General features: G+C 44.0%; 51 protein-coding genes (2 of these 51 only partly in view). 24 read left to right on the top strand and 27 right to left on the bottom strand.

Features of this window, described 5'->3' with window-relative positions; all coding sequences use genetic code 11:
* From G3R49_RS13845 to ggt, 7 genes are all read right to left on the bottom strand, one after another.
* Positions 1-1,938, bottom strand: partial view of a M3 family metallopeptidase gene (locus tag G3R49_RS13845; protein ID WP_167870070.1) — the 5' portion only. It extends 237 nt beyond the left edge of the window; only the first 1,938 of its 2,175 coding nucleotides appear in the window; it begins with the start codon at positions 1,936-1,938; its stop codon lies off the left edge, out of view.
* 446 nt (positions 1,939-2,384) lie between these two features.
* Complete coding sequence (locus G3R49_RS13840; protein WP_130602573.1) at positions 2,385-2,777, bottom strand: phosphate ABC transporter substrate-binding protein; 393 nt, start codon at positions 2,775-2,777, stop codon at positions 2,385-2,387.
* A gap of 12 nt (positions 2,778-2,789) precedes the next feature.
* Positions 2,790-3,974 (bottom strand): outer membrane protein, encoded by a 1,185-nt coding sequence (locus G3R49_RS13835; protein WP_130602575.1) that lies wholly within the window; start codon positions 3,972-3,974, stop codon positions 2,790-2,792.
* 479 nt (positions 3,975-4,453) lie between these two features.
* A complete protein-coding gene (locus G3R49_RS13830; RefSeq protein WP_167870069.1) occupies positions 4,454-4,846 on the bottom strand; it encodes a phosphate ABC transporter substrate-binding protein in 393 nt (130 codons plus the stop codon).
* An 11-nt stretch (positions 4,847-4,857) separates the two neighbouring features.
* Positions 4,858-6,042, bottom strand: a complete 1,185-nt coding sequence (locus G3R49_RS13825) for a porin (RefSeq protein WP_167870068.1) — start codon at positions 6,040-6,042, stop codon at positions 4,858-4,860.
* Between the two features lie 89 nt (positions 6,043-6,131).
* The gene (locus G3R49_RS13820; protein WP_167870067.1) at positions 6,132-7,748 is read right to left on the bottom strand and encodes a methyl-accepting chemotaxis protein; all 1,617 of its coding nucleotides are present in this window, start codon (positions 7,746-7,748) and stop codon (positions 6,132-6,134) included.
* Positions 7,749-8,669: 921 nt separating this feature from the next.
* A complete protein-coding gene (gene ggt / locus G3R49_RS13815) occupies positions 8,670-10,373 on the bottom strand; it encodes a gamma-glutamyltransferase (protein WP_348633932.1) in 1,704 nt (567 codons plus the stop codon).
* 296 nt (positions 10,374-10,669) lie between these two features.
* Between ggt and G3R49_RS13810 the strand changes: the two genes are divergently transcribed.
* Entirely contained in the window at positions 10,670-11,980 is a 1,311-nt protein-coding gene (locus G3R49_RS13810; RefSeq protein ID WP_167870066.1) for a GNAT family N-acetyltransferase, read from the top strand.
* A 48-nt stretch (positions 11,981-12,028) separates the two neighbouring features.
* Here the strand turns inward: G3R49_RS13810 and G3R49_RS13805 are convergent, their stop codons facing one another.
* From G3R49_RS13805 to G3R49_RS13775, 7 genes are all read right to left on the bottom strand, one after another.
* The gene (locus tag G3R49_RS13805; protein WP_167870065.1) at positions 12,029-12,196 is read right to left on the bottom strand and encodes a hypothetical protein; all 168 of its coding nucleotides are present in this window, start codon (positions 12,194-12,196) and stop codon (positions 12,029-12,031) included.
* 379 nt (positions 12,197-12,575) lie between these two features.
* Positions 12,576-13,058 carry a hypothetical protein gene (locus tag G3R49_RS13800; protein ID WP_167870064.1) on the bottom strand — a complete coding sequence of 161 codons (483 nt, stop codon included), beginning with the start codon at positions 13,056-13,058 and terminating at the stop codon, positions 12,576-12,578.
* Positions 13,059-13,260: 202 nt separating this feature from the next.
* Positions 13,261-13,800, bottom strand: a complete 540-nt coding sequence (locus tag G3R49_RS13795) for a hypothetical protein (protein WP_167870063.1) — start codon at positions 13,798-13,800, stop codon at positions 13,261-13,263.
* Between the two features lie 64 nt (positions 13,801-13,864).
* Entirely contained in the window at positions 13,865-14,566 is a 702-nt protein-coding gene (locus G3R49_RS13790; protein ID WP_167870062.1) for a hypothetical protein, read from the bottom strand.
* Positions 14,567-15,060: 494 nt separating this feature from the next.
* Positions 15,061-15,678 (bottom strand): LysE family translocator, encoded by a 618-nt coding sequence (locus G3R49_RS13785; RefSeq protein WP_167870061.1) that lies wholly within the window; start codon positions 15,676-15,678, stop codon positions 15,061-15,063.
* A 144-nt stretch (positions 15,679-15,822) separates the two neighbouring features.
* Positions 15,823-16,863 carry a 4-hydroxyphenylpyruvate dioxygenase gene (hppD, locus tag G3R49_RS13780; protein ID WP_130602589.1) on the bottom strand — a complete coding sequence of 347 codons (1,041 nt, stop codon included), beginning with the start codon at positions 16,861-16,863 and terminating at the stop codon, positions 15,823-15,825.
* 67 nt (positions 16,864-16,930) lie between these two features.
* Positions 16,931-18,091, bottom strand: coding sequence for a homogentisate 1,2-dioxygenase (locus tag G3R49_RS13775; RefSeq protein ID WP_167870060.1), 1,161 nt, complete (start codon positions 18,089-18,091; stop codon positions 16,931-16,933).
* Positions 18,092-18,359: 268 nt separating this feature from the next.
* Between G3R49_RS13775 and G3R49_RS13770 the strand changes: the two genes are divergently transcribed.
* From G3R49_RS13770 to G3R49_RS13745, 6 genes are all read left to right on the top strand, one after another.
* Entirely contained in the window at positions 18,360-19,253 is an 894-nt protein-coding gene (locus G3R49_RS13770) for a LysR family transcriptional regulator (RefSeq protein ID WP_167870059.1), read from the top strand.
* A gap of 83 nt (positions 19,254-19,336) precedes the next feature.
* Complete coding sequence (locus G3R49_RS13765) at positions 19,337-20,083, top strand: TIGR00266 family protein (protein WP_167870058.1); 747 nt, start codon at positions 19,337-19,339, stop codon at positions 20,081-20,083.
* Between the two features lie 156 nt (positions 20,084-20,239).
* Positions 20,240-21,019: a hypothetical protein gene (locus G3R49_RS13760; RefSeq protein WP_167870057.1), complete on the top strand. Its 780-nt coding sequence runs from the start codon at positions 20,240-20,242 to the stop codon at positions 21,017-21,019.
* 83 nt (positions 21,020-21,102) lie between these two features.
* Positions 21,103-21,996 carry a LysR substrate-binding domain-containing protein gene (locus G3R49_RS13755; RefSeq protein WP_167870056.1) on the top strand — a complete coding sequence of 298 codons (894 nt, stop codon included), beginning with the start codon at positions 21,103-21,105 and terminating at the stop codon, positions 21,994-21,996.
* A gap of 188 nt (positions 21,997-22,184) precedes the next feature.
* Positions 22,185-23,306 carry an alkene reductase gene (locus tag G3R49_RS13750; RefSeq protein ID WP_167870055.1) on the top strand — a complete coding sequence of 374 codons (1,122 nt, stop codon included), beginning with the start codon at positions 22,185-22,187 and terminating at the stop codon, positions 23,304-23,306.
* A 42-nt stretch (positions 23,307-23,348) separates the two neighbouring features.
* Positions 23,349-24,440: an alkene reductase gene (locus tag G3R49_RS13745; RefSeq protein ID WP_167870054.1), complete on the top strand. Its 1,092-nt coding sequence runs from the start codon at positions 23,349-23,351 to the stop codon at positions 24,438-24,440.
* A gap of 257 nt (positions 24,441-24,697) precedes the next feature.
* Here the strand turns inward: G3R49_RS13745 and G3R49_RS13740 are convergent, their stop codons facing one another.
* Positions 24,698-26,206, bottom strand: coding sequence for a M17 family metallopeptidase (locus G3R49_RS13740; RefSeq protein ID WP_167870053.1), 1,509 nt, complete (start codon positions 26,204-26,206; stop codon positions 24,698-24,700).
* 250 nt (positions 26,207-26,456) lie between these two features.
* Here G3R49_RS13740 and G3R49_RS13735 point away from each other — a divergent pair, with 250 nt between their 5' ends.
* Complete coding sequence (locus G3R49_RS13735; RefSeq protein WP_167870052.1) at positions 26,457-27,203, top strand: ABC transporter substrate-binding protein; 747 nt, start codon at positions 26,457-26,459, stop codon at positions 27,201-27,203.
* A gap of 116 nt (positions 27,204-27,319) precedes the next feature.
* On the opposite strand, the gene G3R49_RS13730 is transcribed toward G3R49_RS13735, so the two are convergent.
* A complete protein-coding gene (locus G3R49_RS13730; protein ID WP_130602607.1) occupies positions 27,320-27,745 on the bottom strand; it encodes a YccF domain-containing protein in 426 nt (141 codons plus the stop codon).
* Between the two features lie 587 nt (positions 27,746-28,332).
* Between G3R49_RS13730 and G3R49_RS13725 the strand changes: the two genes are divergently transcribed.
* Positions 28,333-29,304 carry a 1-aminocyclopropane-1-carboxylate deaminase/D-cysteine desulfhydrase gene (locus G3R49_RS13725; protein WP_167870051.1) on the top strand — a complete coding sequence of 324 codons (972 nt, stop codon included), beginning with the start codon at positions 28,333-28,335 and terminating at the stop codon, positions 29,302-29,304.
* Between the two features lie 326 nt (positions 29,305-29,630).
* On the opposite strand, the gene G3R49_RS13720 is transcribed toward G3R49_RS13725, so the two are convergent.
* The 4 genes from G3R49_RS13720 to G3R49_RS13705 form a co-directional block, all read right to left on the bottom strand.
* Entirely contained in the window at positions 29,631-29,804 is a 174-nt protein-coding gene (locus G3R49_RS13720) for a hypothetical protein (protein ID WP_130602611.1), read from the bottom strand.
* Between the two features lie 813 nt (positions 29,805-30,617).
* Positions 30,618-31,319 (bottom strand): ChrR family anti-sigma-E factor, encoded by a 702-nt coding sequence (locus tag G3R49_RS13715; RefSeq protein ID WP_167870050.1) that lies wholly within the window; start codon positions 31,317-31,319, stop codon positions 30,618-30,620.
* The gene (locus tag G3R49_RS13710) at positions 31,312-32,004 is read right to left on the bottom strand and encodes a sigma-70 family RNA polymerase sigma factor (RefSeq protein WP_167870049.1); all 693 of its coding nucleotides are present in this window, start codon (positions 32,002-32,004) and stop codon (positions 31,312-31,314) included. Before G3R49_RS13710 ends, G3R49_RS13715 begins: the two co-directional genes overlap by 8 nt.
* 84 nt (positions 32,005-32,088) lie before the next feature.
* Positions 32,089-32,652 (bottom strand): LON peptidase substrate-binding domain-containing protein, encoded by a 564-nt coding sequence (locus tag G3R49_RS13705; RefSeq protein ID WP_167870048.1) that lies wholly within the window; start codon positions 32,650-32,652, stop codon positions 32,089-32,091.
* Positions 32,653-33,035: 383 nt separating this feature from the next.
* On the opposite strand from G3R49_RS13705, the gene G3R49_RS13700 reads away from it, so the two are divergent.
* Positions 33,036-33,983, top strand: coding sequence for a chemotaxis protein CheV (locus G3R49_RS13700; RefSeq protein ID WP_167870047.1), 948 nt, complete (start codon positions 33,036-33,038; stop codon positions 33,981-33,983).
* A gap of 56 nt (positions 33,984-34,039) precedes the next feature.
* Here the strand turns inward: G3R49_RS13700 and G3R49_RS13695 are convergent, their stop codons facing one another.
* Together G3R49_RS13695 and G3R49_RS13690 are read right to left on the bottom strand one after the other, a co-directional pair.
* Positions 34,040-34,693 (bottom strand): hypothetical protein, encoded by a 654-nt coding sequence (locus G3R49_RS13695; RefSeq protein ID WP_167870093.1) that lies wholly within the window; start codon positions 34,691-34,693, stop codon positions 34,040-34,042.
* A 92-nt stretch (positions 34,694-34,785) separates the two neighbouring features.
* Positions 34,786-35,145, bottom strand: coding sequence for a DUF2750 domain-containing protein (locus G3R49_RS13690; RefSeq protein WP_130602621.1), 360 nt, complete (start codon positions 35,143-35,145; stop codon positions 34,786-34,788).
* A gap of 284 nt (positions 35,146-35,429) precedes the next feature.
* Here G3R49_RS13690 and G3R49_RS13685 point away from each other — a divergent pair, with 284 nt between their 5' ends.
* The 6 genes from G3R49_RS13685 (at position 35,430) to G3R49_RS13660 (ending at position 41,378) form a co-directional block, all read left to right on the top strand.
* Positions 35,430-36,581 (top strand): lytic murein transglycosylase, encoded by a 1,152-nt coding sequence (locus G3R49_RS13685; RefSeq protein WP_245335374.1) that lies wholly within the window; start codon positions 35,430-35,432, stop codon positions 36,579-36,581.
* 114 nt (positions 36,582-36,695) lie between these two features.
* On the top strand, positions 36,696-37,178 hold the full coding sequence (locus G3R49_RS13680; protein ID WP_130602625.1) for a peptidylprolyl isomerase: 483 nt from the start codon (positions 36,696-36,698) through the stop codon (positions 37,176-37,178).
* Between the two features lie 78 nt (positions 37,179-37,256).
* Positions 37,257-37,484 (top strand): DUF3389 family protein, encoded by a 228-nt coding sequence (locus G3R49_RS13675; RefSeq protein WP_130602627.1) that lies wholly within the window; start codon positions 37,257-37,259, stop codon positions 37,482-37,484.
* Between the two features lie 109 nt (positions 37,485-37,593).
* A complete protein-coding gene (locus G3R49_RS13670; RefSeq protein WP_167870045.1) occupies positions 37,594-38,271 on the top strand; it encodes an alpha/beta hydrolase in 678 nt (225 codons plus the stop codon).
* A 459-nt stretch (positions 38,272-38,730) separates the two neighbouring features.
* Positions 38,731-40,632: a bifunctional UDP-sugar hydrolase/5'-nucleotidase gene (locus G3R49_RS13665; RefSeq protein ID WP_167870044.1), complete on the top strand. Its 1,902-nt coding sequence runs from the start codon at positions 38,731-38,733 to the stop codon at positions 40,630-40,632.
* Between the two features lie 290 nt (positions 40,633-40,922).
* Positions 40,923-41,378, top strand: a complete 456-nt coding sequence (locus tag G3R49_RS13660) for an Hsp20 family protein (protein ID WP_130602633.1) — start codon at positions 40,923-40,925, stop codon at positions 41,376-41,378.
* A 319-nt stretch (positions 41,379-41,697) separates the two neighbouring features.
* On the opposite strand, the gene soxR is transcribed toward G3R49_RS13660, so the two are convergent.
* Positions 41,698-42,132, bottom strand: coding sequence for a redox-sensitive transcriptional activator SoxR (soxR, locus tag G3R49_RS13655; protein ID WP_280954612.1), 435 nt, complete (start codon positions 42,130-42,132; stop codon positions 41,698-41,700).
* Between the two features lie 96 nt (positions 42,133-42,228).
* Here soxR and G3R49_RS13650 point away from each other — a divergent pair, with 96 nt between their 5' ends.
* The 4 genes from G3R49_RS13650 to G3R49_RS13635 all read left to right on the top strand — a co-directional run bounded on the left by G3R49_RS13650 (position 42,229) and on the right by G3R49_RS13635 (position 48,899).
* Positions 42,229-42,651 (top strand): VOC family protein, encoded by a 423-nt coding sequence (locus G3R49_RS13650; protein WP_130602637.1) that lies wholly within the window; start codon positions 42,229-42,231, stop codon positions 42,649-42,651.
* Between the two features lie 763 nt (positions 42,652-43,414).
* Entirely contained in the window at positions 43,415-44,743 is a 1,329-nt protein-coding gene (locus tag G3R49_RS13645) for a TolC family protein (protein WP_167870042.1), read from the top strand.
* Positions 44,740-45,762: an efflux RND transporter periplasmic adaptor subunit gene (locus G3R49_RS13640; RefSeq protein ID WP_167870041.1), complete on the top strand. Its 1,023-nt coding sequence runs from the start codon at positions 44,740-44,742 to the stop codon at positions 45,760-45,762. The genes G3R49_RS13645 and G3R49_RS13640 overlap by 4 nt, the downstream gene beginning before the upstream one ends.
* Positions 45,763-45,773: 11 nt before the next feature.
* On the top strand, positions 45,774-48,899 hold the full coding sequence (locus G3R49_RS13635) for an efflux RND transporter permease subunit (RefSeq protein WP_167870040.1): 3,126 nt from the start codon (positions 45,774-45,776) through the stop codon (positions 48,897-48,899).
* A gap of 141 nt (positions 48,900-49,040) precedes the next feature.
* Here G3R49_RS13635 and G3R49_RS13630 read toward each other — a convergent pair whose 3' ends face one another.
* Positions 49,041-50,546: a methyl-accepting chemotaxis protein gene (locus tag G3R49_RS13630; RefSeq protein WP_167870039.1), complete on the bottom strand. Its 1,506-nt coding sequence runs from the start codon at positions 50,544-50,546 to the stop codon at positions 49,041-49,043.
* A gap of 535 nt (positions 50,547-51,081) precedes the next feature.
* Between G3R49_RS13630 and pheS the strand changes: the two genes are divergently transcribed.
* The 4 genes from pheS (at position 51,082) to lpxM (ending at position 55,964) form a co-directional block, all read left to right on the top strand.
* Positions 51,082-52,065, top strand: a complete 984-nt coding sequence (gene pheS, locus G3R49_RS13625) for a phenylalanine--tRNA ligase subunit alpha (protein WP_130602641.1) — start codon at positions 51,082-51,084, stop codon at positions 52,063-52,065.
* Positions 52,066-52,080: 15 nt separating this feature from the next.
* Positions 52,081-54,468 carry a phenylalanine--tRNA ligase subunit beta gene (gene pheT, locus G3R49_RS13620; RefSeq protein ID WP_167870038.1) on the top strand — a complete coding sequence of 796 codons (2,388 nt, stop codon included), beginning with the start codon at positions 52,081-52,083 and terminating at the stop codon, positions 54,466-54,468.
* A gap of 3 nt (positions 54,469-54,471) precedes the next feature.
* Complete coding sequence (gene ihfA, locus G3R49_RS13615; protein ID WP_130602645.1) at positions 54,472-54,771, top strand: integration host factor subunit alpha; 300 nt, start codon at positions 54,472-54,474, stop codon at positions 54,769-54,771.
* Between the two features lie 239 nt (positions 54,772-55,010).
* Complete coding sequence (gene lpxM / locus G3R49_RS13610; protein WP_280954611.1) at positions 55,011-55,964, top strand: lauroyl-Kdo(2)-lipid IV(A) myristoyltransferase; 954 nt, start codon at positions 55,011-55,013, stop codon at positions 55,962-55,964.
* Positions 55,965-56,091: 127 nt separating this feature from the next.
* Here the strand turns inward: lpxM and hisIE are convergent, their stop codons facing one another.
* The 3 genes in view from hisIE to hisA are tightly spaced (at most 26 nt apart) and all read right to left on the bottom strand, a layout consistent with a single transcriptional unit that may run on beyond the window.
* Positions 56,092-56,739 carry a bifunctional phosphoribosyl-AMP cyclohydrolase/phosphoribosyl-ATP diphosphatase HisIE gene (gene hisIE / locus G3R49_RS13605; RefSeq protein ID WP_167870037.1) on the bottom strand — a complete coding sequence of 216 codons (648 nt, stop codon included), beginning with the start codon at positions 56,737-56,739 and terminating at the stop codon, positions 56,092-56,094.
* Positions 56,740-56,765: 26 nt separating this feature from the next.
* Positions 56,766-57,539: an imidazole glycerol phosphate synthase subunit HisF gene (gene hisF, locus G3R49_RS13600; RefSeq protein WP_167870036.1), complete on the bottom strand. Its 774-nt coding sequence runs from the start codon at positions 57,537-57,539 to the stop codon at positions 56,766-56,768.
* A protein-coding gene (hisA, locus tag G3R49_RS13595) for a 1-(5-phosphoribosyl)-5-[(5-phosphoribosylamino)methylideneamino]imidazole-4-carboxamide isomerase (protein ID WP_167870035.1) crosses the window boundary here: on the bottom strand, positions 57,521-57,671 show its 3' end. It continues 587 nt past the right edge of the window; 151 of the gene's 738 nt are visible here — the last part of the coding sequence; the start codon falls outside the window, past its right edge; it ends in the stop codon at positions 57,521-57,523. The genes hisF and hisA overlap by 19 nt, the downstream gene beginning before the upstream one ends.

Raw genomic sequence — 57,671 nt, 5'->3', positions numbered from 1 at the left:
ATGCGCGAAATAGGTGCTGCGATAGCGCGGTGCTATCTCTTTAATCAGCCCCATTTTAGCAATTGAGTCTGCCTCAAATTTAGCTGCATCGTGCACGGTGTTGTCTTTCAGTGTGTGCCAATCTAAATCAAGGTAAGTGGCTGCCATATATTCAACTGTGGCGAAGCCCTGGTTAAATTTGCTCGCCGCTTGAATCTTCTCAACTAGCTCTTGCGGGATAACTTCACCAGTTTCATAGTGCTTAGCAAACTGAGCTAACACCTCTGGTTGAGTCATCCAGTTCTCCATCACTTGTGACGGGAACTCAACGTAGTCGCGAGGTACGCTAGTACCTGATTGCGAGCGGTATTGCACATCTGACAATAAACCATGAACCGCATGACCAAACTCATGGAATAGGGTGCTAGCTTCATCAAAAGTTAGCAACGCCGGCTCACCTTCAGCAGGGCGAGGGTAGTTAAGTACGTTGACGATAATCGGTTTTGAATCCACGCCATTCATCTTGTATTGCTGACGATATGCATTCATCCAAGCGCCGCCGCGTTTTGAGTCGCGCACAAAGTAGTCACCTAAGAACACGCCCATTAGGCTGCCGTCTTTATCATATACTTCCCAGGTACGCACTTCTTCATGGTACTTAGGTAAATCAGTGCGCTCTTTTACTGTGATCCCAAATAGGCGGTTTGCCGTGTAGAACACACCTTTTAGGGTACTTTCAAGGGAGAAGTAAGGTTTGGTTTGTTGCTCGTTAAAGCTGTATTTGGCTACGCGGATTTTATCTGCGTAGTACCACCAGTCCCAAGCTTCAAGCTTAAAACCGCCGTTTTCAGCATCGATTAACTCTTGCATCACCGCAACTTCGTTCTTTGCTTGCTCAAGTGCAGCAGGCCAGATTTTATTCAATAGACCATAAACATTTTCAGGCGTTTTTGCGGTGCGCTCCTCTAGTACAAAGTGCGCGTGAGTTTCATAACCCATTAACTTGGCGCGCTCAGCACGAAGGGACGCAATTTTTGCTAGCACTTTCTTGCTGTCGTTGACGTTATCGTTATTAGCTCGCTCAATATAAGCGGTATAAATTTGCTTACGTAGTTCACGATTGTCTGCGTAGGTTAAAAATGGCGTGATAGAAGGGCGCTGAGTGGTAAAAATCCATTTACCGGCCTTGTCGCGCTTAGCCGCCGTTGCTGCAGCAGTGTCGATGACATCTTTTGGCAGGCCGGCAAGGTCAGCCTCATTATCAATCACTAGCTCATAGGCGTTAGTTTCAGCTAATAGGTTGTCGCCAAACTCGAGGCTGAGTTTGCCAATCTGCTCATTGAGGCTACGTAGCTTGTTTTTGTCTTGCTCGGACAGGTTCGCACCGCCGCGGGTAAAACGTTTGAATGTGTCCTCAAGCAGTTTAACCTGTGCAGTGTTAAGTTTACTGCGGTCAGTATTGTTATATACCGACTTAACACGTTGAAATAGTTTGTCATTTAGGTAAATGTCATCGTTTGATGCTGATAGTAAAGGTGACACTTCTTTAGAGATTTTTTGTAGTTCTTCGTTAGTGTGGGCACTGGTTAAGTTGTAAAACACTGATGCAACGCGTGTTACTAGGTTGCCTGAAAACTCCATTGCTTCAATGGTGTTGGCAAAAGTCGGCGTTTCTGGGTTGTTGGCAATGGCGGCTATTTCAACTTGTAACTCTGCAATACCGGCTTTAAATGCAGGTAGGTAGTGCTCGTTTTTTATTTTGTCGAAGTTTGGCATTTCAAAGAAGGTGCCGTACTCAGAAAAGAAAGGGTTGTTGGCGTGTTGTTGTTTGATTTGAGTTAGCTCTGTTTGCGCCAAAGATACAGTCGAAGGTGCCTGTGAGCCAGTGCTAGTGCAGGCACTAACTGCCAATGCTAGCGTAATACTCGCTACCAGAGGTTTAAGAGTAGATCGTTTCATATTGCTCCCTAATGCAATTGATTTGTTATTGTCGAATAAGGCCACAACTTAAAAAACATGTGACTCATCCTTTTCATTTTTTATTTGCCCTCACGTTATATTCGTCGTTACAACGTCAGGACTAATGAAATTTACTGCGCGGTCATTCTAACAACTTTGGTTCGTTTGTTAAGTTTGTGTGACTGGCCTTAATGGTGATTTAAGCTTGGCTGCTTAACAGCTTCGTTCAATGTAATCCTGATTATCGTAATAAATAACAGTGAGTTACTTTTAAACAGTGCTTAATTGAACCGTAGGAAGGAGCTTGATTGGTTCGATGTGGTTGTTTCGTAACAAAGAATTTTGCTAACACTGATATAAACTATTTAATAAAACTCGGCCCAAACTGTGGGAACGGTCAGCTTAGGCCGAGGGGAATGGTGATAACAATTTAAGCTAAGGGTGGGTTAAGGCTTAAATATCACTTTTACGCTGCTATCTAAGTCAGCTTCGTCTATGTAACCAATTGCGTTAGCATCGCTAGCAACAGCGGCTTTCATTGCTGCTGCATCAGATACCGTTGCTGGTGGGTTACCTTTGCCGGTAAATACTTGTTTAGACCAGTAGGCTTTTAACTGAGCATCCGATTTTCCTGTTACCGCTCCATGAAACTCAGAGCGAGTAGCATTACCTTCATCTAGCTCATAAACCACATAGCTAGAACCTTTTCCTAGAAATGCTTTTTTAGCATCGCCTTTAGATATGTCAGTTGTCCCAGTGTTTCCAATAACCACAACACCAGCGTGAGCTGAGGCAATGCAAGTTAGACTAAGAGCAAGAGTCGAGAATAGTTTTTTCATCTTAGTTCTCCTTTAGAACACAGCATCGAGCTTAATTGTGTAAACCGTCGTGCTATCATATTTAAAGCTGTTGCTGGTGTAGTCATACTGTTTGTTATTTACTAAGCCGCCGTGAGTACCGTCAAAGTCGTGTGCGTAAGTAACATCAAACTTGATAGCAAGGTTATCCAGCGCATCCCAACGAATACCTGCGCTGTAGGTTGTTCTTTGTTCATCAAATCCATATCCTAAAGCCGGATTAATTGCAGCTCGTTCGTCATCATCTGTTGTTTTCAAAAATGCAGCTGTCACGTAAGGACTGAATTGATTAATGCGGTAGCCAAGTGTGATGTAGCCCGCGTCGTTATCAGATAAAACACCTTCGATCTTCATTTGCGTCACTTCAGACACCATGAAGAAATTGCCATTGTCATATCCTAAACCTATGCCTTTAAAGGTGGCTTTTGAGTGGTCTATGTCAAACTGCCCTTGAGGTGTGCCGATGTAGCCATCAAAATCTGATTGTGCATACACACCGCGCACAGTCCAGGTCATATCGGTCCAAGTTGCATTAGCGCCGACAAAGTTTGTGAGATCGAGTTTTGCGATGCCATTGTCTACATCAGATTGTCCGCCAAACCCTTGCAAGGATATTGTTGAATCTTCAAATTCGATGTCATAGCTGATGTCACCACCGGTATAGGTCGACAGCGGTACACCACCGTAAACCTCTTCTGGTGGGCGAGCGAATGGTTGAGCATAGCCAACATCTAAGTAGTCAGAATACATAAACAGTGGCCTACGTAGTTTACCCGCGCGAGCTTGAATTCCATTATCAAAGCGGTGTGATAGGTAAGCCCATTCAGCTTCAATGTCCCAGTTGTTTTCGCCGCGCATCATTAATTGCATTACAGCTTGGGTGTTATCGCTAATATCAAAGGTGCCTTGAAAGCCGAATTTAGATTCTTCTTCAAAGTTTGCTGCGGTTGTGGCGCCTGCGTAGCCAGCACTGTTGTTAGCGCTTACATAGCCAAGGCTAATAAAACCGTTGAAATGGAACTTATCTTTTAAACTATCATTTTGCTGCTTTTGTAGTGACGCAACTTGTTGCTCGAGTTTAGCAACCCTTTCATCATTGTTTGGCTGGTTAGCCTGCGCTGCAATTGGCAGCATGGCGATTGAAATCGCAACCGGTAGTGTTTTCAAAGTAAAGTACATCTAGATACTCCTCTCATTACTTTGTCGCCCTTTAGGCTGTTGTTTATTGTTTTTATGTCTCATTATTTAGTGCTTAGTGTTACTCAGTGAACAGCGCTACTCGGTGTGTACTGTCAACTGATATCCTCTTGCTAATCTGCAGCATTGGCATTGCTATTCTCATCTAATTGCAACCTCATCTAAGTTGCTATTTTTACGAGCTATATTTTCCAAATTGCTTCGCCTTAGAGGATAAATTTTGATTTTAAAGTTGGTGTGTCCTCCTTACTCCAAACATTATTTGTGCTCTAAACATTAGTGTATATTTGTGTGTGCTCAGTGGTATGTACATGTGTATTTGTTGGGCAAATAAAAAAGCACTTTGGTGCTTGTGAGTTAATTAGCTATATAGTGCTTGGGATAGATTTATCGCAAGGCTAGTTTTAAGAATAAGGGAGTGAGAAGTCACTCCCTTACTTAGTTAAAGACCTGCTTAAAAGCTAAGGTTTTAAGATTATCTTCACGCTGCCGTCAACGTCGGCTTCGTCGATATAACCAATCGCGTTAGCATCGCTAGCAACAGCGGCTTTCATCGCTGCGGCATCAGATACCGTTGCTGGTGGGTTGCCTTTGCCGGTAAATACTTGCTTAGACCAGTACGCTTTCAACTGAGCATCAGACTTACCTGTTACGGCGCTATGAAACTCAGAGCGAGTGGCATTACCCTCATCTAGCTCATAAACCACGTAGCTAGAACCTTTTCCTAAAAATGCTTTTTTAGCATCACCCTTTGAAATGTCAGCCGCACCTGGATTGCCAATAACAACCACAGCAGCGTTGGCTGAAACCATGCCTGCTAGACTAAGGGCGACAATTGATAATAACTTTTTCATCTTGTTGCTCCTTAGAATACTGCGTCGACTTTAACGGTATAAAGCATTGAACTGTCGTGCATTTCTAATCCAGAAAGTGCGCGGTCAATATTACCGTCTAGGCCACCATGAGAGTCACCAAAATCTGTTAGGTAAGTAACGTCGAATTTAAGTGCTACGTTATCAATAGCATCCCAACGAAGACCTGCACTGTATGCTTTACGCTCACGGTCAAAGGCGAATGCTAGAGGTGGTAGCATTGCACGCTCATCGTTATCAGTGGTTTTGTAGTAGGCCGCTGTCACGTATGGTGTGAATGCATTAATACGGTAACCCAGGGTCAGATAACCAGACTCGTTATCGGCCAGTGGGCCTTCGATTTCAACTTGGGTCCACTCAGCTACTGCAAGTAGGTTACCGTTGTCATAACTACCGCCCAGACCGATGAATTTAGACGTGGTATCACTAACTGGAACCACATCGTCGCCTAGGTACAATACACCGTCAATTTTGGTTTGTCCGTATACGGCGCGAGCAGTCCAGGTTAAGTCAGTCCAAGAGATATTGGCACCTAAGATATTGTTTAGATCTACTTTGCGTAGGTCGTCTTCAACGTCAGATTGACCACCAAAACCTTGTAAGGTTAGTGTTGAGTCTTCAAATTCAACATCATAAGCAAGATCACCACCTGTGTAAGAAGAGAAAGGCACTGGGTCATACACTTCTTTTGGTGGGCGCGCGAATGGCTGCGCATAACCAACATCTAGGTAGTCCGAGTACATAAATAGCGGTACACGCAGCTTACCTGCACGGGCTTGAATGCCGCTATCAAAGCGGTGAGATAAATAAGCCCACTCGGCTTCGATATCCCAGTCGTTGGCACCACGGGTCATTAACTGCATCACAGCTTGTGTTTGATCTGAGATTTTAAAGGTACCTTGAAAACCTAGCTTGCTGTCTTCAGTAAAGTCAGCACCCGTTGATGAATTATTGTAGCCAGCATCATTGTCTGATGTGGTGTAAGCAACACTGATAAAGCCGTTAAAACTGAACTTGTCAGCTAGGCTTTCGCGTTGCTGCTTTTGTAGAGATTTAACTTGCTGCTCCAGTTGAGCGATTTTTTTATCAGTTGCGTCATCTGCAATAGCAATAGCACTAGCAGGCAGCAGGGCAACTGAAACCGCTAAAGGAAGCGCTTTCATAGCGAAGTTGTTCATGTCTATCCTCGTCATCATCATAGTTCGCCTTTTAGGCGTTTATTTTTGCTGGCTCTTACTCGGTAAGCACCAGCAAATATTTTTTAAAATCAGACCTTAAACTGGTCTGTTATTAATTGTAGACGCTCACTGACACTTTGGATGTCATAGCTGATTGACCCCATTTCGTCAGTGGTCGATTTGACTTTAGTTGCATTGCTTTCAATCTCAGCAACGTACTGTTCAATTAGTTTAGATGTGGTGTGCTGTTCTTCAGTGGCTGCAGCAATTTGCTCGTTAACCACGGTAATTGCGCTAACTTTGTCGGTGATGCTAGTCAGTGCATCGCCAGCACGCGAGGTGGTTTTAACCCCTTCATCAGCGGTTTCAATACCGCGCTGCATAGCGTCAACAGCTTGCTTAGAGGTCGTTTGTAGCTCTTGCAGTACCTGTTGAATTTCTGTCGTCGATGCTTGAGTTCGGGAGGCGAGGGTACGTACTTCGTCGGCAACTACCGCGAAGCCCCGACCTTGTTCACCCGCACGAGCCGCTTCAATTGCTGCGTTTAGTGCCAGTAAGTTAGTTTGGTCAGCAATGCCGCGAATAGTATCTAAAATGTCATTTACGTTACTGGTAAAGGCTTCAAGTTGATTCACAACCACTGCGGTAGTTTGTACTTCTTCAGCCAATTTGTTGATGGTAGTAACAGCATCAGAAACAACGATTTGGCCTTGCTGAGATTCTTGACTCGCATTTTCTGCTTCAGCTGCCGCATTGGCTGCATACTCAGAAATTTGACTCACGCTGACAAACATTTCACGCATAGCTTGCGATATTTGCTCAATTGCTGCGTTTTGTTCTTCTACTGTTTGTTCACTGTTTTGCGAGCTGTGAAGCAGAGTATTCGAAACAGTACTTAAGCTGTCAGTGGTTTGTTTAGTATCAGCAATTGAGTCCTGTAGTTTAGACACGAACTGGTTAAACCAATGCACAAGTGGCTTAATTTCGTCTTTACCGTCATAGTCGATGCGAGCGCGCAGGTCGCCTTCACCTTCTGAGATGTTACGCAGTGAATCGGTAACATTGTTGATGGTGCCGATAATTGAGCGGCTCACAATAACGCCTAAGGCAATCATCACTAGGGCTGTGATAACACTAATAACAACGAAAAAGCTGTTGGCGTCGCTAGATGCTGCTTTAGTTGCTTCAATGCTTTGCTCAAACTGCACGGCAAATTCATCTTTCATGGTCGAGAACTGACTGACCAGTGATTGATAACGATCAGCGTTAGCTGCAGCCTGATTTTTGATTTTATTGAAATCAACGTCGTCCTTTAAAAACTCCGCAACTAATTGATTTGCATTGACGTGATAGGTTTGTAAATCGCTTTTTAATCGCTCTGTTTGCTGTCTTTGCTGTGGGAACAAGCTGCTAAGAGACGATAAGTTATCCGAGATCTGGCCAACCATTTGTGCTGCGGTATCTAGTGATTCTTCTTCACCAGTGGTTACAGCAGATTGGATGAGTTGGTCTAGTTGAAGTAACAAGCCATCGTTAATAGTAGATAAGTTCAGCGCAGGGTAGAGTTTGTACTGAATAAGATCTAGACGCTCTTCGTTACTATTACTGGTTGATTTATTAATAACAGCAGCAATAACGAACGAGATAATTGCGGCAACTGTTAACAGTGCAACGCGATGCCTAATTTTTAGGTTTGTAAGCTTCATAAATGGCCTGCAAGAAGTTTTGTTGTTTGAGTTTTATTCGTTTTATTTGGTTATTTAAACGCTCATGTTATGTATCGGCATTCTCTGATGTAAGTTTAGTGTAAAAGTTGTATTAACACCGAAACAGAGTACGGCAAATTTACCACCAAGATTGCATCCGATAACTGCAACTATTCCTTGTCTGCTCATCACTGAACCCCCTTGTTTTACTTCTAAATTATGGCTGAGGTAAAGCGATTTCTTAAATTATATACCGTACACAAAAAGATAACGTGATTTATTTCATTTGTTGTAAAAGTTAACTATTTTGTGGTGCTGTTGTTTGGCTGTAAAACGCCCATTTTATAAGGGTTGTAGTACGGTTTTAGTTTGCTGATATTTTTGTGTTTTTATGCTTTTTTATATTTAATTGGTTGATATTTGGGCTATTTATTTTGGGGAAAGATAATCGTTATCATTTAATTGCAAGGTGGGGAGAACGTTTGATGTTAAATGAGAGTAAAAGCTCTAATTTTAAATGTTATGGATTGTTAGATGATATTTTAGGTGTGGATTGTCTGTCGTGTTGCGTTATTTCAGTGGCACCAAGTCAGGTTTATTGGTTATCTGATTAGAGATTTGATTGCCAATCAGTCAAACTTTTACCGTGTTTCGTATCGGGTTGGCTGGTTTATGTTTGGTTAAATATGTAAATTGCCTTGGACTGGGTTAACAGTGTTTGGAAAGGCGCAAATAAAATAAGTTGCGCTAAGGTCGACTTTGTATACATGGCACTATTTGTTAGTTCAGTAATACAGTTTGACAGCGGCGTTAGTATGGATATGGTCACCGGCATAACATGTTCAGTGACAGACTTTGCTTTCGAAATAAAGCGCGCTTGAAACCAACAAAAAGCCTCAAGCGCATGCAGAGAGTATGAGGTTAGTAACCTAAGGTTTGTGCGCCAGCTCTTCGAGGATCAGAAGCGCCAAACTTTCCATCTTCAGTGACGACAATCGATTGAGTGCTGCCAATTGAGTTACCAACCTTAACTTTATGCCCCTTAGACTCAAGCAGTTTAATGGTGTCTTGGTTCAATGAGCGTTCAACACGAAGATAATCAGGCAGCCATTGATGGTGAACCCTTGGCGCAGCCGTAGCTTCGGCAATATTTAGTCCATGATCGATAACGTTCATAATGATCTGTAAGGTAATATTGATAATGCGTGAACCGCCTGGGCTACCGGTAATGATATAAGGCTTACCGTCTTTCATTACGATAGTTGGGCTCATTGAGCTTAGCGGGCGCTTGTTACCTGCAACGGAGTTGGCTTCACCGCCAATGAGTCCATAGGCGTTGGGTGTACCAGGCTTAGCTGAAAAGTCATCCATTTCGTTATTAAGTAAAATACCAGTGCCCGCTGCCACTAATCCTGAACCATAACTAAAGTTCAGCGTGTAAGTGTTAGATACTGCGTTGCCCCACTTATCGACTACTGAATAGTGGGTGGTTTGGTTACTTTCATAAGGTGCAAGTTTGCCTGGCTTAATTTCTGCGCTTGGCGTGGTTTTATTAATGGTAAATTTGTCGGCTAATGATTTAGCGTAGCTTTTATTGGTGAGTTCAGAAACTGGTACTTTTACAAAATCTGGATCACCCAAAAACTCTGAACGGTCGGCATAGGCGTACTTCATTGATTCTGTCATCAAATGCAAGGTGTCAGCTGTGTTATGGCCAAGCTTATCGATAGGGAATTGCTCAAGCATATTGAGCATTTGAATAATGTGCGTTCCACCAGATGATGGTGGTGGCATTGAAACCACTTTATAGCCACGATATTCGCCAGATACCGGCTCACGCTCGACTACGCTGTAGTTTTTCATATCTTGTAAGGTCATTATGCCGCCAGCTTGCTGCACTGCAGCAACAATCTTTTCGGCTGTTTCTCCTTGGTAAAAACCTTTGTTGCCGTGCTTAGCGATTAAGCTTAATGAGTGCGCCAGATCTGGCTGTTTTAGCACGTCACCAATATCAAAGTTACTGCCATCTGGACGATAAAAAATTGCCTTAGAGCTTGGCCACTGACTAATACGACGCTTAAGCCCTGCAAGAGATGTTGCTAGATCTGAGGTCACGCTGATGCCGTTTTTAGCCAAGCTAATTGCTGGCGCTATGACTTGTTCGAGCTCCATGGTGCCGTATTTCTCTAACGCCAAAGACATGCCCATAACTGTGCCTGGTACGCCAATGGCTAAGCCATGCTCACGGCTTAGCTTTTTATCTGCATCGCCTTGTTCATTTAGAAACATATCGCGATGTGCTTTGTTGGGCGCAACTTCACGGTAATCGATAGCGACGGTTTTGTTCTCTTTCGCTAAATGCACCAACATAAAGCCGCCACCGCCTAGGTTGCCTGCTCGCGGCAAAGTCACAGCGAGGGCATAACCAACTGCAACAGCTGCATCTACTGCATTGCCGCCTTGTTTTAAAATGTCGACGCCAATTTGGGTGGCTAGCGCTTCTTGAGACGACACCATGCCGTGTTTGGCGTAAATGGGTTGCGCGGTGGCTTTAGAGCTATAAATAGACGCTTCGCGGGCTTGACTGGTTTGTGGCAGTACAGCTGAGCCAATTGAAAAGCTAATGACGGCTGCTGATAAGCACAGCGAGATTTTCGAAAAGTTGGGCACGGGTGTTCCTAATTGTCTTCCTTAATACCAAAACAATGTGCCATAGGCTTAATTAAATTGGTATCGTGTTGTTTAAAAAACTATTTACCGATAGTTTTATCTCGACTAGCCCGCTTAGTGATGGTCGGTAAAAAATGAGTCACTTAATATGATCTAATAAGCATGAGTCGTTAAAAATGAGCTAATGGAAAAGCTAAGCTTTTAGCATGAAGCACAGTAAATAGCATGACGCAGAGTAATCAGACCGTACCATGACACAAAGTAATCAAACTCAAGATGACACAGAGACAAAGCAGCCTAATAATGCTGAATTTAATAGCCTATTTTCCAAGCAGCTAGAGATACATCACTTCGCCTCGATTGCTGAAATTGGCCAGGTTAATTGGGATGCTCTAATGGCGAGTGATAACCCGTTTTGTTGCTACGCTTATTTGCATGCTTTAGAGGCCAGTGGCTGTGTGTCTGAGCGCTCGGGTTGGCAAGTGTTTCATCTAGGGATAAAACAAACTGAGAGCGATACCTTAATTGCGGTTATGCCGCTTTATATAAAGCAGCACTCTTGGGGCGAGTATGTATTTGATTGGGCATGGGCTGAGGCATATGAGCGGCACGAGGTTGAGTATTACCCAAAGCTTGTAAGCTCAATTCCGTTTACGCCAGCAACTGGCCCGAGGTTAGCTATATCTCAAGCATTGACTGAGCAGCAGATCTTAATGCTTCGCGCTAAAGTAGCTGAACATTTGCAGCAGCTGTGCAGTGAGCATTTTTCTTCCTGGCATCAGTTATTTGTGCCTAAAACTGATATTGGCAGTTTACAAAAGGGCATGTTTGCACGCTTAGGTACGCAATTTCATTGGCATAACCGTGGACTGGACAATGCTGATAGTATTCAAAAACAAAGCTTGAGCAATAGTGGTGAAAGCTCGCTAAAGGCAAATAGCTTAGCCTATTCGGATTTTAGTGATTTCACCCAAACCATGACATCGCGCAAGCGCAAAATGATTAATAAAGAAAGGCAAAAGGTTGTTGACGCAGGAATTCAATTTGAGTTTATCTCAGGCGAGCAGGTAACCGAGCAACAGTGGCAAACCTTTTACCTTTGTTATCAGCAAACCTATTTAAAGCGCTCAGGTCATCAAGGCTATCTAAACTTGGCGTTTTTCATAGAGCTTGGAAAGACCATGTCCAAGCAAATTCAGTTATTGGTAGCGACAGACAACACAGGCAATACCGTTGCGATGGCGTTGTATTTTACTTCTGCAACTCATCTATACGGTCGTTATTGGGGCGCACTAGTAGAAGTTGACGGGCTGCATTTTGAAGCTTGTTATTATCAAGGCATCGAGTATGCGATTAAAAATCAATTGGCGGTGTTTGAGGCTGGCGCCCAAGGAGAGCACAAGGTGGCGCGAGGTTTTGTGCCTGTGGCAACTCACTCATTGCATCATGTGGCGCACTCAGGTTTTGCTAACGCGATTGAAGATTATTGCCTGCAAGAGGCGGGTCATATGAAAGTTTATATGGCAGAGCTAGCTAAGCAATTACCATTTAAAACCAATTAGCCAGACTTTTGAGTCTGGCTAATTTGGGCGCAGAGCATTGACTCAAAGCTATAGAGAAAGCCCCATTCCTGCCTCAACAGCTAGAGTAATGGCAGTGATAGCCACTGCAGTAACAAAGCACACTTTAATCATTGAGTTAAAGGTACCCATAAAATAATTCACTTGTTTACGCATGACGCGTTTGCGCGTGTTATGGCGCATTGCTTTCGTTGCCATCATTATTCCTTAACCTGCTCTAGAGTCACCCTAAATTGTTAATGGGCGACTAAAATTACGCGTGAAGATTTGGGCGGAATATACGTAAAATCAAATGTCTAAAGTGTTATCTAGATAACACTTTTTTATGTTGGTTGACGTCAGGCCGGAAATAATTGCTGAATGTAAAATGTACGTTAACGGTTGGTTTTTGAACTGTGTGTGAACTGGATCGTTTTTGTTTGAGAATTGAGCTTTTTTCTGGCGGGATTGTTGCTTCCCATATTGTTTACCATTAGTACAATGCCTATTAGTTTTGTAAATAGTTTATTGCCAGAGTAGTTTTAAAAGCTGGCACTGGTTTCGAATTAGCCCCTTGATTGGTGGGGGCGCATTCGGACTAACGGGAGACTATTACGTGGTATTCCTTACCTGTATTCCACTCATAGTCAACTTTGAATGAGTATGTTACTCCCGATGCTGACAAGTCTACGTTCTTACCTAGTTTTATTGAGTCAACCAATTTAGATAAGACACTGCTATCTATACCAATTTTAAGAATATATCTGTAGGTATCGTTTGCTAAACTCTCTAAAGCACTTTGTTCTTTTTTGAGGTCGTTAACATTAAGTACTATTTTGAATCGAGTGGCTTCTTGAGACGTACCATATGCATATATTGCAATGTTGTTAGCCATAGGACTGCCTGTCAGCTCTTTGTAGCTAGACCAACATGCGTGAGTCTCTTGGCCGGATGGCCATTTGTCTTTTATATACGTATTAAAGGCGTACCCTGTTAGCTCGCACACATCAGTATCCTCTGCATGTGCTGTAGCTGTGATCATGAGTAGTAATAACAGTGTAGAAAGTGGTTGCTTAAGCATAAGATTAGTTTTCCAGTTTTGTCGTTAAGCTTGAAGCCTCTATTTAGGTTGTAAAGGCGTGTTTTTTAGTAGCAAGATACTGATAAGATTTTTAGGCAAGAGCCGAATCGTTACCCATGATGCGATGTCTTAAGAAAACATAGCCTCCTAAAGTGATTTCTTGGTGCTGCCTGAAAATTAATTAGTTTTGTGAGCTAATATTTCATTTATTTTGTTTTATAAAAGATCCTTTATCGCATGAGGTTTCGAGCCACTTAGCCGCGCTGGTAAACCCTGATAAAGATATGGTAAACGTATGTTTTTCTTCTCCTTGAGATGTTCGAATCTTCATCGTGTTGCCTGCTTTTGCATCAGCAAGAAAGTCTTCTGCGCTAAACCCTAGTGCTAAGGTATATGGGTAGAGTCCAGTTGTAGATGTTCGCACTCCCGATTTATCAGTTTTCCACTTTACATCGATATCCTTGCTCTTATTGAAAGCAGATCCTAATGTTTTATTTAGCACGTTATCCTCTCGCGCTGAGACTTCGAAGCGGTTACCCTCGCAGCTGACGGCCACACTTCCATGGTTCCCAACTTTGTGGAAAATAACCCAAGATACGGGACGTTCTTCAAAGGTGTCTATGATTTCATTGGCTACCCAAGATCCAAAAGTATTTATATAGATATTCTCGAAATTATTTTCGGCAGCTTGGGTGACGAATGTTGTTGCAGCTAAAGATACAACACTTAAAACTTTTTTCATTTGGTTAATCCATAGAAATTTAAAGAGCTGCAATGATAGCTCTATCTTGGTTGCACTTACTTATTTAGCGTTCACCGTCAAAGTGGTGGGATTGAACTTCTCCGTACATGTTTGCCATGCAAACAAGCTCTTTTACTCTTTGATTGGTATCAAAAAACAGTATGTGGTGCTCGTATCCACCGTTGTTTAGTTTGTATGTCCAACGGTCATCTACCTTGTCTTGTCCATACATGAATGATAATGCCCAGCAATTGTCCTCCACATTCTTCTGACCGTAGAACAGCCCTTTGTAGTGGTTAAGCTTATCTTTGTATATTTGGTTTTCTGGGTACATACAAGACAAGTATTCATAGCCTTGATAGTTGCCTGAGTGGTCTGAGGCTGGCAATGCCTTAACACGTGCTATCTCTTCTTCAATACGATTGATCATTCCGTTAATAGTTTCTACTAGCTGAGTATATTCAGCATTGGTTAGACCGTCATCTGCATCCCAATCATCCTTGTTCCATACGTCCTTAGTGCAAAAGTCTATTGAGTCATCAAAGAATGGTACTTCTAGAAGGTCTAATTTGGGGTGCTCACTTAACAACGCGCTAAGGTTAGCTTTAGGGCTGCGATTAGCCACACGGTTCACCTGTTCGATTGTTATAGGTGCTGTTGACTCTGTCACATGTTCTGGCTCATTGCTTGATGAGCATGATTTAAACACTAACACCATGATGATTAATCCCACTATGCCTTGGATTGTATCTTTTACTTTTTGCATATGTTTATCCTAATTATGTGCCCATAAGGAGCGTAGCGATGCTTTATTTGATGAATAGATACAATTCCTTTCGCATACTCATTCAGTTTTCTCAGTTCAATTTCTTGTGATCTGTTTGGGCTAGATTGTTTTCAACAACTTCGTTGCAGTCACCTCTACTCAGATACTCTTCCTGTGCCTAGTAAGGTCCGGTCTATCCGATGTTACCCGCATGCCTATTTGTTCATTACTTGCTCAGTTTTAATGAAAGTATTTAAATCAATTAGCGGCGATTAGAGTTGATTGCATTGACAGAGTGTTTAGATAGAGAAAATCATATGTGTTTCATTCACAAGAATATTTTGGGCGAGTATATTAGACGGCAGTTTTAAAGATGTTCCCCAGAGAACACTTGAGGGAAACAAGTGAGGTTATCGCATTGTAAGTCGCTTTGTGTTGTTATCTGGTTAAGGTGTGGTTGCGGGGTTGTGTTGGGCGTGTTGTTTTAATGAGCATTACCCCAAAGCCAGCCAGGCGCCAACACCTATCATCAAACTACCGGCAATGCGGTTCATTAGTTTGATGTTGCCATCTTTAGCTAGAAATAATTTAAGGGTTTTGCCGCCCGCAGCATAAGCCATCATGCTGGTAAATTCAGTCACCATGATAATGCTCAGTAAGACAACAAGCTGAGTGCTGATTTCTTTATTTACATCGATAAAGGGCGGCAGCAGGGAAATCATAAATGCCCAACCTTTGGGATTAGCTACAGCTGTAATGAAGCCTTGTGAGGCTAGGGCGAGTCTGTGGGTATTGATTTGCTGATTATCAACAATTGCCATTTTTCCTTTTGATTGCCACATGTTGACGCCAATGTACGCAAGATAGGCGCCACCAACCCATTTCAGCAGGTTAAATATCTCTGGGTAGTTAAGCATGATACTGGCAACGCCAAATACGGCGGCAATCGCTACACTTGCCACCCCAACCAGTTCGCCTAGCATCATCCACAGCGTGCGGCGCACACCAACACTCATGCCTAATGTCATCGCCAATGTCATACACATGCCTGGGGTAATCGACACAAAAAAGAAGGTAGGAATAAATACGGCAAGTACGGCTAATTCTGGCATGTTTTAGTTCAGTATGAGTTGAGTCTTAGGCAGCTGCGGATTCTAACCGTGATAAAAAACAAAAACCAGCACTAGGCTGGTTTTTGACGTAGATGGCCTTTGTAAAAAGCTGCTTGCTTAAAAGCCGCTTGGAAAGGCTAGTTATTAAAGCACACCGCGGCGCATTTGATCGCGCTCGATTGATTCAAATAGTGCCTGGAAGTTACCTTCACCGAAACCTAGGTTATTTTTACGCTGAATGATCTCAATAAAGATTGGACCAAATAGGTTTTGAGTAAAGATTTGTAATAGGTAACCGTTTTCGTCACCGTCACACAGAATTTGGTGATGCTTGATACGCTCACGATCTTCGGTCACTTGCGGTAGTTTTTCAAAGATAGTGTCGTAATACTCAGGAATAATATCCAAGGTGCGAATTGAGGTGTTTTCCATCGCATCGAGTGACGCAACAATGTCGCGGCTACGGAATGCTAGGTGCTGTACACCTGGGCCATTGTATTCGTTTAGGTACTCATCAATTTGGTTATTGTTGTTACCTTTACCTTCGTTAATTGGGATACAGAAGCTGCCATCTGGCGAACGCAGAGCATAAGAAACCAGTGCAGTTTGTACGCCGCTAATGTCAAAGTAACGTACTTCAGTGAAACCGAAGATATCCTTATAAAAGTTTGCCCACTTCTCCATAGTGCCTTTGTAGACATTGTTGGTTAGGTGGTCGACTTCCATAAAGCCCTTGTCTGGGATAACCATAGGGTTTTCTAGATCTTCAAAGTCAGTTTGGTAGATGTTGTTGTCTTCGCCAAACACGTCAATGAAGTAAATTAAGCTGTCGCCAATACCATAAATTGCTGGGTATGGCATATCTTTACTTGCATCGTCTGCAGGCTTAGCACCGCGCTCTACTGCAGATTTAAATGCAAATTCAGCATCTTCTACACGCCAGCCCATCGAGCAAATAGCAGGGCCGTGAGACTTAGCAAACTCTGATGAAAAACCTTCGCGACCACGGTTCAATAGAAAGTTGATGTCGTTTTGCTTGTAGTAAAAGATGTCTTTATCTTTTGATTTTTTCAGCATTGAAAAACCAAAGTCGATAAAAGTTTGGTGCATAAAATCAGTATCTGGGCTGGCAAACTCAGTAAATTCAATACCAAGTAAGCCAAGTGGGTTTTGTTCGCTAGCCATGATGTTTTCCTCTTGTTCTTGTCGCCCATCACCTTTAGTGATTTGGGTTAGGCTTTTATGTTTGTTCTTAGTCTTCTAACCAAGAGCGATTGTAGTCTTGACTCATGCATTGCTGTACATGGGTCGTAAGCTGTAATGGTGCAAAAGTGTCTACCATTACCGCGTATTCATAGGTTTCTTTTTTGCCGATTGACGCTTCGGTTTTGCCAGGTTGCGGCCCGTGAGGCACGCCTTTTTGATGTAGCGTCATAGACCCAGGTTCAATGCCGGTGCGACTCATAAAGTCACCATCGACGTAGTAGAGCACTTCGTCGCTGTCGATGTTATTGTGATAGTAAGGCGCTGGAATCGACTTCTCGTGGAAGTCATATAAGCGAGGTACAAAGTTACAAACCACGAAGTTATGGGCAGTAAACACGATGTGATCTGATGGTGGCAGGTGGATTTTGCCAACCTTAGGTGCATACTCTGTGATATTGAATGCCCATGGGTACACAAAGCCATCCCAACCTACAAGGTCAAATGGGTGCCATTCAAGGGTAGTGAGCTGGTATTTATCACCAAACTTACATACCAGTGGAAACTCACCTTTTTCAACGACTGCCTCAGCAAGCTCAGGCACGCGGAAATCGCGTTCGCAATAAGGGGCAGACTCAGTTAACTGGCCATAGTCATTTCTAAAGTGCTTAGGAATTTCCACCATAGATGCTGACTCAATAACAAATAAACGCACGTTATTGAAGTCGTTAAATTTAAGCTGGTAGATGGTGCCGCGTGGGATCACGAGATAGTCCCATTTTTTGACCGCAAGTTCGCCATATTCGCTGTAAAGTGTGCCTTCACCTTCGTGGACAAAAATCACTTCGTCGCAATAAGCGTTACGGTAAAACTCGTCTGTTGCTTTAGTGACTTTGGCGGTATACATGGCAACATCATTATTAAAGAAAATCTTGTTGCGAGCGCTGAAGAAGTTGCCTTGGGTGTCGGCTTTTTTCGAGTCTAATTTATAGTTTTGGATCAGTGCATCTTGCCACGCTTCACCGTGATTAACCGAGTAAGGTGCTACATCAATTGCCTTGGTTGGCATATTGTGGTGATACTTGTTGGAGTAAATATTGGAAAAGCCATGAGTTGAGAACAACTCTTCGCGGTACAGCTCGCCGTTGTCTTTTTCAAAGGCAATATGGCGCTTGTTGGGGATTTGGCCTTGTTTTACGTAAAATGGCATTAGCAGTTCCTTTTAATCCTTTCACTTAACCTTACAAACACATCGTTATTGGTTTTAGTTCAGTTTGTGGGTCGTAGTTTTGCCCGACAACTCTTGCTGGTTACCGTGCTAACTACAGCAGTTACTTCAGTTAAATTGTGATCTAGCTAACAATCTAGTTGCTCGCTTGAACAAAAAAAAGAATAATAAGTCGTGCAACTCAATCTAAAAATTAGATGGTTAACTTTGCTTTACAACTTTGTCAAAGTGCTTTGACAGCGGAGGACGTATGAGAATAGATGTTGATGCCTTTAACGTACTGCAAGTACTTGTTGAAGAGGGCAGTTTTGCCAAGGCATCTGAGCGTTTGCATAAGGCGCAGTCTGCGGTGAGTTATCAGGTTAAAAAGCTTGAACAACACCTTGGTGTCACTCTGTTCAATCGCGACAAGTATCGAGCTGAGTTAACCCCTGAAGGTAAGGTGATACTGGCAGAAGGGCAAAGATTGCTGCAGCACCTTGCCAATATTGAGCATTTAGCTACACGTTTTAGTGATGGTTGGGAGCCTAAGCTTGAATTGGTGATCGATGGTGCCTTGCCAATGGAGCCAATTATGACGGCGCTTAAACGTATGAGCGAGTATCAAATACCCACTAAAATTCAGCTGAATATGGAGTTTTTAGGCGGTGTACAACACAGATTTGAGCGAGATAAAGCAGACTTAATGCTGGTAAAAGATTATCGCACTGGCCCTAACTATCAACCGACGGCACTGCCAGCTATTACTAGTTTACTGGTGGTGGCAAATGAACATCCGTTATCTCATCAGACCGATATTAGTCTTAGTGATTTACAGCAGCATGTTGAGTTAACCATTGAAGATTCATCGCCAATTAAGCGCGACAAAGACGAGATGCAATTTGGTGGCGATAAGGTGTTCTACCTTTCTGGCTTTATTATGAAGAAGAATGCCTTACTTAAGGGCTTAGGTTTTGGTTGGATGCCAGATTTTTTGATTGCAGATGAGTTAGCAAGTGAACAACTCAAACTGGTCGATTTTAGAGGTGGTAATCGTTTTAAATTTACCCCGCAGTTAGTGTCGACTCATGAGCGACCGCTCGGGCGTGCGGGCAAGCTGTTTACTTCATTAATTATTGAAGAATTCGCTTTATATCAGCACTAGCGAGAATGACGGATTATAAGGTTAGCCACAGCTCAGTTTGTCAGTTATGGTAGTGCAAGTAATTCAGACTCAAGGAGTGAAAAATGTCTAAAACCTGTCATGAAGTCGATTATGAAATCATTGGCAACAGCATGCAGCTGGTGGAAGTTGAGCTAGACCCACGCGAGGTAGTTATCGCCGAGGCTGGCGCCATGAGCTACATGGAGCAAGATATAAATTTTGAAGCCAAGATGGGAGATGGCTCTGAAATGGAATCGGGCTTTTTCGGTAAGTTAATGGGCGCAGGCAAGCGTATGTTAACCGGCGAAAGCTTGTTTATGACGCACTTTAGTAACCAAGGTGGGCAAAAGCGTAAAGTGGCGTTTGCTGCGCCAAACCCAGGTACGATTCTCGCTATTGATTTAGCTGAGCATGGCAATGAGCTTATTTGTCAAAAAGATGCATTTTTAGCCGCAGCTTTGGGCACACAGGTGTCGATGACGTTTAGTCGTAAACTTGGAGCAGGCTTTTTTGGCGGCGAAGGCTTTATTTTACAAAAGTTAAGCGGTGATGGCATGGCGTTTGTTCACGCAGGTGGCACCTTAATTAAAAAAGAACTCAACGGCGAAACCTTAAGAGTCGATACCGGTTGTCTTGTAGGGTTCACGCCGGGCATAGATTATGACATTGAACGCGCAGGCTCACTTAAGTCGATGTTTTTAGGTGGTGAAGGGCTATTCTTAGCGACACTAAGCGGTCACGGCACGGTATGGTTACAAAGCTTGCCATTCTCGCGTATGGCGGATCGTATTATTGCCCACGCGCCAAGCCTGCACGCCGATAAAGGCTAAGTCAGCCACACTAAGATAGACCAAAGTGCTAAAAGAAACACTAAAGGGTTAAGCAGTTGCTTAGCCCTTTTTTGTGCTTTCAAGAACGGAGTTGAGCTGCCGAATATGTGAAGCTTTTATCATTAGTAGGTTTATGGGAATCAAATGATGCTATTGATGAAAGGTAGATTGGTACAGTATCGCTTGGATTTGAGGATTACTCTTGCTCTAACTGCGCTTACTCTGGCTGGTTGCACTTCAAATTTTGTTAACGAAATTGATGCTTACCCTAGCGACAACAGTGAATATTTGGCAATTAAAACAGGCATAGCACAGTCAGATATTGAGCAATACTGTCATCAGGCGCCTGCTTTAAGTTGCACTCTGGATGTGACAGGCAATATTCAGGCGCGTGTGCAGCTTAACTACCGCTTTGCTAATTGGGGCTCAGGTGGTTATGAACAAGTGATAATCTCAGGTTCAGTTATTCCGCAAGTAAAAATGGTCAAATCAAAGCTTGTGAGCGCAAAGCACAGCGGTAAGGCTGAGCCTACCTTGGCTCCTGAATTAACCTTAAAGTTGGGTTTTGGCGTCGCAGTTGAACAAGTGTTGGCTGGCGATACTGATTTACTTAGCTTAACCCATGAGAAAGCTGCCTATGGGTTATCTGGGGGAAGAGGCTATCGCGATAAAACGGTAACAGGTAAAGTGAATGGAGAGTTTGTGCATGTCACCTTGCCACGTAAAACTGCTACCTATGCCGTTCGCACCGACGAGTCTGTGACATTCGCCGACCCTGAGCAAGTGATAACCTTATTACAAGCAACCAATAAACTGCAGTTGAACAGTTTAAGTGCAAGCCATGGCCGCTACGAGTTTGACATTCCTTTATCTGATGATGCAAAGCAAGTGTTACTCAAGCTAGCTAACTTTCAGCATGTTATAAATAACAATTAAGCTCTATACATTATCTTAAATTGGAGAGTTGACTTGTTTTATACTGTTGCCGATTTAAAGTTCGACAAACATAAAAGGTCATTATGTTAAACCGCTCTGAAGATCTAACTATTTTAATCGCTGTTGCTGAGCATGGCGGCTTTAGCGCTGCAGCGAATGCACTCGATATTCAAGTCGCTAAAGTCTCGCGCAGTGTCAGTCGAATCGAGTCCAATCTCGGGGTGAGCTTAATTAATCGCACTACGCGTAAAATCGAGCTGACAGAAGAGGGCAAGCAGTTTATTCATTCAGTGCGTCAAGCGCTAAATCAGGTTGATCTGGCAGAGCAAGCTGTGATCAACCTTGGACACAAGCCTGCAGGCAAATTAAGAGTTGATGCCGCTACGCCATTTGTGCTGCATCAGTTAGTGCCTTTAGTCGCCGAGTTTAGACAAGCTTACCCTGATATTGAGCTGCAACTGACGTCAAATGAAGGCTATGTTGATTTAATTGAGAACCGCACCGATCTTGCTATTCGTATTGGTCGCCTGCATGACTCGAGTATGCATGCCAGTAGCCTTGGTAAAAGCAAGTTGCATTTGGTTGCATCGCCTTATTATCTTGAAAAGTATGGCAACCTTAATGACGTGGCGGAGCTAAGTCAGCATCAGCTTATTGGCTTTAGCGATATTAAGCAGCTAAATATATGGCCTTTACCGGGCTTTGAATCGGCTGTACAAGCAGGGCAAATGCAGCTTAGTTGCAGCAATGGTGAAACCATGCGTCAGCTTGTTTTGGCAGGCAATGGCATTGCTTGTCTGTCTAACTTTATGGTGGCGAACGATATTGCCTCAGGCAAGTTAGTATCTGTGTTGGCAGATAAGTTGATTGCCAACAGTGATAGAGAAAATGTCAGCGCGGTTTATTATCGCTCTTCAGCGGTATCGAGCCGTATTTCAGCATTTATTGAATTCATCAAACCAAGATTGGCGCTGTAACCCTTGCCTCATCATCGGTATTTGTTGTGAGCCTTGCAACAACTCTGTCTATTTTTGTTATTTTCACAAAAGTTATTTGTGACTTTTGTGGTTTTTGCGTTTTGAATATCCCGGTAAACTCAGTCTCATTCAATTGATCGCTAGTTAGATTTTGAATCTAAATTAGAGCAAATAAAGAGACAGATCCTATGCCTGCAAAACTGCTACAACCAATTAAACTGGGTAACTTTTCGCTAGCTAACCGCATTGTAATGCCACCTATGACACGCTCTAGGGCGACTCAACCTGGCGACTGCGCCAATGAGATGATGGCAACCTATTATGCGCAACGTGCCAGTGCTGGACTCATTGTAGGCGAGGGCACGCAAATTTCCCCTATCGCTAAAGGGTACGCCTGGACGCCGGGTATTTACACACCTGCGCAAGTTCAAGGCTGGCGTAAAGTCACCGATGCTGTGCACCAGCAAGGCGGTGTGATGTTTGCCCAGTTATGGCATGTTGGTCGGGTGACCCATCCAGACAATATTGGCGGTGAGCAGCCTATTTCGGCATCTGCTATCAAAGCAGAAAACGTTAAAGTGTTTATCGATAATGGTACAAATGAGCCGGGTTTTGTTGATGTGGTTGAGCCTCGCGCAATGACCAAACAAGACATTGAAGCTGTTCTCGCTGAGTTTAAGCAAGCGGCGCTAAATGCCATAGAGGCTGGCTTTGATGGCGTTGAGCTACACGGTGCTAACGGTTATCTGGTCAATCAATTTGTGGATTCACAGTCAAATGCTCGTACTGACGAGTATGGCGGCAGCTTAGCGAATCGTTTGCGCTTTTTAGATGAAGTTGTTGATGCTTTAGTACAAGCCGTAGGTAAAGAAAAAATCGGCGTTCGACTTGCGCCTTTGACCACGCTTAATGGCACTGTTGACGATAACCCTGAGCAAACTTATGTTGCGGCGGCAAAAGTGCTGAATAAGCATGGTATTGCCTATATGCATATTGCTGAAGCGGATTGGGATGATGCGCCAGTAATGTCGCTTGAGTTTAAACAGCAGTTACGCGATGCATTTAACGGGGTCATTATTTACGCTGGTAAATATGATGCTAAGCGAGCTAGCGCTGCCATTGAGTCTGGCGTGGCGGATATGATTGCCTTTGGCAGACCATTTGTTGCCAACCCTGATCTAGTGTCGAGAATTGAGCACGCACAGCCTTGGGCTAGCCATGATGCTAACACCTTATTTGGCGGTGGTGAGAAAGGCTTAAGCGACTACCCAAGATTTTCTGATACAGACGTATATAAATTAAAGTCTTAAAAATTAGTTAAAGAACGATATAGAGAAGAAAGAGGTTTATTTATGCTGTTCTCTTCATTTCAACTTGGTCCTGTGACACTTGATAATCGCGTAGCAATGGCACCAATGACGCGCTCGCGCACCAGCCAACCTGGTGATGTGCCAAATGACATGATGGCAACCTATTATGCTCAGCGTGCAAATGCAGGTTTGATCATTACCGAAGGCGCGCCAGTGTCAGATGTGGCCCGCGGCTATTCAATGACGCCTGGTATATATACTCAAGCGCATATCGATGGCTGGAAGAAAGTCACTGACGCTGTGCACGCGCAAGGCGGTAAAATTTACATACAGCTGTGGCATGTTGGTCGCCGCAGCCATGAGGTTATTGCAGGTGAAACACCTTTATCCGCATCTGCAGTAAAAGTACCCGATCAAGTTTTTGGTCCGCTAGCTGAAGGTGGTTTTGGCATGATTGAAACCAGCCAACCGCGGGCGATGACTAAGCAAGATATCGAGCAAACCATTGCTGATTTTGTTCAGGCTGCGAAGAACAGTATTGAGGCAGGTTTTGATGGCGTTGAAATTCATGGCGCTCACGGCTACTTGTTCGATCAGTTTATGCGTAAAGCCAGCAATCAGCGCACTGATGAATATGGCGGTTGTGCACAAAATCGCTTGCGCTTTTTGATTGAGACCCTTGATGCCGTGGGAGAGGTCATTGGTCGTGATCGCGTTGCTGTGCGTTTATCACCACATGTAATGGAAGGTGACGGCACGGTTGATGATGAAATCGAGCAGTTGGTGATTGAGCTAGCTAAGCACTTTGCCGCAACCCCGTTAGCTTATTTACATTTATCTGAGAATATTTCTAACTATTTGCCAGTACCGGATGAGTTTAGGAAGACGCTAAGAGATGAGTATAAAGGCACGATTATGGTTGCAGGTAAGCTAACTAAAGAGTCGGCACAGCAGTTATTGGCGTCAGGTTTAGTTGACTTATGCGCGTTCGGTACGCCTTATGTGACTAACCCAGATTTGGTGGCGCGCTTTAAGCAAGATTGGCCATTAGCAGAATTTGATGCAGATGCCCGATTGAGTTTGTATGGTGGCAGTGAACAGGGCTACATAGATTACCCCAACTATTCGGTGTAGTTAGCCCTATTTTCAAACATAAAATGAAAGCCCTGATCTGAGAGCAGGGCTTTCGCTTATGGCTCGTTTATAATCGCCCCGTCAACTTTGGGGTAAATAAACGTTGTTCGCGCAAGTCGCCGTAAAATCGTCCATGATGGCTCCGCTTTAGCATCCCTGCTAAAGAGGCTTGCTTCTCCAAAGTTAATTTCCCCTCAAAATATACGCACTAATGTGGTTGGCTAATCAGTTTCGATACAACTTACCTCGAATGCAGGTTACTTAGCCTGATGTTGGTTAAGTACCCATTCGGTGAGCAACCTTACACCATAACCTGTACCACCAACCGCTACTTCACCCTCAGCCGATGATGCTAATGCGTTACCAGCCATGTCGATGTGTAGCCATGGGGTCTCACCTACAAATTGTTGTAAGAAGGTCGCGGCGGTAGTACCACTTGGGCCGCCTTTACCTGTATTGCGTAGATCGGCAATTGGGCTTTCAAGCATTTCTTTATAGCCTAGTGGTAGGTGCCAAACTGGTTCATTCACGGCTTCACCGGCGGCTTTAAACTCAGAGACTAGCTTGTCGCTGTCACTGAAAATACCGCCCCACTTAGTACCTAGCGCGCGATATTTACCGCCAGTCAATGTGGCAATATCGACCATCACACTAGGCTGAAAGTGCTCGCGTGCATACCACATACTATCGGCTAGCACTAAGCGGCCTTCAGCATCGGTATGGGTAATTTCAACACTCAATCCCTCAGCGGTAGTGAGCACATCACCTGGGATAAACGATTTTTCAGATACCATGTTCTCTGCGATACCCATTACGGCAACCACGTTTACTTTCGCTTCCATCGCCGCCAGTGCTTTAATGGTGCCAAGAGCCGCTGCAGCGCCAGCCATGTCTGACTTCATGCGCACGATATGCTCGCCAGTTTTAATTTGAATACCGCCAGAGTCGAAGGTCACCCCTTTACCCGCGATGGCAATTGGTGCGTCATTACTGCCTTTATAGTGAGCAACGATTAAACGTGAGCCATCAACACTGCCGCGACCGACAGCTTCCAAGGCGTTCATACCAAGCTTTTTGATCTGCTTTGGCTCAAGCACTTTGATTTTTACATCCAGCTTTTTGAGTTTTTTAGCTTCAGCGACAAAGTCCTTAGGGGTCAGTTCAGTCGGCACTTCGTTAGTTAAATCACGTGCTAAAAATACCCCTGACTGAATGTGCTCAAGTGTGCTGTAGGCAGACTGGGTTTGCTTTACATCTGCAACATCAAAGGTGTAAGTCTTAGTTTGATGCTTTTCTTGCTTGTACTTATCAAATTTGTATGAACGTAACTTGATACCATGGGCGATATAAGATGCTTGAGTTACATCTAAATGCTCAGCAGCTACTGACACATCGGCAATGGTTTTGGCACCTAGTTTGCCTGCGATATTACCACCTAGTTTGGTCAGCTCTGCTTTGCTCAGTGGCTTGTCGCCTAAACCTACGACTAACACGCGGTCAAAACTCAGTTGGTTTGGCGCCATGACTTCTACAAATGAATTAAAGCTGGCGTCGAATTTGTTGGCATTTAATGCGCGGCTAAGCTGGCCATTAGTTTTCGAGTCAAAATCTTTAAAGCCTGTAGTGTTGCCTTCGCTTTTAAATACCACCAAGGTATCGGATTTAGCGTTAACTTGGTTGGTGAATTGAAAAGTTTCAGCTGAAACTGAGTGAGAAAAGCTAAGGGTAAGTAGCGCGGCAGATAACATAGTTAGCTTGGCTTTCATTGAACGGTCCTGTCCTTATTGATTTGATTTATTAATTGGAGTTTGTTGGTTGCATCAGTGCGCAGAATATAACGATTCCTCAATGGCAATGTAAATCAATTGCTGAAACTTTACGAAGACGTTAAGTGTAAATTCATATTTCGTAGCCGTTTGCGAGTTAAGTTGAACAGAGGTAGTAACGGGTATTACTTAATCATGAGGAAATAGCCTAAGCTTAAATAACCAAAATATAACAATGTTCGAGGTGTGTATGCCCCGTGGTTTTGCTGTTATTTTGTTACTTACATTATTAGTTATAAAGCCTATCGCACTGGCGGCGGAGGAGATGAAGCTGTCGATGTTAGATTGGCCGCCATTTACTAGCGTCTCTTTGCCGGATAAAGGCATATCAGCATTGGTAGTTAAGCAAGCGTTGTACACCATAGATATCGAACCAGAGTTCCATCACCTGCCGTGGAATCGCGCGATGCGCTTAGTGAACAGCGGCAAACAAGTGGGCTATTTCCCTGAGTATCAATACCAAAGTGAGCAATTGATATTTTCTGACCCCATTGGGCAAAGTCCAATTATGCTATTGTTTATTAAAGGTAAGCCTATTTCATGGCAAACTCAGCATGACCTAACTCAATACACACTTGGCGTGAATACTGGTTACATTAATACTAAGGTAATTGACGATAATATTGCTTCAGGTAAGCAGCGGGTGGAGTTAACATCAACTGAATATCAGTCAATTCAGGTGTTGCTGGCGGGTAGGGTAGATGCAATTGTCATTGATAAGCATGTATTTGAATACCTCAAGTCAGACCCTTATGTGAAACAGCACATTGACAAGTTGCAGCTTGACGACAAAATACTGGAGAACAAGCACTTACACATTGCTTTTGATAATTCGGCATTTGGTAGATTATGGCGTGATAAGGTTAATCAGGGGTTGGCAAACATTGATGTGCAAGCCATTGTTGATGAACAATTGCTACGTTTGAAAGCTAATTAGTTTTTATTGAAGGAGTGATGTGAGTTTTGAGAGTTGTTGATCACTAAGGCCTGGCGCATTAAGCCAGGCCTTATTTGTTTAGCTTTGCCTATTACAGTCACAAAGCGAGTCGAGCGTTAGATACGGTGGATTACCTGATCTTTATTGATAATCGTTTGTCCTATTGGTGCTAGGCTCAGTAGTGCCAATTTGAAATGCTGCACCGCGAACGGAATACCGATAATGGTAATAGCACAAGCCAGTGCGGACGCTAAATGACCCAGTGCTAACCAGATCCCGAAGAACACTAGCCAGATAATATTACCTAGAAGCCCCATGGTGCCAGTACCTAAATCTTCTTCGCCACGTAAGGTTTTGCGGTTAACGCTTTCTTGACCAAATGGCCAAAATGCCATTTCACCGATAACAAAACATGCTCGGCCAAAAGGGATACCAATAATACTGATAAAACAAAGCACACCCACTAGCCACCACGCTAGGCCCATAATAAAGCCGCCCATTACAAACCATGCGATATTAAAAATAAGCCTTAAAATACTCATATTGCTCCTTGTCGAATAAAAGTAGAGTAAAAACCAATCACTAGACTGGATGCTAGGACTAGGTACTAACGTAAATGCGATAAGTGTGCCAACAGTGGCAATAAATCATCCTTTTGTAGCAAGGTGTTGATATTATTGCGTTTATTGGTCTGTCTAAGAGTTTGAAGCCTAGCCGTTATATTGCAACAATAAATTGATCTGCGATTTCACACTAACTTTTAGTTAAAATGGCTAGGGTCTGTTGATCTTTGCTGATTAGAATTTGTTCGAATTAAAAGCACTTTAATCGCGACGCGAGCGATGACGTCTAGTCACCTAAACCTATTGATTTTAACAACAGGGCTCGCAACAAACTAAGCTCTTTGCTAAGGGCGTAGGTGCTTTTAAACGAACCTTTCAGGCAGCGCTTGTTGTCATTTCTACTGCGTTAACGACTTATCATGTGGAGCAACCACACATCAAAGTCGTTGCCTTGTATAAATTTCCAACAAGCAGCTGCAAAAATAATCTTGAAAGATCAACAGGCCCTAGTGCTGAGTGTGGCTCAGCCTTCGATTAATTTTCGGCATTCATTTGTGGTCTCATTTATGTTTTCTCCAAGCCCAGTACACACTATGCTGTTTCAGCAGCGCACCATTTATATCAAACGTGATGATTTACTGGATGAAGCATTTAGCGGCAATAAAGCCCGCAAGTTTGATTACTTTTTCTATCATCAATTCCCTGAGGTCACCCATGTGATTGGCAGCGGCAGTGCGCAGGCCAATTCCTTGTATTCGCTATCTGAGTTGGCAAAACGTAAGGGTTGGCAGTTAGACTTTTTTGTCGACCATATTCCTAGTTACGTGAAACAAAACCCTCGCGGTAACTATCTAGCTGCGCTTAATAATGGCGCTCGGGTGATAAGCGTGAGTGACCATGTTCAATACGCGCATATTAAAGCCGATAACCTAGATGATAAGGTGGCAGTGATAGCGGCAGACTATCAAAGCCGCTTGGGGCAAGAACAGGTGCTGCATGTACCTGAAGGTGGGCGTTGTGAGTATGCTCAATCTGGTGTTGCTAAGCTTGGCGCAGAAATTGTGAGTTGGGCGAATGACAATTCAATTCAACAGTTAGATATTTTTCTGCCTGCCGGTACTGGCACCACAGCCCTGTACCTACAGCAATATTTTGTGCAGCAACATATTGCCGATAATTTTAAGGTGTTTACTTGCGCCACTGTTGGCAGCGCAGATTATTTGAAGCAGCAGTTTATGCAATTAACTGACAACTCAAGCGAGCTCCCAACTATCTTGTCCAATGGCAAAAAATATCATTTTGGTAAGCTCTATCGCGAGTGTTATGACATCTGGCGTGAGGTTAATGAAGGCGGTATTGAGTTTGAGCTGCTATATGACCCAATCGGTTTCTTGGTGCTCAAGCACTACTTAAGTCACTGTCAAATTGAACAGGGCAAGTCCAGCATAGGCAATCGTCCTATCATGTATATTCATCAAGGTGGCTTAAAAGGTAATGAAACCATGCTGCCGAGGTATCAGCGCAAATACCCGGATTGACCAAAGGCATATTAAGAATTGTCGATGTACAAAATTGATGAGCTGCTTCAGCGAGAAAGTTTGAATCGAACTAGCTTAGCAATGGGTTTGGAGATAATGCTTAAGACTTGGGTGTGATAGTTAAGAAAAATTTTGATTACATTTGCTCTGTTTTAATAAACGGCGGTAAATGAGAGGAATGTACCGTGAAATGCGTTTATCGTTAACAGAGCAATTTGGAATCGTTTGGCTAGCTTCGAAATGGATTACTAGCTTTAACGTTTGTATTTTTGTTTCGTTGTTTATGAGTCGGTGTTAGCGAGTTTGTAGTCAATAGTGAATTGAAACTACTTATTTGTGCTAATCAACCATTTCATAAATCTAAGCGCTTCAGTTCGCTTGGTAAATGTTTGTTTTGTTTTGCCTTTACGATCTGTAAATGCAATTGAGTTTTTGTTTGATGAAATAGAGTCAACTGGAAAGTCTACTACGATTTCATGTCCGTTTAGATTGTATGACATAGGCCACACTCCTTATTTTATTCCTTCACCCTTAGGTGAGTAAATTTGACAATAAATATCCTTAGCAATAACTGCTGCAGAAAATGAATGATTTAATCTAAGTTAGCGTACAGTGGCTTTGTCGAGCAACCCATTTTGCTTTAAGTTAACGAAGCTTAATCAAGCCCCAGGCTTAATATCGCTCCAATTTACTCATCGCTATGACGCTTTAGTCGGCTTAACGCTTCAGCTATTGTTATTTACCGTAAACCTCATTGGTTGACTAGTAAAACTGCATAGCAGTGGCGTAAAAGTATGCAATTTGTGAGCTAAAGCAAACTTCGTTTTGCCTTAGTTCTTGCCATACCAACTCGCAACAAATGCCGGTCGCTTAATGCCACCAGTTTTGGGGCAAGCGTTAACTTAAACGTATGCTAGTTAATCACAGCTTTGTGACAATCAAATGACTGCAGTGCTTAGTAAAAACTAACATGTACTCGATGCATTCAGCTGATCCAACTAGGGGGCGGCTGCAAGGAGGCTTAACTCGTTTAACGGCACATACTTTCGGGGCAGGCAATTGATGCTAACGCTGAAGTTTCGACAAGCTTGAGGGTAAACCGATAGGATTTTACGCGGTTGAATTTTCACAAATGTCACTAACTTGTACGGATAATAAGCAATATACCTTACGCAAGCAAGAACTTTGTGTACATAAAATAAAACAGCAGGCTAACCCTGCTGTTTTCAGTTCACCAACCTTCGGTGTCTTAAACGAAATCGTTTAACTAAGTTATTTCACTAGTTTGTAGTTGCTGCGTTTATGTAAGCCTTTTAGTAAATTAACTCACCAATTGGATTGAGCAGCTTACTAATACCTTTGGTAAAATATAGTGGCGCGTCGACTACGGTATAACACAAGCATCCTTCCATCGTTTTAGGTGAATGCTTATGGTCTGGCGTCATAACCATTAAGTCGCCAGGCTTATATTGGTTATATTCGTCACTAAATTCACCGGCGAGCAACAAAGTGATCTCAGTACCTTTGTGAGTATGCTGGGGGATCTCACCATTGGCGTCTATGTGCAGCAAACTAGCTCGTGCTTTGCCTTCGCCGGTATCTAACCTTGAGCGGGTCACCTTACCTATACCTTGCCATTCGCTCAATAGTTGGTTTTTAAACACCCTGGGTAAACTGTATTGCTCGCCTTTAACCTCTACAGTTAATGGCTCCTCGACGCTTGGGATATCGTCAATTTTCAAATCGTCAAGTCCGGACATCATTGCGTCAAGCATACTGTCTAGATCTGCATTAGTTTGAGCCGCGTCTGATTGCTCGTTACCATGTTGAGATTCGACAGCTAACGAGTCGTCGCTCAAAAATGTGTTGGTAGCTTTGGCTTGAGCGCTTGTTAGCTCCTGCTGACATTTACCACAATATTCAAGATGAGCTGACACAGCAATTGACAGAGACAATGGAAGCTTACCTTCGGCATGTAGTAACAGCATTTGTTGATCAGGATGGAAATTAATCATTTTGATGCTCCATAAAACTTTTTAACTTTTCAAGCCCAAGGCGTAATCTAGATTTAACCGTGCCAATTGGAATTTGCAATTTCTCTGCAAGCTCCTGCTGAGTTAGCTCTTGAAGGTAAATCCCGCGCACCACTTGTTTTTGAAGTGCGGGTAGTGCTTCCACATGTTTGAGCAGAGATGCTGATAACATGAAATCGTCATCTTCTTCACTGGTATTGTCTGACTCAAATAAAGGCCATATGTCGTCGCCAAATGCGTCTTCTCGATTGTGTTGTACCTTGCGCAGCATATCGAAGCATTGGTTACGCATTATGGTAAACACCCAAGTAGACACAGCGGCTTTGCTTGCGTTGTACAGGTGAGCTTTGGTCCAAACTCGAGTCATGGTTTCTTGCACTAAATCCATGGCTAAACCTTGCTGATTTAATCGCTGCACACCAAATGAATGGATTTTGGGGCTGAAAAAAGCGAATAACTTAGCAAACGCTGCTTTGTCCTGGTGCTCAGCGATACGCTGCATGCATTCTGCAAGCATTGCATTTTGCTGCGCGCTTTGCTTCTCACTTGCAGCGTCGGTTTTAGACTTGTTATCCATCGCAGTTGTTGTCTGCATAGCTCTAATCGGTTGCTGATACTTACCTTTATCATAACCAATTTGCTTTGTTCTAGAAGAGTTTAATTGCATATTTTCACCGTTAAAGCGCTCAAAGCGATTAAATCCATGTGTCGCGTTTAACCTACAATACGCATGCAATTAAAATTGGATCATTTATTCTGATAGAATTATTTGATTAATAAGGCTCTGGGCCGCGATATGACTATTAGCTCCAATACATTGCTGCTTTTGCTCTGCAGTTAGCGGTAATACTTCCAACCAACGTTGACAAATCCAACTGATATCGTCGAACTGGCATTGAGGGTAAAGATCGCGATGTTGCGGATATTGCTCGAATAACTCGACGAGTTTTTGTTTTAATACTTCCTCTTGTCCATCATTCGATTGTATAGGGGTCGCTTGCCAGGCGGTGTGCTCACTTACTTTTGCTACTAATAAACCATCGGGTTCACGCTGGGTTTCCTGTATTGCGACTAAACTTTCACCTTTGATGGTGATTGACAAGGTATTGTCTTCTAGGGTGTCAAAATCCACTATGCTAACAATCGTCGCATAGCGCAGTAGTGAGCCTTTTTTGTTGGCCATTGCCATTGCAAACTGGCGTTGTTGCTTCATCGCCTCACTGATCATACGCAAATACCTCGGCTCGAAAATTCTGAGCTGAGTGTAACCATTGGGCAATATACAAATAGATAGTGGAAACAAGGCAATATTCATTTATCTCTCTTACTACTTCATTTTTTAACTTCGCAAATTAATACGTTATGTTTGCCAATTTGGATTTGTACATAACCTGAGCTCGGGATAATAAATCGGTTTCTAACGGCTATTTTTGCCAATTTCTTCGTTGAAGCTACTTGCAATAGGCTAGCTATTGACGCGTAGCTTCGCCTTGAACTAAACAAAACTATCTCGCTAGAAACTTGATACTAGATATCACTCATGACGAAAGTGTCATTGGCACTTTCTCATCTCGAGTTCAGGTTAATAGATGAGATTTAACACGCGTTTAGCACCTGAGTTAATAGCAATTGAGTGTTTTATAACACTATAATTAGGGAGCAAATGATGTCGCTGAGTAATATCGTCGGATACTAATAATGAACAATGTGCTGGATACGGTCGACCAAAGAACGCAATTAGTGGGTGAAAATCGCCTAGAGTTACTATTGTTTAAAATAAACACCTTGCAGTTATTCGCGTTAAACGTATTCAAAATTAAAGAAGTCGTCTCCCTACCTAAGCTCAGTGCTATGCCAGGCAGTAACCCTAATATCGCTGGGGTGGCGAATATTCGCGGTATGTCCATTCCGGTTATTAACTTGCGGGAGGCCATTGGCTTTGCGCCTAAGCCCTATGACGGTGACACCAATTTAATTATCACCGAATATAACCGCAGTGTGCAGGGCTTTTTGGTCGGTAAAGTTGAGCACATTGTTAATATGACGTGGGGCGATATTATGCCGCCGCCACGCACTGCAGGTATGCACAACTACCTTACAGCTATTACCAAAGTCGATCACGATGGCGCTCAGCAATTAGTGTCAATTATCGATGTTGAAAAGGTGCTAGCTGAAATTATCGATTATGACATCACGCTGTCAGAAGGTGTGCTTGATGAGCAATTACTGCCTGAGCTGATGGGTAAAAAAGTGCTGATTGTAGATGATTCCTCCACAGCGCGTACCCAGGTGCGAGATACCTTAGGACAACTTGGCATCGAGATTATTGAAGCCTCTGATGGTCTGCAAGCATTAACCATGCTCAAAGGCTGGGCGGATGAGGGCAAGGATGTACCTAATGAGCTGTTGATGATGATAACCGATGCTGAAATGCCTGAAATGGATGGCTATAAGCTTACGGCCGAGGTGCGCGCAGATAATCGTTTGGCATCACTTTATATCACATTGAATACTTCATTGAGTGGCAGCTTTAACCATGCCATGGTTGAAAAAGTGGGTTGTAATAAGTTTATCTCTAAGTTTCAGCCAGACTTATTGGTGAGTGTGGTGCAAGAGCGTATGCAGCAGGTATTGGCAAATAACTAGTAGTGAGCTTGCTAACCCATAATAAGCTATCTCACACCAAGCAATCTCATATCAAGCTAGCTGAGTGCATCTTGCTCATGAATGACATCTTGAATGATCTGCCGTTGTCGACCTATAGTGACGCCAATATTGAGTCTTGCCAGTGTTAATGCTTTAGCAAAGTGCTGTTTGCCCAGCACCGACACTAACTGAGTGACAAATTCACTCGAGACGCCCAGGGTTGTACTGTAATGGCTAATCGCTTGGGTGATGGAGCTGAACTCAATGTCATCGAAGCGAAAGGCTTGCAGCGCACTGTAGTCATGTTCATCACTAATAGGTTGCTCATCAATACTAATTTGCCAGCCCTTTGCGTTAACTCTATCTTTAGCTATGTTGTACATCATCCAGGCGCTGTTTTTAAAGCCTTCAAATACCTTACAGCTAAACTCTGATTCTTTAAGCTCTTGCTCAGTCCAGTTGTGACCAATTGCTAAATGCTTTTGATATTTAATTATCAGTTGATCTTTCACTGCCGCGCGGCAATCCCAAATACTGGTGAGCATATTGGCTTTGGCTAATTGCTTACATTCATTGCAAGCACGTATTGCCAATGATGGGTGCGGCGTGTGAGGCAGGCGCAAATACTCGAACGTTTGATTGCTTGGCTCTTCACAAAACCAGCATAGGTGGCGTTTATTGAATGGGACGTCGATAGGATGAATAGACATAGAGTAGGGCGTTTGATGCTGGCAGCGAGTTGCTACCAGCATTTAGGTTGAACTAAGCACTAAGAACTAAGTAATACGCAATTAAGTGCTGATTACTCTTCTTCAACATCAACCAATGACTTCGCAAGTACGATAGGGTCAAGCTCTTCGCAGTCTTGATCTACTTGCCAGTCGATGCCAACGAGCACGCCATCATCGTTTAAATCACCTACCCAGTACTCTAAAAATTCACCAAGTTTGATTTCAACGGCGCTGTAATCTGCCCATTCTTCAGTACAGTGAGACTGTGCCGCATCTTTGCTTGACCAAAGTGGCATGACATCAGTGTCTTCATACTCTGATGAATCACAAACTACAAAGCCATCATTTGTTTCGTCTTGTAGCGCCCAAATTACTTGGTGCTCTTTTACTTGTGCAATAAACCCAGTCAGTGTGGCTGATTGTTCAGTCATGATTATTCTCTTTGATTAAATGCAGACGCATTCTTTATAAGTTAAGCAATCATTATACGGTAAGAGCTGATTAGCGAAAGGGCAAATTGCATTTAAAGTTGTGGATAGAGGTTGAGTTTTAACCTGATGGCAATAATGTTGAAAAATTAATGGAATGAAGGCTTGAGAAGTCACAATTGATCGGTCACGATGTTGCCATTGATCAAAAAGATAAGAATGGCCTCATGGCAAAAACGCGACTTCTAACCTCTACATCTGTTTTCGTAGCGCCTGCTTTATTGGCAATGAGCGTGTCTGCTGATGCAGCAAACCCACCTGAATTCGACCAATGTGTCGTTGAGTTAAAAAGCACGGCTAAGCAGCAAGGTATTAGCCAGGCCATTATTGATTCAAGCGTTGCCAACTTAAACTACGTTCCTAAAGTGATTGAGCTTGATAGACGCCAGCCTGAGTTCACCACCACTTTTGGTGACTATATTGGTAAGCGCGTTACCGACTGGCGCGTGCAACAAGGGCGTAAGCTGCTACGTGAGCACAAAGACTTGCTCGATAAGTTAACCAAGCAATATGGCATTCCTGGGCAATATATCGTGTCGTTTTGGGGCCTTGAAACTAACTTTGGTAGCTACAAAGGCAAAATGCCGGTACTTGATTCACTGGCGACCTTGGCGTGTGACCCAAGACGCAGCGATTACTTTACCGGCGAGCTAATGCAAGCATTGCGCTTGAAACAGCAATACGGGTTTAGTGACGAAAAAATGGTTGGCTCATGGGCTGGCGCTATGGGGCATACCCAGTTTATGCCGACCAATTATTTGAAATATGCCGTTGATGGTAATGGCGATGGCAAGGCGGATTTGTGGGACAGCACTGAAGATGCGTTAACCTCTGCAGCTAACTTCTTGCAGCAATTAGGCTGGAACGCCAATGAACGTTGGGGTCGTGAAGTCTTATTGCCAGAAAACTACGACTTTAGCGCCTTAGGCGTAAAAAACACTATGCCGTTAACACAGTGGGCGCAAAAGCAGCTGACTCAAGTGTCAGGCAAGCCGCTTGCTACACCAGACATGGATGCAGCTTTGTATGTGCCAGCAGGGCACAAAGGCCCTGCATTTTTAGGTTATGACAACTTTAAAGTGATCATGCGTTGGAATCGCTCTGAATTTTATGCCATCGCTGTTGGTCACCTTGCCGATAGAATCAACGGCGCCGCGCCGATGACGGTTAAGCCACCAAAACATCAGCGATTGTCGCGCGCTAAAGTAAAACAGCTTCAACAAGCGCTTAATAATAAGGGCTTTGATGTTGGTAAGCCTGACGGCGTGTTAGGTCGTAATTCAATTGCCGGTTTGCAAGCATTTCAGCGTAGCCAAGGCTTGGTTGCCGACGGCTTCCCTGATAAAGACAGTTTTGAAGCCTTAGGTGTAAGCTATTAAAATTGAGTGGCGAGTGGCTTACACTCGCCTAACAGAGTGTTAAACCCACCCATGACTTTGTAGTCGTGGGTTTTGCCAATTAAGGATGGGGCGTAAGCCCAAGGTTAACAAAAGATGAAAATTGAAGATGATATGGTAGTGCAGTTTCACTACACCTTAAAAGATGAACAAGGCGAGGTGATTGAATCAAGCGTGCTTCAAGATCCTATCGCGTATTTGCATGGCCATGACAATATGATGCCAGGTGTTGAAGACGCCATTCATGGCAAGAATGTTGGTGATAAGTTTTCAATTACACCTGCTGCAAAAGATACCTATGGTGAGCGCCTTCCTGACGCCGAGCAAAGAGTATCGCTAAAACACTTAACCGGCGCTGATAAATGGCAACCAGGTATGTCAGCTTTGGTTAATACCGATCAGGGACAAAGGCAGGTCACCATAGTTAAAGTCGGTAAGTTTATGGCGACGGTGGATTTGAATCATCCATTTGCTGGTCGTGACCTAAGATTTGATATCGAAGTCGTGTCAGCTCGTGCTGCGACTGACGAAGAAATTGCCCACGGTCACGCCCATGGCGTTGGTGGCCATCAGCACTAGCAACTCAATTTGAGATTTATTTGTTTACAATGGTCAGCTAGCTAAGCTGACCATTAATTTAGGTATCAGCAATCATCTATGATCATTTCTTTTTCTCAAGGCCGTTTGATTGTCACCGCCCAAGAAGTCCAATGCCGCATCGTCAAAAGCAACCTAGTCATGGCGGCAAGCGTTGATGATTTAACCATATACCGTCAAGGGCGTGTCATCGTTGCTGATGCCGGCACAGTGCGCTGGAGCGTCAGCCTTGACGACGATGAGCAGCTACAACAGGTGCTGGCAGAAACCGGACTCGATGCCTTATAAACTGAGTAATTTACTCGTCCTCAGTTATAAAAATTAGCTACTCAAAATAGTCATTAAAATAACTCATTCAAAATAGTCATTACTAAAATAAAAAATCAGGGAAGTATCAATGTCTACCACACAACAACTTCATGACCGTATTATTATTGAACCAAGTGTATCAGCACAGTGCTGCGTTATTTGGCTACACGGTTTAGGTGACTCAGGCGCGGGATTTGCGCCTGTGGTACCTGTATTAAATTTACCTGCCAACCATGCCATTCGCTTTGTGTTTCCCCACGCGCCAGAGCAGCCGGTTACAATCAACGGTGGTATGACTATGCGCTCTTGGTACGACATCAAGAGCATGGACTTGCATGATAGAGCCGATATCCAAGGTGTACTTGAGTCAGAGGTTAAAGTACGCGCCTTGATCAACGAGCAAATAGAGCAAGGTATTGCCAGTGACAAAATTATCTTGGCTGGCTTTAGTCAGGGCGGGGTGATGAGCCTTTTCACAGGGCTGCGCTTTGATAAACCGCTAGCCGGTATCATGGCGTTATCTTGTTACCTGCCAGCGGGTGACAAATTACCCCAAGATTTAGCTGACGCTAATCGTGCTACACCAATTTTGCAACATCACGGCGAACAAGATGAAGTCGTCCCCTTATTTGCTGGAAAAATGGCGTATGATGCCGTTGCTAAAGCTGGCTACACCAGTCAATGGCAAACTTATCCAATGGGGCATAGTGTGTTGCCACAGCAGCTAACTACCATAGGTGAATGGATTGTAGACAAGCTAAGCTAAGTCCAGTATCAGGCTGTTAAATAGCCAGTAGTTATAAAGCCATTTTTGATAGATAGTGCTCAAATTGAGCAAAACAAAAGGTGATCTCGGTCACCTTTTTTGTTACTCAAAAACTTTCTTGTTTTTGAAACTAAATATCGCACCGCGTGCTGTGTTCTTAATCTTGAACAGTATTACCTCAACCTTGTTTCTAGCTAACTCTTTCAGTTTATTGTGATAAAGCCCGCCACTATCTTCGCTGTTTTTTATGTCTTGCATTCCTTTGTTGAAGGCATTTTTTGCCCCGTACAGCAAAGACTCTAAAATGTTGTAATACCAATGGTTTACGGTGGTTTGTTGTTAACCTTAATCGCATGTTTTAGAGAATTACTTTGCTATTATGTTGCGCGTTATTTGCTTCGCAGTTTATTGAGTGAGCAGTAACTGAACAGTATGTAGAAAAATAAAAGGGGTCACGGAATGAAGATGAATTTTGTAAAAGGTGTGCTGGCTACAGCCGTGCTTACAGCGTTAGTTGGCTGTAACAGCGATGATGATGTTAACAAGTTTGATTTAACCATTGCGCATGTAAATGACACGCACTCTAGCTTTGATGCTGGGTCACTCGATTTTACCGCACAGGTGGATGCAAACGATTTTGCAGTACGTGCATCAGTAGGTGGTTATCCGCGTATGGCAACCGCATTAAAAGCGGCACGTGAGGCTGCAAATGATGCCAATAAACCGTTTTTAGCCCTTCATGGTGGTGATGCATTCCAAGGCTCGCTGTACTTTAACGTATTAAAAGGCGAGGGTAATGCAGAACTGTTAAGCGAGATGAATATTGATGCCATGGCCATTGGTAACCATGAATTCGATTTAGGTAACGATCCACTAATCAACTTTGCTGAGAACGTTAACTTCCCGCTGCTTGCTGCAAACATGGATACCAGCAACGACGCTGACATGGATGCGGTAGACAACATTTTGCCTTACACCATTAAAGAGTTTGATGGTAATCAGGTGGGTATTTTTGGCTTGGTACTTGAAGACTTAGAATCGATTTCGTCTCCAGGCGCTGACTTGAGCTTTAGCGGCGAAGTGGCAACGGCGCAAGATACTGTTGATACGCTACACGCGATGGGCATAGATAAGATCATTATGGTGAGCCACATTGGCCTAGACCGTGATATTCGTATCGCTGAGCAAGTTAATGGTGTTGATGTGATTGTTGGTGGACACTCTCACACTTTACTAGGTGACTTCCAAAATATTGGCCGCGGCGAGTCTAGCACTAGCTACGCTGAAATTTTCACTAACCCTAATGGCAGCACTCGTACTTGTATTGTACAAGCCGGTGATTTAGCGCAAGCGGTTGGTCAAGTCGATGTTAGCTTTGAAGACGGTAACATCGTTAGCTGCATGGGCAATAACACGCTGCTAATTGATAACGACTTTAAGCATAAGTACGACGGCGAAAACCGAGAAGCATTAAATGACGCTGACCAACAAGCGACCGAAGCTTTTGTCGCTGAGCAAAATAACATTGCTATTACTGCTGAAGATGCCGCGCTTCGCAGCACTATCGACACTGACTACAAACCACTTATTGAAGAGTTTGAAGGTAAGGTGATTGGTGAGGTATTGGATGCAAACGATCCCGTTGACACGACCATGCTTGATCATGTGCGCATTCCAGGCCTAAGCCGAGGTGGTGCATCGCTGCCTGGTACAGGCAGTGAAGCTGGTGCTCAGGTTGCAGCTTCTATGGTGTGGAAGCTAAACCAACATGGTTATGGCGTTGATATGGCTATCACCAACACAGGTGGCGTGCGCGATCATATTAAAGAAGTGGAAACAGGCGGCTTAACTGCGGGTTATGTGATTGGCTCATTGCTTTACTTCAACAACGAATTGGCAATTGTGTCTTTAAAAGGTGCTGATATTGTCGATTTGCTTGAAGATACAATCAATTACGCGATGACTGACTCAAGCGGTGCATTCCCAACATTTGCTAACCTGTCATTTACCTTCAATGGTAAAGCGGTTGCAGGAGAGCAAATTGAGCAGCTGCAAGTTTGCCCTAATGGTGTTGATGCGGGTAACTGCGCTGACATTGAACTCGAAAAAGTCTATAAGATTGCTACGAACGCATACATTGCTGGTGGTAAAGATGGCTACGATATTTTTGAGTCACGCAAGCAATCAGAAACCGTAAAATCTGGCTTTATTGATAATGAATCTATGATTGAGTACGTTGAGTCATTAACTGCTGAAGGTAAAAAGCTAGAAGAAATTGCAACAGGTCTGAACTTTATTGTGCCAGATAGCTATGCAGACAAATTAGATGTTCCAGTATTAAAAGCAGAAGATAATCAATAGATTACTTTGAGTATTATGGCTTTTAGTTAAGCAAAAAAGCTACCGAATAAGGTAGCTTTTTTATTGTTTGAGACAGATGCCGCTCAAACAAATCGTAAATAATTGGCAAAAAATTTAAAAATAGCCCTTGAAGTAGAAAAAAGCGTCCATATATCTCTAATTGTAGCAGGGAGACATTATTGAAATGCTCAACAGAGGTTTCAACTCCGGTTACCCATTGCGCCGAAAGGGCAATGCACATCGCCAATAATGGCTTAATTTTACATATTGCTTTAGACAAGGATATGAATATGCGTAATTTTACTATTTCTCAAGATCTTGCTCCTCTTTACCGCAGTGCGATTGGCTTTGACCGCCTAGCACGTATGGCTGAACATGCAGCCTCAAATAGCGGCAACTCAAATGGTTACCCTCCGTACAATATCGAGTTAATGGGTGAGAATCGCTACCGAATTACTATGGCTGTTGCCGGCTTTGCTATGAGCGAGCTAGAAATTACCAGTGAAGGCGAAAAGCTACTGGTTAAAGGCAACAAACCAACCAGTAAAAAAGATGACAAAAAGTACTTACACCAAGGTATTGCAGAGCGCGGTTTTGAGCGCACATTCCAACTAGCAGACCATGTACGTGTAGTTGGTGCTGAGTTAGAAAATGGCTTACTGAATATCGATCTGGTACGTGAATTACCAGAGGCCATGAAACCGCGTAAGATTGAGATTAACCAAGCTCGCGTGATTGAAGACTAACCACTAGTTTTTTAAACAAACTCGCGCTAACCCCATTAGCGCGACCCTTTTATTGTTCATCATCTTCCTTTTTGCCTAGCGTGTTTGCGCTAGGCTTTTTTGCGTAATCCGCTGTTTGTTTGAGCTGTTCAATCTTGAGCGCTAATTTGCTCAGGCAGCAATTCGCTCAGGCAACTATTCACTTAGACAGTAATTCGCTTAAGTGTAGTTCACTGGGGCTTAAATTCACTAAGGTTTTAGCTTCCTTAGCCTTTAGCTCAAGGCGAGTTTTTAACTCGGCTTTTAATCTTGGTCCTACTGCAAGGGAGTGTTAAGCGAGTTATAACAATACTGCACCAGTTCCTTTATCTGCTAATACGTCATCTTGATTATAAATTGGGCAATTGCTCATCGATAAGCAACCACAGCCGATGCAACCTTCCATCGAATCTTTAAGTCGTGTCAACGCTTCAATACGTTGGTTGAGTTTTTGCTGCCATTTAGTCGATAACTGATGCCAGTCGTCGGCTGTTGGCGTACGGTTATCAGGTAGAGCTGCAAATGCCTGTTGAATTTCATCTAAGCTGATCCCCAGTTTTTGTGCCGCCTTAATAATGGCAACGCGACGCAGCGTCTCTCTTTGGTATCTGCGCTGATTACCCTGATTTCTGAGGCTGTAAATCAGGCCCTTTTGCTCATAAAAATGTAAGGTAGACACCCTTACACCGCAGCGCTTTGCCACATACCCCACAGACAATTCAAATTCCTGTTTCATGGAAAATTCATCCAACAAAAATAGTTTAAAAAAGTGCTTTACCTCAAGTTAACTTGAGGTTGTAGCATGGTCAACAGTTAATCAGCAAGGAGCAAAATTATGCGATTAGAACATTTGAACTTAGTTGTGAACGACCTAGATGAAACAGTGGCGTTTTACAAAGCGGCATTTCCTCATTGGCAAGTCCGTGGTGGCGGAGAAGGCGAGTGGAACGGTGTTTATCGACGCTGGATACACTTTGGTGACGACTATAATTACCTGTCATTGAACGATAATGGCAAAGGCAGTATCCGCGATATAAAAGGTTATGACCTTGGTTTAGCGCACTTTGCCTATGTGGTTGATGATATTAAATCTTTAGGTGCAAGAATGGCGGCAGCAGGGTTCGATATTGCCATTGATGGTGCTGCGGATAGCTCACACAAGAGCTTGTATTACATAGACCCAAACGGTTATGAAGTTGAATTCTTACAGTACTTTACCGATATACCGTCTGAGCGAAATGTATATGACGATTGATGTGTTTGAGCACTAATGTTTGTTGTGACCAATGTACAGAGTGACTAGTGTAGACGTTGCAAAGTGCGTTACAGGACGACTCGCTCGAATATGATCATCGAGCGAGTCTAGTTTGTTAATTCAAAGCCTTGGTGACTGAATATGAATGGTTTAATTAATGCTTAATCACTAAAGAATTTGAGAGTATTTTCACAAACTTATTGTAAATGGTTAACCTTTGTTGTGTATTCAGTGTTAGCATTACCGCGTTTAGTGTGTTTCTAAGTTCGAGTTACATTTCAATAAATATGGCTATCGCATTTAGGCGTAGTTTGATGGCTTTGAAAAATCAAAGTTGCAAGCTAGGTCGATTATTACTGTTATTAGCGCTGACATTGCAATCGGTGGTTGCGATGGCGAGCAGCTGTGGAACAGATAGTCATATTGCTGAACAAACCAGTGAACTCAACGTTGTAGTGAGTTGCTTGTCATTACAGTCTGATGAGGTTGATTTAGCCTGCGAGGCTCCCAAGGTGGACGACTGCGAGAATTGTAACTGTCAGTGTTGCCCTTGCTGCGTCAATTTAGTTCAAACCACACAACTAGCTTTACTACCGCAAATTACACCTAACCCTGAACCACTTGCTATAGCGATAAGCTATGCAAGCTCACCATTTTACTCCCTGTTACGCCCGCCCCGAGCATAGATTTTTGTTTATTTGAACTCATCTCACTGTGATTGCAGTGTGGTGGTTTTTCCAAAATTCTGTTTGAGGCAATCTTAATGTCTTATGAGTTATCTGTACCTAAAGTACTGCGTTCTTTAGGGCGAGTTTCATTGTTACTCGGCGTTTGTAGCTTCTCTGCTAATGCCCATGCGTCGGCTAACAATGAGGTTGAAGTGCTCTCTTTGGCAACAGCCATAGAGCGAACAATGCAGCAACATCCCAGTTTGCAGGTTTATTCCCTTCGCCAGTCTGTGCTCGATGCAGACAGCTATACTGCTGCTCTGTCTCCCGGTTATGAAATTGGATTTGAAGTAGAAAATGTCGCCGGTACTGGCGAGTTCAGTGGCATAGATGGTGCTGAATTTAGTGTGTCTCTGTCATCTGTTATTGAGATGGGCGACAAAGTGGCTGCCCGTGGGGCAGTGGTTAATGAAAAGCGTGCACTGCTAGCTGCTGAGCAAAAGATTGCCGCATTAGCGGTACTTGGCGAATTGACCCGTCGTTATATCGATGTGATGGCTGCTCAAGCGCAGCTTGAACTGGCCGATGAGAGTGTCGCGTTGGCCAACAAAACCCTTGAAACTGTGTCGAAGCGAGCGGCTGCGGGGGTAATGCGTGACGCTGATATCAATCGTGCCCAAGCGGCAGTTTATCGCGCCCAGCTGACCCAGCAAAATCAACAACAGCAGCACAATTACAGCTTAATTGCTTTAGCTATGCTTTGGGGTGATAGCCACGCAGAGTTTCAAAAAGTAGAGGGCAATTTACTGCAGTTCTCTGATGATGTGGCTTTTAATACTCTATTTGAAAAAGTGAAATATAGCCCTGCCATCATGGCGTTCGCCAGTCAATCTCAGCTGAGGGAAGCTGAGTTACGATATGCCAAAACCCGTTCTAGTGCTGATATCAATTGGTCTGTGGGAGTAAAGCAACATCAGTCTAGTGATGATGTGGCACTCAGCGCTGGCTTTAGCATACCGCTATTTAATGGTGATCGTAATCAAGGTGCGGTTGACGCTGCCGTTGCTGCCAAAGCCGAAGTGAGCCTAAATCGTGATATTGCGTTGCTGGCTCTGCGCAATGAACTCTATCGCGCCTATTCAAGTCGCAAGCTGGCAATTGCCCAAGTGCAGCAATTACAGCAACAAATCATTCCAACATTAGCCGCGGCCATGGCGGACAGCGAGCTTGCTTATGAGCAAGGTAATTATAGTTATCTCGCTTATCTATCGGCCAGTGAAGAGCTACTTTTCGCTAAGCGTGCCATGCTCGATGCCGCAACTTCTGCGCTACGTTTTGGCGTGGATATCGAGCAACTTATCGCAGAGCCATTACCGGCCACACAACACGCTTCCTCTTCATTTTCTCAAGGGTCTGCACAATGAACTTTAGACTATTAACCACGCGTACTATTTTGTATTCCTCATTGGTTTTCGCACTTGGCATTACCGGTATTAGTTATGCCTTTGCTAGTGGCGATCACCAACATCAAGAAGCACACCAAGATGAACATCACGATGACCACAATGAAGGCCATGGTGACCACCATGATGATCACGGTGATGAACATGGCGATCACCATGATGACCATGAAGAAGGTCAGGTGCATATCAGTGAAAGCCAAATTGCGGCTTCTGGCATTACACTCGCGAAGCTACAAGCGGGTGAGTTGGCTAAAACCCTCACACTTTATGGCAAAACCACCCTCGCTGCTGAAAACCAAAGTGTCGTGCGAGCGCGCTTTAGCGGTTTGATCACTCAGCTTGATGTGAAAGTTGGCGACCAAGTCACTAAAGGTCAGGTGATCGCACAAGTCGAATCCAATAGCAGTTTCAAGCGCTTTTCAGTGAATGCACCCATTAGTGGTCAAGTGGTTGCCCGCCATGCGAATGCGGGCGAGATCACCCAAAGCACTGGACTTGTGACTATCGCGAATGAGCAACACTTATGGGCTGAGTTACAGGCCTTTCCTGGCCAGTTTAGCCAGCTTAGTGCAGGGCAGTCGGTGCGCTTGACTAGCCAAGACGGTCAATACTTTACGGCGGTGATTGATTCAATCATTACGCCTGTTGAAGCCAAGCCATTTACCTTAGCCAGAATTCGACTCGAAAATAGCGATAAACGCTGGCACGCGGGGATGTTGCTTGCAGGTGAGGTGGTATTGAGTCAGCAAGCAGTGGCATTGCGACTTGACCGCCGCGCATTGCAGGAAATAGAAGGTCAGCAGGTGGTATTTGTGAAAAATGCCGAAGGCTTTGAAAAGCGTGAAGTGGTGATCGGTGCCAGCGACTCACGTTATGTGGAAGTGCTGTCAGGCCTGGAAGAGGGTGAAGCGTATGCGATCAACAAGAGCTTCTTATTAAAAGCAGATCTTGAAAAGTCATCTGCCGCTCACGTGCATTAAGGAGCCGAGCCATGATTGAATCATTATTACGTCTGTCCATTGACCGGCGCTGGCTAATGATGTGCCTAGGCGTCATCTTAGTGGGCATCGGTTTGTGGAGTTATCAAAAACTGCCCATCGACGCCGTACCGGATATCACTAATGTCCAGGTGCAAATCAATACTCGCGCCGATGGTTATTCGCCGTTGGAAACCGAGCAACGTATTACCTATCCCATTGAAAATGCCTTAATGGGAATGCCTAACTTATCTTATACCCGCTCCTTGTCGCGATATGGTTTATCACAGGTCACAGTGGTGTTTGATGAGGGGACAGATCTTTACTTTGCCCGTAACTTACTCAATGAGCGCTTAAGTGCCATTGATGGCAGTATTCCTGTGGGATTACAGCCACAAATGGCGCCGTTATCTACCGGGCTCGGTGAAATCTTTATGTACACCATTGAGGCTTTGCCCGAGGCGCGTCAGCCTAACGGCGAGCTTTATGACGCGACGGCACTTCGCGAGATCCAAGACTGGATCATTAAGCCGCAACTTGCCCAAGTACAAGGGGTCACAGAGATTAACTCGATAGGAGGTTACGACAAGCAATACCACATCACCCCAGACCCACAGAAAATGTTGGCGTATGAAGTTGCTTTTAACGATATCAAGCAAGCGCTAGAAACCAGTAACAGCAACCGGGGCGCTGGCTATATCGAGCGCGGCGGTCAGCAATTAACAGTGCGTTCTGCAGCGCAATTGCAGAGCATTGATGAGATTGAACAGGTCATTGTTAAGTACGTGGGCAATACGCCGATATCGATTAAGGACGTTGCTGACGTAGCGATTGGCAAAGCGTTAAGAACGGGGGCTGCAACGCACGATGGCCGAGAAACGGTATTAGGCAGTGCCATGATGCTGGTGGGAGAAAACTCTCGGCAGGTTTCGCTGGAAGTCGCCGCGAAATTGGAAGCCGTAAAAGCCTCTTTACCTGCAGGCGTGAATGTTGAGGCTGTGTATGATCGTACTGATTTAATCGATAAAGCCATTGCAACGGTGCAAAAAAACCTAGTTGAAGGTGCCTTGTTAGTGATAGCCGTGCTGTTTGTGCTGTTGGGTAATGCGCGAGCGGCTCTTATCACCGCAGCGGTGATCCCGCTGGCGATGCTTGCCACTATGACGGGCATGGTTCAAGCTGGGGTGTCGGCGAACTTGATGAGCTTAGGTGCCTTGGATTTTGGCTTAATTGTTGATGGTGCCGTGATCATTGTTGAAAATGCCACTCGCCGGTTAGCGCAAGCACAGGGTGTTCGTGGGGTTAATTTGCCACTTAAACAGCGATTACAGGTGGTATTTGAAGCGACCAATGAAGTGATCCGTCCAAGCTTGTTTGGGGTGCTAATCATTACTGTGGTCTACATTCCGTTATTTAGTTTAACGGGTGTAGAGGGCAAGATGTTCCATCCAATGGCAGCCACAGTAGTTATGGCGTTATTGGCCGCTTTGGTACTGTCTTTAACATTAGTGCCTGCTGCTGTAGCACTATTTATGACAGGTAAGATTAACGAGAAAGAAAGTAAAGTTATTACTTTCAGCAAATCTTTATACCAACCTCTATTGTTGCTGGCCCTAAAGCTGCGTTATTTTGTGGTATTACTTGCTTCGGCATTGGTGGCAGTATCAATTTGGTTGGCATCCACGCTCGGTTCGGAGTTTATTCCACAGCTCAATGAAGAAGACATCTTGTTGCAGGCTATCCGCATCGCCGGTACAGGCATTGATCAGTCCGTTGAAATGCAGCAAGCCTTGGAAGTTGAGATTGCCAAATTTCCACAAGTGAAAAATGTATTCTCTAAAGTCGGGACGCCAGAGGTGGCTAATGATCCTATGCCGCCGAATATCGCTGATACCTTTATCATGCTTAAGCCCAGAGATGAATGGCCCGACCCACGCCTGAGCCACGAAGCACTGGCTAAACAGATGATGGCGGCCGTTTCAGCACAACCTGGCAATAACTTTGAGCTGACTCAACCCATTGAAATGCGCTTTAACGAGCTGATTTCGGGAGTAAGAGCCGATTTAGGCGTCAAAGTGGTCGGCGATGATCTCGATAAGTTACTGCAAACCGCGAATGCCATTCACGAAGTGATTGAGACCATCCCAGGCGCTGCAGATATTCAAGTTGAGCAAGTGACTGGTCTACCTGTTTTATCGATAACGCCTAAGCGACAGCAATTAGCGCAATATGGATTAACGGTGGATGCTCTGCAAGCCTTTGTCTCGACCGCGATTGGTGGGGAAACGGCTGGCACTTTGTATCAAGGTGATCGCCGCTTTAATATGGTGATACGTTTACCTGAGTCAATTCGCCAAGATGTTGAGCGATTACATGAGCTGCCAATCGTGTTACCTAATGGGCAATATGTGCCGCTTTCTGAAGTGGCAACTTTGGATATTGCGCCGGCACCAAACCAGATTAGTCGTGAAAACGGTAAGCGACGTATTGTGGTTACCGCTAATGTCCGCGGTCGTGATTTAGGCACCTTTGTCACTGATGTGAAAGCCGCAATCGCCCAGCAAGTTGATGTGCCTGCTGGCTATTGGTTTGAATATGGTGGTACCTTTGAGCAACTTGAGTCGGCCAGCCAAAAGCTGACTATCGTGGTGCCCATTACGTTGGCAATAATTTTAGGTTTGTTGGTGATGGCGTTTGGTTCTGTTCGTGATGCGTTGATTATCTTCACTGGCATTCCGTTAGCATTGACTGGCGGTGTGATGGCATTGTGGTTGCGGGATATGCCTCTGTCTATCTCTGCGGCAGTTGGTTTTATTGCTTTGTCCGGTGTGGCTGTATTGAATGGCTTAGTGATGCTTAGCTTTATCAGACAGCGCTTTATTCAAAGTGGCGAGTTACTGCAGTCAATCATTGACGGTGCGATGACCAGGTTGCGTCCGGTGTTAATGACAGCGCTGGTGGCTGGGCTAGGTTTTGTGCCGATGGCACTTAATATTGGTACCGGCGCCGAAGTGCAGCGTCCGATCGCCACTGTGGTGATTGGCGGTATTATTTCATCAACGATTTTAACTTTGTTTGTACTCCCCGTATTGTATCAATGGGTACATGGTCGCGATAAAATAAACTCGGAATCTATTTAAAACTGGTCTGTGCAGGGGCAGTTAATACAGGCTGACCTTGCATGAGCCGTTGGTAAACTAGACCGGAAGCATAAAAAATTCAATAAAAAAGGTCAGAAGCAAAAAAGCGGCTGACCTTTTTTAACACTTATTAGTGTGGTGTTAGACTTTAAGCCCTACCAACAAGGCATCAAGCTGCTCGGCCGTGGCATGCAGCTCATCACAACCCGATACCGACTCATTCGCTGATTGCTCAACATCATGAGACTGATTACGGATCTCCATAAGGTTAGTCGCAATCTCATTGGCTACCGCGGATTGTTCATCTGCAGAAGTCGCAATTAGCGTGCTCATATCGAACACTTTTGAGCTATGGTGAGCGATATTCGCTAAGTCGTCACCAGTTTGCAGTACGTGTTTTTTACCTTCTTCCGCTTGTTCAACTGTACGTGACATCACCTGAGTTAGGTTACGGGTGCCGGTTTGTAGCGCTTCAATCATAGATTTGATTTCAACGGTTGCTGACTGGGTGCGCCCTGCAAGGGTACGAACCTCATCAGCAACCACGGCAAAGCCGCGACCTTGTTCACCAGCACGCGCAGCCTCAATAGCGGCATTAAGCGCCAGAAGGTTGGTTTGCTCTGAAATCGCATTAATCGTGGTCACCACATCGTCAATCTTGCTGGCATTTTCGTTCAACGCAGCAACAGCATCTGATGCATCGCCAATTTCATTGGCGAGAATATCGATGGCTTCAACTGTGGTCTCAATGTCTTTGGCACCAGCTTCGACTTGAGTATTGGCTTCTTGGGTTTCGCTTGACGATTGATCTGCATTGCGAGCAACTTCTTTTACCGCTGCCGTCATCTCTTCCATCGCTGTGGCAAGAGAGTCTAAATGTTGGCGTTGGTTAACCGCGAGTGATTGACCTTCCTGAGCTGTGTTTCTAAATGACGATACAACAGTGCGGATTTGATCTGTCGCTTGAGTAATTTGTTGCACAAGCTTGTGCTGACGATCCACAAGAGCATCGATGCTGATTGCAAGTGTACTGAACTCATCTTTTACTTCAAAGAAGTTAAGTCTACCTGTTAAATCACCATTTGCAGCGCGCTTTAGTGCCATAACAGTAGTGTACAGCGCGCCGCCAACAAAGGTTGAAATGTAATAAGCAAAGGCAAATAAAACTAGCAGTAATACCGTCATTATGCCGTAAGCATAGGTGCTGCCTGAGCCAGAAACTGTATATTTGTCTGTGTTTATTTGCGACACAATCACTTGTTGATTACGGCTTACTTTACTGACGACCGTTGCATTTGAACCTTTAAGATGGATGCCACCGCCACGGTTGGCCAAACTGCGCTGCTCACCACTTAGTAGGTTCATTTGAGTTAAGCGCGAGTCAGCTGATAGGTTAGTTGGGATGCGATTGCGATCAGTTTCAGGGATCAGGGCTGTTGTGGCGTCAAGGAACTCGATAGCTGAGTTACTTGAGCTAAGCACGGTTTCTAGGTGGGCTTTATCAATGCTTTTCTCTTGCTGGTTATTAAGAAAAATTGTCAGGCCAATAATCATTAACATTGGCACAACAGCAAGGATGGTAAATTTAGTTTTCAAGTTCATATGGATGAGGTATTGATCAATCCATCGAAATTTAACTTCTTTCATTTATGCCTCTTCTGTGTTGGCTTGAAATGGTTTACTTAAATGTTATCGGTTAGAAACAGCTGAACTTTAATGGTTTAGCTTTGATTGGTTAAGTTTTCAACCGCAATTGCTTGCGTAGTAACCACTTCGATATGGGGCGTTACTCATACTGATTAATTGTGTCAGTGTTAAGCATAGAACAAACCGATACAAAGACAGTTCAAAACAGTCCAAGTTTACAAGTTGTTTGCATTTGCGACCACTGAATTCATCACAATTTATTGCGCATGGTGTGTTAGCCAACTTGTTAGGCTGAGAAATGTCGCTAAATGCTAATATTTGCTCGGAAAAACTCGATTATTGACTAGCAAATCTGGTATCGAACACGTAAAATTTCACTCTTTTATTTTAAAAATCAGTTTGCAACACACCTCCGAGTGACCGGTAGACAAGTGTTAACACACTTTTGCAACCCATTCTGGTATGTGAGTTCGCTCTGTGGCAGCGATGCTGCCGACATCAGCGCATTTAAATGCAATATGCAGTGGAAGATATAATGCAACAGTTAAACGAGATCGTAGAACAGGCCTTAGCAGTCATCGACGAGGCAAGTGATCTAAAGGCATTGGATGATATCCGTGTCGATTACCTTGGTAAAAAAGGTAAGATCACTGACATGATGAAAATGATGGGTAAATTAAGTGCTGAAGAAAAACCAGCATTTGGTCAAGCCGTCAACCAAGCCAAGCAAGCAGTACAAAAGCAGCTTTCTGCACGTATTGAAGGCTTAAAAGCAGCAGAACTTGAAGCTAAGTTAGTTGCTGAAAAAATCGACGTTACATTACCTGGTCGCACGCTAGAAATTGGCGGTCTGCATCCAGTAACGCGTACCATTGAGCGTATTGAGTCTTTCTTTGGTGAGCTTGGTTTTAGCGTGAAACAAGGTCCTGAGATTGAAGACGATTTTCATAACTTTGATGCGTTAAATATTTCTGAGCACCATCCTGCTCGCGCTGATCACGATACTTTCTACTTTAATCCTAAAGTGATGCTGCGTACTCAGACATCTGGTGTGCAGATTCGCACCATGGAAAATGAGCCAGTACCGCTGCGCATTATCTCTCCAGGCCGTGTATACCGTAACGATTACGACCAAACGCACACACCAATGTTCCATCAGGTTGAAGGCCTAATGGTGGCAGAGAACGTTAACTTTGCTGAGTTAAAAGGTATTTTGCACGACTTCCTACGTAATTTCTTCGAAGAAGATTTACAAGTGCGCTTCCGTCCATCTTACTTCCCATTCACAGAACCATCAGCTGAAGTTGATGTGATGGGCAAAAATGGTAAATGGTTAGAAGTATTGGGCTGCGGAATGGTGCATCCAAATGTGCTTCGCAGTGTGGGTATCGACCCTGAGAAATACTCTGGTTTTGCTTTCGGTATGGGCGTTGAGCGTTTAACTATGCTGCGCTACGGCGTCAACGATTTACGCGCCTTCTTCGAGAACGACTTACGTTTCCTTAAGCAATTCAAATAACGGAGCAATAAACAGATGAAATTTAGTGAATCTTGGCTTCGTGAGTGGGTAAACCCACAAGTAAGCCGCGACGAATTATCACACCAAATCACCATGGCCGGCCTTGAAGTAGACGGCGTTGACGGCGTTGCTGCTGAGTTTAGTGGCGTTGTTGTTGGTGAAGTGGTTGAGTGTGGTCAGCATCCAGATGCAGACAAGCTGCGTGTAACCAAAATTAATGTTGGTGAAGACGAATTAATCGACATCGTATGTGGCGCGCCAAACTGCCGTCAGGGCTTAAAAGTAGCAGTTGCTATGGTTGGTGCAGTGCTACCTGGCGACTTTAAAATTAAGAAAGCCAAACTACGCGGTCAGCCATCTTTTGGCATGCTGTGTTCATACGGTGAGTTAGGTATTGATATCGAAAGTGACGGCATTATCGAGCTGCCACTAGATGCGCCAATCGGCACTGATGTTCGCGAGTATCTGGATCTAAACGATGCCATTATCGATGTAGACCTTACCGCGAACCGTGCAGACTGTTTAGGTATGGTTGGTCTTGCGCGCGAAGTCGGTGTACTTAACCGCGCTGAAGTAACAGAGCCTAGCTGGCAAGCGGTTGAAGCTTCAATCGATGCGCCAGTGAGCATTGAAGTTAAGGCGCCAGAAGCTTGTGGCCGCTACCTTGGTCGTGTGGTCAAAAACGTCGATGTTAAAGCGCCAACACCACTTTGGATGCAAGAAAAATTACGCCGCAGCGGTATTCGCTCAATTGATCCAATTGTTGATATCACCAACTATGTACTGATTGAATTTGGTCAACCAATGCATGCCTTTGACCTAGCAACCTTAGATGGTGGCATTACGGTTCGTTATGGCTCGGGTGAAGAAAAGCTAACTTTACTCGATGGTAATGAAATCACTGTACCTAGCAATACCTTAGTGATTGCTGACGACAACAAGCCTGTTGCATTGGCGGGTGTATTTGGTGGTGAAGCAACCGGCGTTACCACTGAAACCAAAGATATTTTATTAGAGTGCGCTTTCTTCGCGCCTTTAGCGATTCTTGGTAAAGCACGTAGCCTAGGCCTGCACACTGACTCTTCACACCGTTTTGAGCGCGGCGTTGACCCTGAGCTACAGCACAAGGTGATGGACCGTGCCACTCGCCTGGTACTTGATATTTGCGGTGGTGAAGCTGGTCAAGTTGTTGAGGCGGTATCGCAAGATCACTTACCAAAAGCGGCTAACATTCAGCTTCGCCGTGAAAAGCTAGATAAAAAGCTAGGTCACCATATTCCTGATGCTGATGTGACTGAAATTCTTGAGCGTTTAGGCTTTAGTGTTGCTTTTGAGCAAGGCGTGTGGAATGTCACTACAGCGACTTACCGTTTTGATATGGCAATCGAAGAAGATTTGATTGAAGAAGTTGCCCGTATCTATGGTTACAACAACATTCCTAATATTGCACCTGTTGCTGCACTTAACATGTCAGATCATAAAGAAGCTGATATGCCACTTAAGCGTGTACGTGACTTACTGGTTGCTCGTGGCTTCCAAGAAGCAATTACTTACAGTTTTGTTGACCCTAAACTGCAAGCGCTTGTTCACCCAGAGCAAGAAGCGATGGTGTTACCAAATCCAATTTCCGTTGAAATGTCAGCAATGCGCTTGTCTATGTTCACCGGTCTTTTAGCGGCCGTTGGTCACAATCAAAGCCGCCAGCAGGGGCGCGTGCGTTTATTTGAGTCTGGTCTGCGTTTTATTCCTGATGAGCAAGCCGATTCAGGTGTTCGTCAGCAAGCTATGCTAGGTGCCGTTATTTCTGGTAATCAGAACGATGAACACTGGTCAATGGAATCAAAAACTGTTGATTTCTTTGACTTAAAAGGTGACTTAGAAGCAATTATGGGCTTGACAGCAGCTGATTCTGAATTTAGTTTTAGAGCAGCATCGCATCCTGCATTACATCCAGGGCAATGTGCTGAAATCTTAAGAAATAATCGAGTCATTGGTCACATTGGTGCGCTTCACCCGAGTTTAGAGAAGCCATTTGGCCTAAATGGCAAAACAATCGTTTTCGAGCTTGAACTAGACGCATTATTACAGTCTAGTTTACCGCTAGCCCAAGCTGTATCTAAGTTCCCGGCTAATCGTCGTGACATTGCTGTGGCAGTAGATGAAAATATTTCTGCAACCGATGTTATGAATTTGATAAGAAAAGTTGGCGAAAATCAGTTGGTTGGCTTAAACTTGTTCGATGTATATCAAGGTAAAGGTGTCGAGAGCGGCAAAAAGAGCTTAGCTATCGCACTTACGTTACAAGACATTACTCGTACACTTGAAGAAAAAGATATCACCGAGACCATGGATTCAGTGGTATCAGCTTTAAAGACCGAGTTCAACGCATCGTTGAGGGATTAAAGTATGGCACTTACCAAAGCCGAAATGGCAGAACATCTTTTTGAAACACTTGGCATTAATAAGCGTGTAGCCAAAGAGATGGTTGAGTCTTTCTTTGAAGAAATTCGTGAAGCACTCGAAAGTGGTGAGCAGGTCAAGTTATCTGGCTTTGGCAACTTTGACCTTAGGGATAAGAATCAAAGACCGGGACGGAACCCAAAAACTGGTGAAGATATTCCTATCTCTGCACGACGTGTCGTAACTTTCCGTCCTGGACAGAAGTTAAAATCGCGCGTTGAAGCAGCAAACTCGGATAAGAAATAATTCCCATCTAATATCAAATTTTCTTGATATCGAAAGCCACCCTAACGGGTGGCTTTTTTATTGCTTGCTTTTTTAACGGCTTGAGTTGGCTCACTTTACTTGTACCCAATTGCACTAAGTATTCGGTTGATAATGATAAATAGCGAGCTGATATGAATTGTCGGTAAAAAAGTGTTTTTACCAACCTAAGTAAGTTGATAAACTTCGCCTTTAGCTAAATTTCTTGATTGGAGCTTTTTTTGTCCACTTCTCCTAAAAAACGCACACCTAAGCATTTTGACCGAAGTTTTAAAATGAGTTTGTTGCACCCTAAATATTGGGGTACCTGGCTGGTTATCGGCGTGTTGTTTATGTTTGGCTTAATGCCAGCCTGGCTAAGAGACCCGATTGCCCGTAGTTTATCTTTTGTCGTACTTAAGGTGGCTAAAAAACCGCTGCATGTGGCTAAGGTGAATATCAGCCATTGTTTTCCTGAAAAGTCAGAGCAACAAATTCAAGAACTTATCAAAGCCAACGTTGATAATTTTGTGATTGCACTCTTGTCGCAGGCTGAACTAGTAGTGCGTTCAGATGCCCACAACAAACGCCGCGTACAATTACACGGTTTTGAGCATGTACAAGCCGCCCGCGATGCTGGTCAGCCTATTATCTTTATCATGCCTCATGTATGGCCAATTGATTACGCTGGCCTGCGTTTAAACCAAGAAATCCCAATGGTTACCATGGCCAAGGCCCATAAAAACGTGCTATTTAACTGGTTTAGTAACCGACTTCGTAGCTCCCAAGGTGGCCGCGTTTATATGCGAGAAGCAGGGATTCGTGCTTTAATCACCGAGCTTAAGCAAGACAACAGCTTTTTTTATCTTCCAGATGAAGATTTAGGTCGCGACCAAAGTGTATTTGCGCCGTTTCTGGGCACAGTTAAAGCCACCTTGCCAGTAGTAGGGCGTTTAGCTCAGGCGGGTAATGCACAGGTGATGCCAGTGACGATTGGATATGATCAACAGGCGAGGCACTTTAACTTAACCGTGCTACCCGCGGTTGATAAAGAATCGATGAAGGGCAAAGACAACGAAGCGCTCGCTCTTAACAAGATTGTAGAGCAGGTGATTTTGGCATATCCAGAACAGTACATGTGGTTCTTACGCCTGCTAAAAACACGCCCTGAAGAAGGGTTAGATATTTATCGCTAGTCTGTACCTAGCTACCTGATAAAAAAGCCGTCTACTCATTTGAGTGACGGCTTTTTTGTGACAGGTTTTGTCAAGGGTTCGCTGTATAAGCAAGTAACTTAGCTATTGGCTGGTTGCTATTATTGGGTTACTTAGTTGCTTTGCTATGGCGCTCAAGCAGGTTACGGTTAATATCTTCCATTGATAATCCTTGATCTTCTAGTAATACAATCAAGTGATACATAAGGTCAGACGCTTCATCTATCAATTCTGCTTTGTCATTCGTGGCGGCGGCGAGGGCGGTTTCTAAACCTTCTTCACCTACCTTTTGCGCAATGCGCTTTGTGCCTTTTTCAAATAACGATGCCGTGTAACTACTGTTGCTGTCTTGACCTTTGCGACTGGCAATAAGCTGGCTGAGGTTATCAATAAAAGTGTGGGCTTTACTGTCTTGCCAACAGCTTTCGCGGCCTAAATGACAAGTTGGTCCTTGCGGGATAACTTGTACTAAAAAGGTGTCGTTGTCGCAGTCGATATCAATCTCGACTAAATTGAGGGTATTGCCTGACTCTTCACCTTTGGTCCACAGTCTTTGTTTGCTGCGGCTAAAGAAGGTTACCAGACCTGTGGTCAGGGTTTTATCTAATGCTTGCTTGTCCATGTAACCTAGCATCAGCACTTTACCGGTAAGGTGGTTTTGTACCACTGCTGGAATTAAACCTTGCTGTTTATCCCAATCAATATTTGCTAAGTTCGCGCTTGTTGACTCATTTGTATTCGAAGCTGTTTGTGTCATGTTCTGTGCTACCTTAATCCTATAATTTACACGCGAATAGCGATTTGTTTAGAAGCCAAATATTGCTTCAACTCGCTGATGGCAATAATACCTTTGTGGAACACGCTTGCTGCAAGGGCTGCGTCTACCTTTGCCTGAGTAAATACCTCTGCAAAGTGGCTCATTTCACCCGCACCGCCAGAGGCTATTAACGGCACGTCACATACACTGCGTACCATAGACAATTGCTTAATGTCGTAGCCGCCGCGAACGCCGTCTTGATTCATGACGTTCAATACTATTTCACCACAGCCGCGCTTTTGCACCTCTTCAACCCAATCTTGTGTGTACCATTGTGTATCTTTAGTGGCGGCTTCATCACCGGTAAATTGCTTTACTTTATAGCTGTTAGTTTGTGCATCGAAATATGAGTCAATCCCGACAACAATACATTGGCGACCAAATTCATCTTGTAAGCGGGTGATGAGGCTCGGGTTGGTTAATGCAGGCGAGTTGATTGAAATTTTGTCTGCACCAAATGCCAGCTTTTCACGGGCTTGTTCGATAGTTTTGATGCCGCCAGCGACACAAAACGGAATATCAATTTGCTGAGCAACTCGGCTCACCCAGGATTTATCCACTACGCGGTCGTGAGCGCTGGCGGTAATGTCGTAAAACACCAGCTCGTCAGCACCTTCCTCGGCGTATCTCGCCGCCAGCGGCACAATGTCGCCAACAATTTCATGGTTACGAAACTGTACGCCTTTAACGACTTTACCGTCGCGTACGTCAAGACAAGGTACTATGCGTTTGGCCAGCATGCGATAGCCTCCTCAACGCTAAAGTTATTAATCAGTAGTGCTTTACCAATGATGATGCCATTGGCCTTGCTGTCACGCACAGCCTTAACATCATCTAGTGATGCAATGCCGCCAGAGGCTTGCCAGTTAATA

The sequence above is a fragment of the Shewanella sp. WXL01 genome, from assembly GCF_012263345.1.
Lineage (GTDB): Bacteria > Pseudomonadota > Gammaproteobacteria > Enterobacterales > Shewanellaceae > Shewanella > Shewanella maritima.
Note: the sequence above shows the minus strand (reverse complement) of the source record. Positions and strands in the feature narration are given on the sequence as shown.

Bases quoted from the DNA above. Each gene is read 5' to 3' on its own strand.
- G3R49_RS13730 (WP_130602607.1), bottom strand. From the start codon at position 27,745: ATGAGTATTTTAAGGCTTATTTTTAATATCGCATGGTTTGTAATGGGC.
- G3R49_RS13765 (WP_167870058.1), top strand. From the start codon at position 19,337: ATGTCTAAAACCTGTCATGAAGTCGATTATGAAATCATTGGCAACAGC.
- G3R49_RS13790 (WP_167870062.1), bottom strand. From the start codon at position 14,566: ATGCAAAAAGTAAAAGATACAATCCAAGGCATAGTGGGATTAATCATC.
- G3R49_RS13840 (WP_130602573.1), bottom strand. From the start codon at position 2,777: ATGAAAAAACTATTCTCGACTCTTGCTCTTAGTCTAACTTGCATTGCC.
- pheT (WP_167870038.1), top strand. From the start codon at position 52,081: ATGAAATTTAGTGAATCTTGGCTTCGTGAGTGGGTAAACCCACAAGTA.
- G3R49_RS13700 (WP_167870047.1), top strand. From the start codon at position 33,036: ATGAACAATGTGCTGGATACGGTCGACCAAAGAACGCAATTAGTGGGT.
- hisIE (WP_167870037.1), bottom strand. From the start codon at position 56,739: ATGACACAAACAGCTTCGAATACAAATGAGTCAACAAGCGCGAACTTA.
- ihfA (WP_130602645.1), top strand. From the start codon at position 54,472: ATGGCACTTACCAAAGCCGAAATGGCAGAACATCTTTTTGAAACACTT.
- G3R49_RS13640 (WP_167870041.1), top strand. From the start codon at position 44,740: ATGAACTTTAGACTATTAACCACGCGTACTATTTTGTATTCCTCATTG.
- G3R49_RS13630 (WP_167870039.1), bottom strand. From the start codon at position 50,546: ATGAAAGAAGTTAAATTTCGATGGATTGATCAATACCTCATCCATATG.
- G3R49_RS13685 (WP_245335374.1), top strand. From the start codon at position 35,430: ATGAGCGTGTCTGCTGATGCAGCAAACCCACCTGAATTCGACCAATGT.
- G3R49_RS13635 (WP_167870040.1), top strand. From the start codon at position 45,774: ATGATTGAATCATTATTACGTCTGTCCATTGACCGGCGCTGGCTAATG.
- G3R49_RS13825 (WP_167870068.1), bottom strand. From the start codon at position 6,042: ATGAACAACTTCGCTATGAAAGCGCTTCCTTTAGCGGTTTCAGTTGCC.
- G3R49_RS13695 (WP_167870093.1), bottom strand. From the start codon at position 34,693: ATGTCTATTCATCCTATCGACGTCCCATTCAATAAACGCCACCTATGC.
- G3R49_RS13720 (WP_130602611.1), bottom strand. From the start codon at position 29,804: ATGTCATACAATCTAAACGGACATGAAATCGTAGTAGACTTTCCAGTT.
- soxR (WP_280954612.1), bottom strand. From the start codon at position 42,132: ATGAAACAGGAATTTGAATTGTCTGTGGGGTATGTGGCAAAGCGCTGC.
- G3R49_RS13675 (WP_130602627.1), top strand. From the start codon at position 37,257: ATGATCATTTCTTTTTCTCAAGGCCGTTTGATTGTCACCGCCCAAGAA.
- G3R49_RS13670 (WP_167870045.1), top strand. From the start codon at position 37,594: ATGTCTACCACACAACAACTTCATGACCGTATTATTATTGAACCAAGT.
- G3R49_RS13830 (WP_167870069.1), bottom strand. From the start codon at position 4,846: ATGAAAAAGTTATTATCAATTGTCGCCCTTAGTCTAGCAGGCATGGTT.
- G3R49_RS13645 (WP_167870042.1), top strand. From the start codon at position 43,415: ATGTCTTATGAGTTATCTGTACCTAAAGTACTGCGTTCTTTAGGGCGA.
- G3R49_RS13665 (WP_167870044.1), top strand. From the start codon at position 38,731: ATGAAGATGAATTTTGTAAAAGGTGTGCTGGCTACAGCCGTGCTTACA.
- G3R49_RS13810 (WP_167870066.1), top strand. From the start codon at position 10,670: ATGACACAAAGTAATCAAACTCAAGATGACACAGAGACAAAGCAGCCT.
- G3R49_RS13660 (WP_130602633.1), top strand. From the start codon at position 40,923: ATGCGTAATTTTACTATTTCTCAAGATCTTGCTCCTCTTTACCGCAGT.
- G3R49_RS13745 (WP_167870054.1), top strand. From the start codon at position 23,349: ATGCTGTTCTCTTCATTTCAACTTGGTCCTGTGACACTTGATAATCGC.
- G3R49_RS13755 (WP_167870056.1), top strand. From the start codon at position 21,103: ATGTTAAACCGCTCTGAAGATCTAACTATTTTAATCGCTGTTGCTGAG.
- G3R49_RS13705 (WP_167870048.1), bottom strand. From the start codon at position 32,652: ATGAATATTGCCTTGTTTCCACTATCTATTTGTATATTGCCCAATGGT.
- G3R49_RS13785 (WP_167870061.1), bottom strand. From the start codon at position 15,678: ATGCCAGAATTAGCCGTACTTGCCGTATTTATTCCTACCTTCTTTTTT.
- G3R49_RS13740 (WP_167870053.1), bottom strand. From the start codon at position 26,206: ATGAAAGCCAAGCTAACTATGTTATCTGCCGCGCTACTTACCCTTAGC.
- G3R49_RS13770 (WP_167870059.1), top strand. From the start codon at position 18,360: ATGAGAATAGATGTTGATGCCTTTAACGTACTGCAAGTACTTGTTGAA.
- G3R49_RS13710 (WP_167870049.1), bottom strand. From the start codon at position 32,004: ATGCAATTAAACTCTTCTAGAACAAAGCAAATTGGTTATGATAAAGGT.
- G3R49_RS13715 (WP_167870050.1), bottom strand. From the start codon at position 31,319: ATGATTAATTTCCATCCTGATCAACAAATGCTGTTACTACATGCCGAA.
- G3R49_RS13680 (WP_130602625.1), top strand. From the start codon at position 36,696: ATGAAAATTGAAGATGATATGGTAGTGCAGTTTCACTACACCTTAAAA.
- G3R49_RS13805 (WP_167870065.1), bottom strand. From the start codon at position 12,196: ATGGCAACGAAAGCAATGCGCCATAACACGCGCAAACGCGTCATGCGT.
- G3R49_RS13760 (WP_167870057.1), top strand. From the start codon at position 20,240: ATGAAAGGTAGATTGGTACAGTATCGCTTGGATTTGAGGATTACTCTT.
- G3R49_RS13735 (WP_167870052.1), top strand. From the start codon at position 26,457: ATGCCCCGTGGTTTTGCTGTTATTTTGTTACTTACATTATTAGTTATA.
- G3R49_RS13775 (WP_167870060.1), bottom strand. From the start codon at position 18,091: ATGCCATTTTACGTAAAACAAGGCCAAATCCCCAACAAGCGCCATATT.
- G3R49_RS13800 (WP_167870064.1), bottom strand. From the start codon at position 13,058: ATGCTTAAGCAACCACTTTCTACACTGTTATTACTACTCATGATCACA.
- G3R49_RS13750 (WP_167870055.1), top strand. From the start codon at position 22,185: ATGCCTGCAAAACTGCTACAACCAATTAAACTGGGTAACTTTTCGCTA.
- hppD (WP_130602589.1), bottom strand. From the start codon at position 16,863: ATGGCTAGCGAACAAAACCCACTTGGCTTACTTGGTATTGAATTTACT.
- G3R49_RS13795 (WP_167870063.1), bottom strand. From the start codon at position 13,800: ATGAAAAAAGTTTTAAGTGTTGTATCTTTAGCTGCAACAACATTCGTC.
- G3R49_RS13690 (WP_130602621.1), bottom strand. From the start codon at position 35,145: ATGACTGAACAATCAGCCACACTGACTGGGTTTATTGCACAAGTAAAA.
- G3R49_RS13820 (WP_167870067.1), bottom strand. From the start codon at position 7,748: ATGAAGCTTACAAACCTAAAAATTAGGCATCGCGTTGCACTGTTAACA.
- G3R49_RS13835 (WP_130602575.1), bottom strand. From the start codon at position 3,974: ATGTACTTTACTTTGAAAACACTACCGGTTGCGATTTCAATCGCCATG.
- pheS (WP_130602641.1), top strand. From the start codon at position 51,082: ATGCAACAGTTAAACGAGATCGTAGAACAGGCCTTAGCAGTCATCGAC.
- hisF (WP_167870036.1), bottom strand. From the start codon at position 57,539: ATGCTGGCCAAACGCATAGTACCTTGTCTTGACGTACGCGACGGTAAA.
- G3R49_RS13725 (WP_167870051.1), top strand. From the start codon at position 28,333: ATGTTTTCTCCAAGCCCAGTACACACTATGCTGTTTCAGCAGCGCACC.